Below are 56,664 nucleotides of genomic sequence, written 5' to 3' on the forward strand. Positions count from 1 at the left end.
CGATCGACGCGGCGAACGTCGACAAGTATGCGGACAAGCTGTCGCCCGGCCAGGTTGCGCTGATCAAGCAGAAGAAGGGCTACCGGATGGACGTCTACCCGTCCCACCGCGAATGCCAGTTACCGGATGCCGCCGAGCAGAATTCGAAGGCGAACCTCACGGCCGCGAAGCTGGATTCGACCGGTGAAAACCTCGCATCGGCCGCGTTGCCGGGAGTGCCGTTCCCGCAACCGAAGAGCGGCATCGAAGCGATCCTGAACTACGAGATGCGCTATCGCGGCGAAGGCGTCGAATGGGCGCAGGTCGCCACGAGCATTTCGCCGCGCCCCGGCAGCAGCGAATGGATCGACGCGGTCGGTCCGCAGACGTTCTACTTCCCGTCGGCCAAGCTCGGCAAGGCGTCGCCGCAGGACGTCGACCAGTTGAGCGCCGCCGTCTACTTCCAGATGAACTCGCCGGCCGCGCTGGCCGGGCAGGCCTTCGTCCAGCGGCAGTACTTCAACAAGGACTCGGAAACCTACTACTACTTCCCGGGCCAGCGCCGCGTGCGACGCATGCCGGCCTATACGCACGACGCGCCGTTGATCGGCTTCGAGAACCAGTACCTGATCGACGAGGCCAACATGATCAACGGCTCGCTCGACCGGTTCAACTGGAAGCTGGTCGGCAAGAAGGAAATGCTCGTCCCGTACAACGCGTTCGGCATGTACCGGTTCAAGAACAAGCTGCACGACGTCGCGACGCCTGACGGCCTCGCTGCCGCGAACCGTCGCTACGAGACGCATCGCGTGTGGGTCGTCGAAGCGACGCTGAAGCCGAGCGCGCGGCACGTCGCGTCGAAGAAGGTGTTCTATCTCGACGAAGACAGTTGGCTCGCGCTCGTCGGCGAGGACTACGACGCGCAGGGCAAGTTGTGGAAGGTGCGGGAAAGCTACCCGATTCCGGTATGGGAGCTCGGCGGCACCTGCGACAACGAACCGCTCGCGCAGTACGACATGATCAACGGCCGCTATGTGTTCGATGCGTCGTCGATCGGCCAGGGCAAGGACATTCGCTGGTTCGGTCAGGCCGACGATCCGCGCTTCAAGTCGGATTTCTATACGGCGGAATCGCTGCGCTCGGTCAGCGAACGGTGACGGTCACCGGCTGACGGATACAAGGACCGGCGCGCGCAACGATCGTGCGCCGGCATCGAACAGGGGCGGAGGTGGATCATGGAATCGGCAAGATTAGTAAGGAATGCTACGGTATCGATTGCAATGGCGGGGGCTGCGACGTCGAGCGCCTATGCGTACGATTTCACGATGGGAGGCGGGGCACTGCAGGGCTCGTGGGTGTCGAACCTGACGGCCGGCGCCGGTATTCGCACCAAAAACCCGAGTTGCTCGCTCACCGGCGACCCGAACGCCTTCGGCTGCGGCGCGGGCGCGAACACCAACCAGTGGGGCTACGCGGACAACGGTGACCTGAACTACCGCAAGGGCCAGCCGTTCAGCACCTACATCAGCGCGACCAGCGAGCTGCTGCTGAAGATGCCGAGCGAAGGGCTGAAGTTCATGGTGCGCGGCACGGGCATGTACGACTTCATGGCCAAGAACACGAACCGCACGCCGTTGTCGAGCACCGCGGCCGCGCAGGTGGTGTACAACGCGCAACTGCTCGACCTGTGGGCGCAGAAGGATTTCACGATCGGCGGGCGCAACGCGCACGTGCGGCTCGGCAACCAGGTGATCAACTGGGGCGAGAGCATGTTCGCGCAGAGCGGCATCAACGCAACCAACTCGATCGACGTGCAGAAGCTGCTGATTCCGGGCTCGCAGCTCAAGCAGGCGCTGCTGCCGGCGCCGATGGCGAGCTTCGCTGCCGACCTGTCGCACGGGTTCAGCACCGAGGCGTATTACCAGTTCCAGTGGAACGGCAATCGCTACCCGCCGGTCGGTTCGTACTGGTCGGTGACGAACGGCTTCGGCCGCGGTGCCGAGCCGTTCACGATCAACACGAACAACCTGAACGTGACCGGCCCGAGCGCGGGCACGATCGCCAACGCGATCGGCGGGCCGGGCGCCGCCGGCAACCAGGACACGCTCAACGCGATCAAGAACGGGCTCGTGAACGGCACGTACGCAGGGCCGCCGTTCAACGACATCGGCCTGCCGAGCACGACGAACCTGCCGGCGAAATACCGGCCGCAGTTCGGCGTGAAGTTCAACTACTCGCCGCGCTCGTTCGACGCGAATTTCGCGTTCTACTACCTGAACTACACGGACAAGTCGCCGGTGCTCGCGTCGCTCGCGAACGGGACCGTGCAATGGTCATATCTCGGCCGGCGGCAACTGTTCGGCGTCAGCGCGAACTTCGGGCTCGGCCCGTGGGCGATCGGCACCGAGCTGTCGTACCGGCCGCGCGACGCGGTCGCGCTGTCGAGCTGCTATGGCGCAGGCGGCCCGCTCGACCTGAACACGAACGGCGTGGCGGGCATCAACTGCCAGCAATGGGCCGACAAGAAGAAATTCCAGTACGACATCAACGGGCTGCTTGCGCTGACGCGCAGCGAATACCCGTTCCTGAAGCTGCTCGGCGCCGATTCGGCCGCGCTGACCTGGGAACTGACGTGGATCTACTACCCGGGCCTGAAATCCAGCGGCGTCACGCGCACGATCGACGGCCAGACCGTCACGCAGGTACCTCAGGCCGGCTACCTGCCGTGGCTGAACAACGGGTCGGCGGCCGGCTATCCGATCGGGATGGGCCAGGGCACCTCGAGCTCGGTGGGCGCGACGATCGACTTCAACTGGACCTACGACGGCTCGCTGATCCCCGGCTGGCAGGTCACGCCTGGCGTGACGTTCAGCACCGGCCTGTACGGCTACACGCCGACCTTCACCGCGAATTACATGCAGGGCGCGAAGTCGGTGAACGTCTACGTGCTGTTCAACCAGAACCCGCCGAACTGGCAGGCCGGCATCAACTTCACTTCGTTCTGGGGCGGCCACAACACGGTGGGCCAGCCTTACGCGGACCGCAATTTCGTCGGCTTGTTCGTCACGCGGAATTTCTGACGGCGGCGGGTGGCAAGCGGCAGGTGGCAGGTGGCGTACGCCACCGGAATACATGAAGGGGTAACGTCGTGCTCAATCGTCTGGTCAGTCGCCTGGAAAGGCTTTTCTTCGGTCACCGCGCGATCGTGCTCGCGGCGATCGCGTTGTTCACCGTCGCGATGGCCGTGTTCGCCGTGCAACTGCGCATGGATGCCGGTTTCGAAAAGCAGATGCCGATCGGGCACGAGTACATCCGCACGTTCCAGCAATACCGGAACGACCTGCTCGGCGCGAACCGGATCACGGTGGTCGTGCGCGCGAAGCACGGCTCGATCTGGTCGAAGCAGGGGCTGACGCGGCTGTACGACGTCACGCAGGCCGTCACGTACCTGCCGAACGTCGACCGGATCGGCGTTCGTTCGTTGTGGACGCCGAACGCGTTCGTCAACGAAGTGACCGACGAAGGGTTTCGCGCGGAGCCGATCATTCCGGGCACGGTCACGCCCGACCAGTTGACGTCCGACATCGTGGCGCGCGTGCGCCGCGCGACGACGCTCGGCGGCTACGTCGGCACGCTCGTGTCGCACGGCGAGGAGAGCGCGATGATCACGGCCGAGCTGAACGAGCGGGACAGCGCCGGCAAGGTGCTCGACTACGTGGCGTTCAATCACCTGCTCGAAGACAAGATCCGCAAGCCGTTCGAGGATGCCGGCTACGAGATCCAGATCATCGGTTTCGCGAAGCAGATCGGCGATATCGCCGACGGTGCGACGGCCGTGCTCGGCTTCTGCGCGGTCGCGCTGCTGCTGACCACGCTCGCGGTGTACTGGTACTGCCATTCGGTGCGCTTCACGGTGCTGCTGGTCGCGTGCTCGCTCACGTCGCTCGTGTGGCAGTTCGGCACGTTGAAGCTGCTCGGCTTCGGCCTCGATCCGCTCGCGGTGCTCGTGCCGTTCCTCGTGTTCGCGATCGGCGTGTCGCATGGCGTGCAGCAGGTGAACTTCATCGTCCGCGAGATCGCGCACGGGCAGAGTTCGTTCGATGCGGCGCGCCACAGCTTCAGCGGCCTCTTGATCCCCGGCGTGCTCGCGCTGATCACCGCGTTCGTGTCGTTCATCACGCTGCTGCTGATCCCGATCCCGATGGTGCGCGAGCTGGCGATTACCGCGTCGCTCGGCGTCGCGTACAAGATCGTGACGAACCTGATCCTGCTGCCCGTCGCGGCATCGTGCTTCAACTTCACGAAAACCTATGCGGACAATTCGCTGAAGCGCGCGCAGCAGCGTGCGAAGCCGCTGCGCGTGCTCGCCCGCGTGGCGGAGCCGAAGTACGCGGGCATCACCGTCGCGCTGACGGTGGCGATCTTCGCGCTCGCCGCGTGGCAAAGCCGCGATCGCGTGATCGGCACGCTGCAGCCGGGCGCGCCGGAACTGCGTGCGGACGCGCGATTCAACCGCGACGCGACGTCGATTGCCGGCAACTACGACATGGGCCTCGACTGGCTGACGGTGGCGATCGAATCGACCGGCCACGCGTGCGACAACCCGGCGGTCGGCCTGTACGAGGACGACTTTTCGGCCGCGATGAAGACCGAGCCGGGCGTCGTGTCGGTGCAATCGTACTCGGCGATGCTGCGCGCGTACAACCAGGGCTACAACGAGGATTTCCCGAAGATGAACGTTGTGCCGATCGCTGCCGAGAACTACGGCGCGGTGTCGGTCGACGTGTCGCGCTTGAAGGGCTTCATGAGCCGCGACTGCGGGATGACGGCCGTGCATCTGTTCCTGACCGATCACAAGGCGACGACGATCAACCGCATCCTCGACGACGTGAAGCAATACCGCGCGTCGCATCCGTTCCCGGGCATCACGGTGCGGCTGGCCGCGGGCAACGCGGGCGTGCTCGCCGCGACGAACGACGAAGTCGAGAAGAGCGAGCTGCCGATGATGCTCTACGTGTATGCGGCGATCCTGGTGCTCGTGTTCCTCGCCTACCGCGACTGGCGCGCGATGCTCGCGTGCTGCGTGCCGCTGTCGGTCGCGACCTTCATCGGCTACTGGTTCATGAAGGAGTTGCAGATCGGGCTGACGGTTGCGACGTTGCCGGTGATGGTGCTGGCGGTCGGCATCGGTGTCGATTACGCGTTCTACATCTACAACCGGCTGCAGGTGCATCTCGCGGGCGGGCAGGACATCGTGAAGGCCGTGCAGCACGCGATGCTCGAAGTGGGCGTCGCCACGATCTTCACCGCGATCACGCTGGCGATCGGCGTCGCGACGTGGAGCTTCTCGGCGCTCAAGTTCCAGGCCGACATGGGCAAGCTGCTCGCATTCATGTTCATCGTGAATCTGGTGATGGCGATGACCGCGCTGCCCGCGCTCGCGTCGCTGCTCGAACGCTGGTTCCCGCGCCGCAAGCCGGCCCGCGCACCAGGCCTGTTCAGCCACTGAAGTAGACGCACGTCCCGACGGAGATCCAGTCATGGTCAAGACCTTTGCTGTTTGCGGCGCACTTTGCCTCGTGGCGACAGGCTTCGCACGCTTCCATGAAACGGTTGCGCAACAACCCGCGCCGGCCCGCACGTTCGCGACCGACGCGCAACGCGTCGGTGTGCGCCACGTCGCGGTCGACGAACCGGCTATGGCCCCGTCGGCAAACGACGGCGACGCCGGACCTCAGTCGGCGGCCGCGCAGGGTGCCGACAAGCCCGCCGTCGTCGCGCTCGGCGTCGCGCATGCCGGCTGGTCGGTGCTGTTCAGCCACTGATGCCAGCGCATACCACTACGGAGGTTCTTCCATGATCAAGACGCTCGTTGCCTGTACCGCGCTCTGCGCCGCCGCGGCGGCCTTCGCGCAACCGCAGGACGGAACGGTTGCGGCCTGGGCCGCGAAGCCCGCGCATGCCTGGGCCGCGCCGACGCACCGGATGCTGATGGATGCGGCGCGCGCCGGATCGCGGATCGTCGCGGTCGGCGAGCACGGCATCGTGCTGCTGTCCGACGACGACGGCAAGACCTGGCGGCAGGCGCAACGCGTGCCGGTAGCGGCGACGCTGTCGGCCGTGTCGTTCGCGGATGCGAAGCACGGCTGGGCCGTCGGCCAGTGGGGCGGGATTCTCGCGACCGACGACGGCGGCGACACGTGGGTCACGCAGCGGCTCGATACGTCGGTCGACCAACCGCTGTTCTCGGTGCTGTTCACGAACGCGCGGGACGGCATTGCCGTCGGCCTGTGGTCGCTGATGCTGCAGACGCACGACGGCGGCAAGACGTGGGCGCGCACGACGCTGCCGAAGCCACCGGGCGGCGGCAAGGCCGACCGCAATCTCTATCACGTGTTCGCCGACGCCACGCAGGCGCTTTACATCGTGTCCGAACAGGGGATGGTGCTCAAGTCGGCCGACGGCGGTGCGAACTGGACCTATCTGCCGACCGGCGGCAAGGGCACGTTGTGGTCGGGCGTCGCGATGCCCGATGGCCGAATCGTGGTCGGCGGGTTGCTCGGCAGCCTTTTCGAAAGTCACGACGGCGGCGCGACGTGGGCCGCGCTGAAATCCGGCACGCGCAGCTCGATCACCGATCTCGTCGCGACCGGCGGCGGGCTGGTCGGCGTCGGGCTCGACGGGCTGACGCTCGCGCAGCGCGTCGCAGGCGGCCCGTTCGACGTCGCGCAGCGCGCAGATCGCGCGACGCTCACCGCGACGCTGATCGATGCGCGCGGCAAGCCGATCCTGTTTTCGCAGGACGGCGTGCTGGCTGCGCCGTGAGTTGAATCCACTAAAAAGGCCTGGAAGGATGGAGCACTCAAGATGAATCGCAAGCACAAGCCGGACCCGCAGACCCGGCGACAGGTACTGCGCGTCGCGGCCGTGGGCGCCGCGTCGCTCGCGGCCGGAGAGATGTCGTTCGCGGAAAGCACGGCGTCGGCTTCGGCGGAGCGCGGCGTGTTCGATGTCGTCATCATCGGCGCCGGGCTCGCCGGGTTGACCGCCGCGCGCGACCTGAAGCGTGCCGGTTGCGAATCGTTCGTCGTTGTCGAGGCGCGGGATCGCGTCGGCGGCCGGACTTTCAACCACGACCTCGGGCACGGCGTCGTGTCCGAAGCCGGCGGCCAGTGGATCGGCCCCGGGCAAACGGCGATCGCCGATCTCGCGCGCGAACTCGGCGTCGATACGTTCCCGACCTGGTACGCGGGCAAGACGGTCGTGCTGGCCGGCGACGCGCGCGTCGCGCAGGATCTTCACGGCGGCTCGGGCGGCGACGACGCGATCGGCACGAAGCTCGGCGCGCTCGCGCGCGGCGTGCCGTCCCGCGAGCCCTGGACCGCACGGCATGCGGCGGAACTCGACAAGCTGACCTACGGCGACTGGCTGCTCAAGCAGGGCGTGACCTACGAGGACGGATACTTCCTCGGCGTCGCGGCCAAGCTGTCGCTCGGCGGTGCACCGGCGCAGCTCGGGTTGCTGCATTACCTGTCGATGATCAACAGTGCCGACTGCGATTACGCGAAACTCGAATCGATCAAGGGCGGCGCGCAGGAAACGCGCTTCGTCGGCGGCTCACAGGTATTGAGCGTCAGGATGGCGAACGAACTAGGCGCGAAGGTGCAGCTGTCCTGCCCGGTGCGCAAGATCTCGGGATGGGATCGCGAGGTGGTCGACTTGCAGACCGATCGCGGCACGATCCGCGCGCGGCGCGTGATCGTCGCGCTCAATCCGGCGCTGTGCAACCAGATCGTGTTCGATCCGCCGCTGCCGGACGGCCGCGCGCAGTTGCACCGGAACTGGCCGGCCAACGCGCCGATGCGCAAGACCGTGCATGTGTACGAGCGTCCGTTCTGGCGAGACGACGGCTACAACGGGCAGATCTTCGAGGTCGGCGGCCCGGTCTTCATGGCGTACGACAACTCGCCGCCGGACGGTTCGGTCGGCGTGCTCGCCGCATTCGTCGCGCCGGGCGCGCTGCCGACGGACCCGAAGGGCGCCGAGCGGACGCTGTCGGCGATCTTTGCTCGCGCGCTCGGCGACAAGGCGCTGCATCCGACGCAGTTTCACGACTACGACTGGGGCCGCGTCGATCCATGGACGCTGCAGTGCATTCATCCGCTGCCGCCCGGCTTCTGGACGAGGTGGGGCAAGTTCCTGCGTCCTGAGGTCGGCCGGCTGATCTGGTCGGGCACCGAGACGGCCGACCTCTGGCCAGGCGCGATGGACGGTGCGGTGCGCTCCGGGCATCGCGCGGCGCTGCAGGCGCTCGGCAAACTGGCCGGCCGCGGCAGGGAGGCCTGAATGAAACGAACACTGACGATCGGCGCCGCGCTTGCGGTAGCCGGTGTGGTGGCGGCAGGCGTGCTGTTCGGGCCCGACCTCGTCGACGGCATGCGTTACCAGAAGGCGATGGCCGCGATCGGCGACGCGGACAAAACCAATGGCGGCGCGTGGCCGCAGCCGCAGGAGACGTGCTTCTTCTGCCACGGCGTGCACGGCCAGTCGCAGAACGCGTGGTATCCGTCGCTGTCCGGGCAGCCGGCCACGTATCTCGCCGCACAACTGCGCGCGTTCGCGAGCGACCGGCGCGGCAACGCGTATATGGGGCCGCTCGCGCGCGAACTCGACGACGCGAAGATCGACGCGCTGGCGACCTATTTCGCACGGCAGGCGTCGGCGCGTAACGAGACGGTGCCGGCCGACGCCGCGCTCGACAAGCGCGGGATGGCGCTGGTGGAGGCCAGAAGCTGCCGGGCATGCCACGGCGCGGCGCTGACGGGCAGGGACCAGGCACCGCGTCTCGCGGGCCAGGGGCAGCTTTACCTGGAGGCGCAGCTCGCGGCGTTCCGATCGGGCCAGCGCCACGATCCGGGCGGCGCGATGAATGGCGTCGCCGCGACACTGTCGGGCGACGACACGCGCGCAGTTGCGCACTATCTGGCCGGCCTGTCGCCGGGCAGTGCCGACGGTGCGGCCCGATGATGCCGGCCGCGCGACAGGACCGGGAATACCCTGCCTTTTTCTTTGCCGCTTACTTTGTCATAGTGACCTAAGATTGGTAATGTGTTCTATGAAAGAAACACCCCCCGGATGTGAAGCGGCAGTACCCGGCGTTCGGCCGAATCGATTTTGAACAACGTACGTTTCAGGAGACAACCATGGCTAAGCACCCCGTCGTCGTTTATGGCGCAAGCGGTTACACCGGCATGTTGATCATGGACTGGCTGATCGACCAGAACATCCCGTTCACCGCGGTCGCGCGCAACGCGGGCCGCACGAAGGAAATGATGGCGCAGCGCGTCGTGCGCCTCGAATCGGCGAACTTCGAGATCATCGAAGCGGATCACAGCGTCGATTCGCTCGTCAACGCATTCCGTGGCGCAAAGGTCGTATGCAACACGGTCGGACCGTTCTTCAATTTCGGTTTGGTGTCTGTCGAAGCAGCGCTCAAGGCGGGTTGTCATTACCTCGACACCACGGGCGAACAGCACTATATCCGCCAGGTCCGCGAACAGTTCGGCGAACTGTATCGGCAGGCAGGGCTGCTGCTGTCCCCTTCGGTTGCGTACATGTACTCGTTCGCGGAAATTGCCGCGGAGCTGGCACTCGAGACGCCGGGCATCGATGCGCTGGAAACCGCAACGCTTACGCGCGGCCCGCGGGGCGCAGGCGCCGGCGTAAGTGTCGGTTCGACGGCAACCATCTTCGAAGGGTATCGACAGGAAGCCTGCTATCTGTGGGAAAAGCAGCTGGTGCCGCACGAACAGCACGCTTCGTTCAGCATCGTCTCCCCGGATTTCATTCAGCCGGTGTTCTCGCTGCCGTGGGGCGGCACGTCCCTGCCGGTGTACTTCGAGCATGACGCGCGTGTGCGCAGCTGTATCTCGTCCGTCGGTTTCTACGATAACAACGCGATGCAGATGGTGCATGCGCTCGGCCAGAAATGGGATGCGGAGTACAAGCACTTGCCGCGCGAACAGCAGGACGCAGTGCTGAAGCAGATCGTGGATTCGACGACGCCGTCGATGCCACCGCGCGAGCGTACGTCGCTTCATCGCACGGTCGACTTCGCGATCGGTCGTGGCCACCTTAACGCAGTCCGCGCGACGTTGCATGGCATCACGCCGTACATCGCAACCGGTGCATTGCATGCAGCGGGCGCCATCAAGCTCCTGGACGGCGATACCGCGAAGGTCGGCTTCGCATCGGGTTCGAAGGCGTTCGGCCATCGCTACCTGCTCGGCTTCCTCGAGCAGCGCGGGCTCGCGCGCGCCACGGTCACGCAACTGTGACGGCCGCCGCATTACCGGTACAGACTCAACGGAACCTGTGAAATGGCCATTATCGATTTCTACGACCGCGGGTGGCGCATCAATCCCGACGGCATTGCCTATATCCAGGGCGACCGCAGCTATACGTTCCAGGAGATCGGCGAGCTGTCGTGCCGCATCGCCAACGGACTTCTTGCCGCCGGCTTCGCGAAGGAGACGAAGGCGGCTGTGTGGGCGGACAACGACGTGATCGGCTGGAGCTGCGCGCTCGGGATGTGGCGGGCCGGGCTCGCGTACATTCCGGTGAACGGGCGCAATGCGCCTGCGGAGAACCAGTACGTGCTCGATGCGTTCGACTGCGAAGTGCTGTTCTTCCACCAGGCGTTCGCGTCCGCGATCGACGCGCTGCGGCCGAGCCTGCCGAAGATCCGGCTGTGGGTGTGCCTCGACGCCGACCTGTCGTGGGCGCCGTCGCTGGCCACTTGGAGCGGGCGCCAGCCGGCGACGCTGCCGGCCGTCGAATACGCGATGGACGACGTCGTCGCGTTGTCGGCCACCGGTGGCACAACCGGTGCGCCGAAGGGCGTGATGAACACGCACCGCTCGCTGCAGACGTATTTCGCGCAATTCATGATTGCGATGACGTACGGCGCCGAGCGGCCGGTGAATCTCGCCGCGGCGCCGATGACGCACACGGCGGGCATGTTGTCGCTGCCATGCACCGCGCGTGGCGGCACGGTGGTCGTGCTGCCGAAGCCCGACCCCGCGCTGCTGCTCGGCGCGATCGTGAAGCACCGCGTGACCGAGTTCTTCCTGCCGCCGACCGTCATCTACCGGCTGCTCGACATCCCGGGCATCGACAACGTCGATTTTTCGTCGTTGCGCTACTTCCTGTATGGCGCGGCGCCGATGTCGGTCGAGAAGCTCAAGCGCGCGATCGATGTATTCGGGCCGGTGATGACGGGCGGCTACGGGCAGACCGAAGCCCCCGCGTCGATCTCGTACCTGACGCCGGCCGAGCACTTCGTCGACGGCCGGCTCGCACCGGACGAGCGGCTGTCGTCGGTTGGCCGCCCGAATCCGCTGGTGCGCGTCGAGATCGTCGACGATCGCGGCGACGTGCTGAAGCAGGGCGAGACCGGCGAGATCTGCGTGCGCGGCGATCTCGTGATGAAGGGGTACTACAACGCGCGGGACAAGACGGCCGAGACGATCGTCGACGGCTGGCTGCACACCGGCGACATCGGTCATCTCGATACGGAAGGCTATCTGCACATCACCGACCGCAAGAAGGACATGATCATCAGCGGCGGCTTCAACGTCTATCCGAGCGAGGTCGAGCAGGTGATCTGGGCACATCCGGCGGTGCAGGACTGCGCGGTGATCGGCGTGCCCGACGACAAGTGGGGCGAGGCCGTGAAGGCCGTCGTCGAACTCAATGCCGGCCAGCACGTGAGCGCGGACGAGCTCGTCGCGCTGTGCAAGGAGAAACTCGGCTCGGTGAAGGCGCCGAAGAGCGTGGACTTCGTCGTCGCGCTGCCGCGCAGCACGGCCGGCAAGGTGCTGAAGAAGGACCTGCGCGAACAGTACTGGCAGGGCCAGCAGCGCAGGATATAAGCCCATTTCATATGGATTCCAGACGATGAGCAACATCTACATCGCCGGCATTTCGATGACCGTGTTCGGCCGGCACCTCGACCGTAGCCTCGACGACCTGGCGCGCGAGGCGCTGCAGCGTGCGTTGCGCGACGCGGGCTGCCATGCCGATGCGATTCGCGCGGCGTTCTACGCCGGCATCACCAACGGCCCGCTGCAGGGGCAGTTGTCGATTCCGGGTCAGGTCGTGTTCAGCAAGATCGGCCTCGAAGGCATTCCGGTGTTCAACGTCGAGAATGCATGCGCGTCCGGCAGTACGGCCGTGCACCTGGCCGTGCGGCAGCTTCAGTCGGGCGCGTGCGACGTCGCGCTCGCGCTCGGCGCGGAAAAGATGAACGTCGCGGACAAGGCGAAATCCTTCGCGCTGTTCGAGGCGGGCTGGGACGTGTCGCGCATCGACGAAAACTTCGCGATGCTCGCGCAGCTCGGCGAAGGGATCGAGTCGCCGCCCGGCTCCGAATCCGACCGCCCGTATAGCCGCTTCATGAAGATCTACGCGGCGCTGTGCCGGCATCACATGCGCACGTACGGCACGACGCAGCGGCAGATCGCCGCCGTGTCATCGAAGAACCACGGGCATTCGGTGCACAACCCGTATTCGCAGTTCCGCCAGCCGTTCACGATCGACGAGGTGCTCGCGGCGGCGCCGATCACGTACCCGATCACGCTGCCGATGTGCGCACCGCTGTCGGACGGCGCGGCGGCCGCGATCCTCTGCACCGACGAAGGGCTGGAGCGCATCGGCGCCGATCGCAGCCGCTGCATCCGGATCGCCGCGAGCGTGCTGCGCAGCTTCACGCGTCGGCGCATCGACGAGCCGCACAAGCACATCGGCCGGCTTGCCGCGCTGCAGGCCTACGAGCAGGCCTGCGTGGGGCCGGAGGACATGGACGTCGCCGAAGTGCACGACGCGTCTGCGATGGGCGAAATCATCCAGGCCGAGAACCTCGGCTTCGTGCCGTTCGGCGAAGGCGGCCCGGCTGCCGAGCGGGGCGAATTCACGCTCGGCGGGCGGATCCCGATCAACACGTCGGGCGGCCTCGAATCGAAGGGCCATCCGCTCGGCGCGACCGGCATCGGGCAGCTGTACGAGCTGGTCACGCAGTTGCGCGGCGAGGCGGGCGGGCGCCAGGTGCAGGGCGCGCGCCATGCGATCCAGGAAAACGGCGGCGGATTGCAGGGCGTCGAGGAAGCAGCGCTGGCGATTCACATTCTCAGCAGGGACTGACGGAGGCGGACATGAGCGACGCACATGGCGCGATGGCGCTCGGGCGGGCAGGGCAGGCGGCGCGGCGCGCGCCGGACGGCGTCGGCGCGGCGGCGTCGATGCAGGCAGTGGGCGCGGCCGCGGCCGGGCCGCTGGCGCGCTGGGGCGAGGAAATCCGGGCCGACGCCGCGTTGCAGAAGTATCGTCCCGTCGGCGGATGGATCGAGGCGCCGGATGATGCGCAGCCGCAGCTCGAAGGCGACGTCCGCGCGGACGTGATCGTCGTCGGCGCCGGTTTTGCCGGCCTGTCCACCGCACTGGAACTGGCCGCGCGCGGCGCGAGCGTCGTCGTGCTCGAACGCGAGTTCGCGGGCTTCGGCGCGAGCGGGCGCAACGCCGGTTATCTCGCCGGTGGCCAGGGGCTCGAATACGAGCTGTTTCTCAAGCGCGTCGGGCGCGAACAGGCAAAGCAGATCGTCGGCTTTTACGACGAAGGCGTGGCCTACGTCGAGCGCAAGCTCGCCGAATATGCGATCGACTGCGACTACCGTGCGTCGGGCATCATCCGCGCGGGCGTGCATCCGTCGCAGGAGAAGCGTTTGCGCGAGAGCATGGAAACCGGCATCGAACTCGGCTCGCCCGCGCAGTTTCTCGACGGCGCGGCGATGCGCGCGCGCGGGATTCCGCCGGCCTTCCTGTTCGGCGCGTATGTGCCGGGCGGCGGCACGCTCGATCCCGGCAAGTACGTGACGGGGTTGCGGCGCGCCGCGCTCGCGGCCGGCGTGAAGCTCTACGAGAACACCGCGCTGCTCGATTTCGACGAAGGCGAGACGGTGCGCGTGCGCACGGCACGCGGCAGCGCGAGTGCGCCGGTGCTGGTGCTCGCCACCAACGCCTACACGCCGCAGCTCGGCCTGCTCGGCGACAAGGTGATGCCGTTGCGCGTGTCGGCGCTCGAAACCGAGCCGCTGTCCGATGCGCAACTCGCGGCGCTCGGCTGGCCGCGTCGCGAGGGCATCGTCACGTCGCACCTGACGATGGAGAGCCATCGCCTCACCGCCCGCAACACGCTGCTGCTGACGACCAAGCGGCTGCATTACGTCTACGGTTCGCAGACGCCGAACGTGCCGGACGACGACGCGTATCGCGCGCTCGTGAAGGCGCTGCACGCGCGCTTTCCGCAACTGGGCAACGTGCCGGTGCGCGCGTGCTGGAGCGGCTATATCTCGTTCGCCGGCGACGCGTTGCCGGTGGTCGGCGCGGCCGGCAAGCACGGGAACGTGTTTTATACGGCCGGATGCTCGGGGCATGGCGTGGGCACGCAGTCGCTGATCGGGCGCGTGCTGGCCGAGCGGATCCAGGGCGAGCAATCGCCGCTGCTCGAGGCGCTGACGCACAAGACGCCATCGGTGCCGCCGGAGCCGCTGCGATGGTGCGCGATGAATGCGATGCTCGGCGTCGCGAACCTGCTCGACGAGCGCGTGAACCGCAAGGCGCGGAAGATGTAGCGGCGCAAGCGATCGTCACGACGCTGAAACGTGCATCCGGCCGGACTGCCCCGCCGACGGGCGGCTCGATGGAAAATGAGGCTCGCATCGGGTATAGTCGTTGGCGCTCCGTAAGGTACGGAGCGTCAATTCGACGAAGCCGAAACGCCACCTTCACGACGAACACGATGACAGTGCCCAACGAGCAGCGCAGCGGCAAAAAGCGGCGCACTTCGACTGCCACCACCGCAGCGGCAAGCAACCCGGACGGTTTGCGGGCGCAAGGCCTGCGCACCCGCAACACGATTATTCGTGTCGCGCGGAAGCTGCTGCTGGAAGGCGGCCCGCTGGAATTCTCGCAGCGCGCGGTTGCCGCGGCGGCAGGCATCAGCGTCAGTAATCTGCAGTACTACTTCCCGACCCGGATCGCCGTATTGCGGGCCGTCATCGAGCCGGTCATCGATACGTACCTGGACGACATGAAGCGCGCGCTCAGCAGCGACGCGTCGCCGCGCGACGTGTTCGAGGAGATCGTGGAGCGCTCGATCCGAGATGCGAAGGATGCCAAGTACAACGCACTGTTCCGGCACTTCCTGTCGTTCGCGGCGACCGATCCCGAGTGCTTCAAGCTTTACGACGAATGGTATGCGACGCTGACGCGTGATCTCGCGCAACTGCTGCGCACCGTCAATCCCGCATTCAGCGCGGCCGACAGCCGGCATGCGGCGACGATGCTCATCGCGCTGGCGGACGGCCTCGCGATGCAGTACGGCACCGGGCGGCACACGCAGGCGCTCGACGCGTATTTCGCGGCGACGTCTCGCGCGCTCGCCTATGGCACGTTAGCGGTGCCCGCCGGCAAATAGCGGCCGGACCTCACAGCCGCCACGCAGGAGCAGACAGGGGAATACCCTGTCTTTTTTTTGCTCCCTGTATTTGTCATGATGACCTATGTTTGGTATGTATTACTAGATGTGGGATGGCCGGGCGCGTCCGCTGCCTGGTCGACATGATTCGAGTCCAGGAGGAGAACGGAGATGATTCGTCTGAACAAGTCCGCGGCGCTGCCGCTGGTCGGCTTGACCGGCTTCGAGACGCCGCTGAGCGAAGAGGAAAGCGCAATCCAGCACACGGTTCACCGCTTTGCGCGCGACGTGCTGCGGCCGATCGGCCGCGAGCTCGACCGGATGACGCCGGAGGAGGTGATCGCACCCGGCTCGCCGTACTGGGCCGCGATCGTCGAGAGTGCGAAGCTCGGGCTCGATCCGCAACTGATCGCGCAGTTTCCGCCAGAGACGGCCGTGCGCATCGAGTCGCTGATCGGCGAGGAACTCGGCTGGGGCGATTCGGGCCTCGCCGTATCGATCGGCGCCGCGACGATGCCGCTGATGATGGCGCAGACGGTCGGCAATCAGGAACTGATCGAGATGTGCGCTGGCAAGGTCGGCTGCTGGATGAACACGCAGCCCGATCGCGGGTCGGACGCGGCCATACTGTATCGGCAGGAACTCAGCGCGAACGGCAGGCAGCCGGTGGGCAACGTGTCCGCGAAGGTCGGCGCCGATGAAATCGTGATCAACGGGCAAAGCTCGGCGTGGATCTCGAACGGGTCGGTCGCGCAGGTCGCGCTCGCATACATGGCGGCCGACTACGGCGACGGGTTCTACGGCGAAGGCGAGCGCAGCGCATTCACGAACGGCATCGCGATGATCCTGCCGCTCGATCTGCCGGGCGTGTCGCGCGGCAAGCCGCTCGACAAGATCGGCCAGCGCGCGCTGCCGCAGGGCGAGATCTATTTCGACAACGTGAAGGTGCCGAAGCGCTTCGCGGTCGCGCTGAAGGACGACTATCTCGGCAACCTCGCTTCGACGTGGTCGTACGCCGGCACGCACATGTGCCAGGTGTTCGTCGGCGCGGCGCGCGCCGCGTTCGAACTGGCGCTCGCGTATTGCCACGAGCGCAAGCAGGGCGGCGCGCTGCTGATGGATCACCAGATGACGCACCTGCGCATCGGCGAGATGCTGCGCCGGCTGGAGATGGCGCGTGCGATCGCGCGCCGCAGCCTCGCGTTCTCGCGCCTGTCGCCGCAGAGCCATCCGTATGCAACCGCGCAGGCCAAGGTGAGCGTGACCGAGGAAGCGATGAAGATCACGCACGAGGCGTTCCAGCTGTTCGGCGGCAACGGCACCACGCGCGAGTTCCCGATCGAGAAGCTGTTCCGCGACGTGCGTTCGGCGCTGATCGAGGACGGCGAGAACTACGTGCTTGCGTCGCGCCTCGGTGTGCTGGCCGGGCAGCTCTATCAGAACGGCTGGACGCGCGAGTAAGCGGCGCCATGCGGCCGCGCTCCCGGCAGGACGCCGCCGGGGCGCGGCGAAGTGCTGATCCGGATTCACGCGGCCGGCGTAACCGGCCCCGAACAGGCTTCCCGGCAGCACGACCGGCGCCGCCGGACGTCAAATTTGACCCAGCAGCACCAGCACGACGACGATGACGACGATCAGCCCGACCGTGCTCGATGGCCAGTAGCCCCAGCTTCGGCTGTGCGGCCATGTAGGAAATGCTCCGATGAGCAACAAAATCAGTATGACGATAAGGATGGTACCGAGCATCGCATCCCTCCTGGAACGTTGTCGACTTGACGGCGGTTGGCGCCGCAATTTGCGTGCCGCCGGGCGGCGTCTCACGAACGAGTCAGGCCGGGGCGGTTGAATTCATGAAATGAATACTGGTCGATTCAGAAAATAAATTTCAAAAATGCACCCCCGCTCGCTATGCTGAATCCTTCTGATCCGGCAGGCATGCGATGGCTGAACTCTTTCTGGTACGGCACGGGCAGGCGTCGTTCGGCACCGACGACTACGACCGGCTTTCCGCGGCCGGCGAGCAGCAGGGCGTCTGGCTCGGCGAATACTTCGCGCGGCAGGGCCTGGTGTTCGACCGTGTGATCTGCGGCACGCTGAACCGCCACGCGCAGACGGTCGACGCGATCCTGCGCGGGATGGGCCGCGAAGGCGTGCCGTACGACCGTCATCCGGGCCTGAACGAATACGATTTCCACGGGCTGTTCGCGGCGGCCGCCGGCGACTATCCGGAGATCGCGCGGCGCGCAGACGGATCGATGAAGGAATATTTCCGTGCGCTCCGGCAGGTGCTGCAGCTGTGGTCCGAGGACAAGCTCGGCGATGCGGCCCCCGAGACCTGGGCGCAGTTCCAGCAGCGCGTCGCCGATGCGCGCGCCGCGATCCGCCACGGCGGCGGCCAGCGCGTGCTCGCGGTGAGCTCCGGCGGCCCGATCGCGGTCACCGTGCAGCAGGTGCTCGCGGCGCCGCCGTCGAGCGCGATCGCGCTGAACCTGCAGATCCGCAACAGCAGTCTTTCGCAGTTTTTCTTCAACGCCGATGCGTTCCACCTCGCGTCGTTCAACGGCATCCCGCATCTGGAGGATCCCGAACGACTCGCGCTGCGAACCTACGGCTGACCCACGAACGATCGCGACGATGACGAACCCTTCCCAGCAACTCGACACAGCCCGCCTCACGCGCTATCTGGAAGCGCACGTGCCGGGCTTCGAAGGCCCGGTCGACACGGAGAAGTTTGCCGGCGGCCAGTCGAATCCGACTTTCCTGCTGCACGCGAAGAGCGGCCGCTACGTGCTGCGCCGCCAGCCGCCGGGCGAACTGCTGAAATCCGCGCATGCGGTCGACCGCGAATTCCGCGTGCTGACCGCGCTGTCGGGCACCGCGGTGCCGGTCGCGCGTCCGTATCACCTGTGCGTCGACCGCGACGTGATCGGCAGCATGTTCTACGTGATGAGCTTCGAGGACGGCAGGATCTTCTGGGATCCCGCGCTGCCGGAACTGCCGAAGGCCGATCGCGCGGCGTGCTACGACGCGCTGCTGCGGACGATGGCCGCGTTGCACGACATCGATGTCGACGCGGTGGGCCTCGCCGACTACGGCCGCCCCGGCAACTACTTCGAGCGCCAGATCGGCGTGTGGACGAAGCAGTATCGCGCGGCCGAAACCGGGCGCCTCGACGCGATGGAGACGCTGATCGACTGGCTGCCGAAGGCGTGCCCCGAGGACACGGGCCGGCCGGCGCTGGTGCACGGCGATTTCCGGATCGACAACCTGATGTTCGCGCGCGACAGCTATCGCGTGCAGGCCGTGCTCGACTGGGAACTGTCGACGCTCGGCAACCCGCTCGCCGATCTCGCGTATTTCTGCATGTGCCTGCGGCTGCCGTCCGGCGGGCAGGTGCGCGGGATCGCGGGCCTGGATCGCGCCGAACTCGGCGTACCGGACGAAGCGGCGATCGTCGCGCGTTATTGCGAATTGCGCGGGATCGAGCCGATCCGCGACTGGCACTTCTATCTCGCGTTCAGTTTCTTCCGCCTCGCGGCGATCGCGCAGGGCGTGAAGGCGCGCGCGCTGCAGGGCAACGCGTCGAGCGAGCAAGCGCTGCGCGTCGGCGAAATGGCCGGGCGGCTGGCCGAACTGGCCGTCGGCGTGATCGACGCGCATCGCTGAAATCACTGAAATCGCTGACATCGCCGGGATCGCAGAACGGCGACATGACAAACCATCAATGGAGGAGCACAACGACATGGCAACGAATCTGTTCGACCTGACCGGCAAGATCGCGCTGGTGACGGGCGCGAGCCGCGGCATCGGCGAGGAAATCGCGAAGCTGCTTGCAGAGCAGGGCGCACACGTGATCGTGTCGAGCCGCAAGCTCGACGACTGCCGGGCCGTGGCCGACGCGATCGTCGCGGCGGGCGGCCGCGCCGAGGCGCTGGCGTGCCACGTCGGGCGGCTGGAAGATATCGCCGCGACGTTCGAGCATATCCGCGGCAAGCACGGGCGGCTCGACATCCTCGTGAACAACGCGGCCGCGAACCCGTATTTCGGGCACATCCTCGATACCGATCTCGCTGCGTACGAGAAGACCGTCGACGTGAACATCCGCGGCTACTTCTTCATGTCGGTCGAGGCCGGCAAGCTGATGAAGACGCACGGCGGCGGCGCGATCGTCAACACCGCGTCGGTGAACGCGCTGCAGCCGGGCGATCGTCAGGGCATCTACTCGATCACGAAGGCTGCGGTCGTCAACATGACGAAGGCGTTCGCGAAGGAATGCGGGCCGCTCGGCATTCGCGTGAACGCGCTGCTGCCGGGCCTGACGAAAACGAAGTTCGCGGGCGCGCTGTTCGCCGACAAGGACATCTACGAGAACTGGATGGCGAAGATCCCGCTGCGCCGCCACGCGGAGCCGCGCGAGATGGCCGGCACCGTGCTGTATCTCGTGTCGGACGCGGCGAGCTACACGAACGGCGAATGCATCGTCGTCGACGGCGGCCTGACGATCTGAGCGCACGATGAAAATCGACAGCTACGCCGGGCAGGCCGTGATGATCACCGGCGCCGCAAGCGGCTTCGGCGCGTTGCTCGCGAGCGAACTGGCCGCGATGGGCGCGCGGCTGGTACTCGGCGACCTGAACGGCGAAGCGCTCGAACGCGTGGCCGCGCCACTGCGCGCGGCCGGCGCCGACGTGATCGCGCAGCGCTGCGACGTGCGTGTCGAAGCGGACGTCGCGGCGCTGGTGCACGAAGCCGCCGCGCGTTTCGGGCGGCTCGACGTCGGCATCAACAACGCGGGCATCGCACCGCCGATGAAGGCGCTGATCGATACCGACGAAGCCGATCTCGACCTGAGCTTCGCGGTGAACGCGAAGGGCGTGTTCTTCGGGATGAAGCACCAGATCCGCCAGATGCTCGCGCAGCGCGAAGGCGTGATCCTGAACGTCGCGTCGATGGCCGGGCTCGGCGGCGCGCCGAAGCTGGCCGCGTACGCGGCGTCGAAGCATGCGGTGGTCGGGCTCACGAAGACGGCTGCGCTCGAATACGCGCGTCACGGCATTCGCGTGAACGCGGTGTGCCCGTTCTACAGCACGACGCCGATGGTCACCGACAGCGATATCGGCGATCGCCAGGATTTTCTCGCGCAGGGCTCGCCGATGAAGCGGCTCGGCCGGCCCGACGAAATCGTCGCGACGATGCTGACGCTGTGCGCGAAGGAAAACACTTACCTGACCGGGCAGGCCGTCGCCGTCGACGGCGGTGTCTCGGCCTTCTGACCGAACGGAAAAACGGAATCTCGAGGAGTCGATCATGGACTTTGGCTACACCCCGAAAGTGGAAGAACTGCGCGAGCGCGTGCGCGCATTCATGGACGCACACATCGTGCCGCGCATCCGCCAGTGGAACGACGAAGTGCATGCGGGCCGGTATCCCGTGTCGTTCATGGAGGAACTGAAGGAACGCGCGAAGGCGGAGGGGCTGTGGAACCTGTTCTTGCCGCACCTGAAGGGCGACGAGCCCGGCACGGGCCTGACGAACCTCGAATACGCGCCGCTCGCCGAGATCATGGGGCGCGTGAGCTGGGCGTCGGAGGTGTTCAACTGCAACGCGCCGGACACGGGCAACATGGAGCTGCTGCACATGTTCGCGACGCCCGAGCAGCGCGAGCAGTGGCTGCTGCCGCTGCTGCGCGGCGAGATCCGTTCGGCGTTCGCGATGACGGAGCCCGACGTGGCGTCGTCGGATGCGACGAACATCACGACGCGCATCGAGCGCGCGGGCGACGAGTACGTGATCAACGGCCGCAAGTGGTTCATCACCAACGCCGCGCATCCGAACTGCAAGATCTTCATCGTGATGGGCAAGACCGATCCCGACGCCGAGTCGCACCAGCAGCAGAGCATGATCCTCGTGCCGCGCGACACGCCGGGCGTGACGATCGTGCGCAACATCACGGTGGTCAATCATCACGCGCCGGAAGGGCACTGCGAGATCACGTTCGACAACGTGCGCGTGCCGGCGCGCAACCTGCTCGGCGACGAAGGCAGCGGCTTCGCGCTCGCGCAGGCCCGCCTCGGGCCGGGCCGCATCCATCACTGCATGCGTTCGATCGGCGCGGCCGAGCTCGCGCTGGAGCTGATGGTCGATCGCGCGCAGTCGCGCGTCGCGTTCGGCAAGCCGCTGAACCGGCACGGCACCGTCGGCGAATGGATCGCGCGCTCGCGCATCGAGATCGACCAGGCGCGCCTGCTGGTGCTGAAGGCCGCGTGGATGATCGACAAGGTCGGCGCGAAGGCCGCGCGCAAGGAAATCTCGATGATCAAGGCGCTCGTGCCGACCGTGTATACGGACGTCTGCGACCGCGCGATGCAGGTGTTCGGCGCGGCGGGGTTGAGCCCCGATACGCCGCTCGCCGATCTGTGGACCTGGGGCCGCGCGCTGCGCTTCGCCGACGGCCCGGACGAGGTGCACCTGCAGGCGATCGCGCGGATGGAGATCAAGGACGGCGAGCCGGGCTCGACCGCGCGTTACCTGACGCCGCCGCCGCGCGGTTGAGCGGCGCACCGGGATGCGCAACGCGTCTGGTGCCGCTCGCGGGGCCGGCATGGACGAACGAACGGCGCACGCCTTAAGATGCCGGCAAGGAGATCCGGCGATGCGCCTTTCGAAGATTGATCTGAACCTGTTCGTCGTATTCGAGGCGATCTACAACAAGCGCAACCTGACGCGGGCGGCCGAGGTGCTGAACCTCACGCAGCCGGCCGTCAGCAACGCGCTGGCACGGCTGCGCAAGACGCTGAACGATCCGCTGTTCGTCAGCACGCCGGCCGGGATGATGCCGACGCCGATGGCCGAGAACATCGTCGGCCGCGTGCGCGAGGCGCTGCAGCTGCTCGATTCGAGTGCGCACGAAGGCGACGTGTTCGATCCCGCTTCGTCGGCGCGCGTGTTCCGGCTCAGCATGAGCGACCTCACCGAAGCGCTGCTGCTGCCGGCGCTCGGCGAACTGCTGCAAACGCATGCGCCCGGCATGCATGTGCGCAGCTACACGATGGACCGCCGCGAAGTGGCCACCGCGCTCGCGAACGGCTCGGTCGACATCGCGATCGACGCGCCGTTGATCGGCGATCCGCATCTGCACCAGGCGCTGCTCGTGCGCGACCGCTACGCGTGCATGATCCGCGACGACCACCCGTTCAAGGGCGACACGCTGACCATGGACGACTACCTGTCGATGGGGCACATCCACGTGTCGAGCCGCCGCAAGGGCAGCGGGCACGTCGACGCGGAACTGACGCGACTCGGGCTGCGCCGCAATATCCAGATGCGCGTGCAGCACTACATGGTCGCGCCGCTGATCGCGATGCGCGGCGATCTCGCGCTGACGGCGCCGCTGCGGCTGCTGCAGCGCTATCCGGCGCGGATCCTCGAACTGCCGTTCGAGATGCCGGGGCTCGAATACTTCTGCTACTGGCATCGCAGCGCCGATCAGGACCAGGGCAGCCGGTGGCTGCGCGAACAGTTGATGACGCTGATGGGCGGGATGGGCGAGCCGCAGTGACGCTCGACGTTCTGCGGGTACAGCGCGTGCGCGCTTAAAACGGATCGTCGTCGAAGCGGGAGGAAGCCGGCCGGCGCTTCATGTCCTTCAGCCAGTCCCGGACGTTTTCCGGATCGTCGAATTCGCGCAGCGCCACGGTCAGGTCGTGGTTGCTGCGCTGCATGCCGGCAATGTCGCGCGTGAGCATGCGCATCACGGTATCGGGTGCCACCTTGACCGACGACGCGATGCCGTAAGTCCGCCGGAAACCGGTCTCGACGTGCTGGATCTCCTGATCCAGCTCGCGGATCTGTTCCTCCAGGATGCCGTTGTAGCGCGTCAGCCGATCTTCACCGAGGCCGGCGATCGCGCGCCGGTCGATCTGCTCGATCTCCAGTTGCAGCTCCAGCAGTTGCAGGAGATTGCCCTTCGCATAAGCGTGGTTGACCCGCTGCATCAGCACCGTCTTGCGTTGCTGTTCACGGGGATCGGTTTCGCGATCGGGATGCAGCACGCTCGCGAGCTTGCGATAGACCTCGCGGATCGACTTGCTCGATTCGGCCTGCTCGGCTTCGCGTTTGGCTGCCGCGGCCGATTGCCGGGGTGCTTTCTTGCGCTTCGCGCGCTGTGCCTCGCGGGCCTCGTGGGCGGCCATGTCGCGCTTGAACTGTTCGTCCTGTTCGGCTTGCATGCGCTCGATCAGTTCGTCGGGCGATAGCGTGTCGAGGTCGTCTGCCGGTTCAATGCGCGGCATCGGCTCCGGTTCCGGCTTCATCTGCTCGATATCGGCCGCTGCGTTGCCTTCGTTGTCGGATGCGCTGTGCCGGTTGTAGATGACTTTCAGCTGCGCGTCGTCGCTGACGTCGAGCAGGTTGCGCGCCATATCGGCGATCAGTGCGGACAGCGTGCGCTGCTCGGCCTTGCTCAAACCCTTCTGCAGGAACGCGTCGTCGAGCAGATTGAGCAAGCTGATCCGCAATGCCGTCGATGCCTGTTCGAGCGGCAACAGCCCGTCGACGAATTTTTTCTGGAAGACCGGCATGACGGCTTCCCACGCACCGAGATGTTCGCGCCTTTTTTCGATTTGCTCGACGAGCGTGTTGAACGCCTTCTGGGCTTTCGACAGGCTGGCTGTCTCGTGGCTGGGCGCGATGACGACCGCGGCTCCGCGACGTGCGGTCATGATTGATGTCCTCCGGCCGCGGCAGGAGGCGCGGCAGGCCGGTATTTTAGCCGGACGGGCGCTCCTCCGGCTTCCGGTTCCGTGCTTGCGTCGTATCGGGTGCCTGGCCGCCCGGGCGACAGCGAGCAACGCTACGCGCCATGGAGGTCCCGGTCGCCGGCGGCCCGGAAGGGCCTGCTCCTCAGAAACGACCGGCAGCGCGTTATTGCCTTACCGGCGCAACCGCCGGCGCGCCCGAATCCGAGCCCGCTGCGCCGTTCGCCCCGTAGGCGGCTTCCGCGCTCTTGCGTTCGGCGAGGCGCTTGGCGGCCAGGCGTTCCTGCGCGGCGACGATATCGCCCGGATAGTTGTCGCCGTCGCCGGCAATCGGCTCGTAGCCGACCGATTCGAGGTCGAGCAGTTCCTGGCGCACTTGTGCGCGCGTGAGCGTCGAGTGCGACGATTGCGCGTACGACGCGGCCGGTGCGGCGAGAAGAGCAGTGGCGGTAGCGGCGACAGTGGCGATGGTGACGATGATGGATTTCACGGTTTCCTCAGACGATTGCGTTGCGGTTCGGCGCGAATTTGCTTCGCTGAACCGACGAGACAAGTTTAGGAACCCGGACCGGCCGGATAAATGGCGATTCCTGACCAACTGTGTTCCTGAATGAGTCAGAGTGAGTGATGCGCGCGCAACACGACGAAGATCGACGTCAGGCGGAGGAGAGGTTGCGGTGGCGTGCGCAGCGCCGTTGCATCAGTCGCCGAACAGCTGCCCCTGCCCGGAGATCACGCGTTCGAAATCGTCGCGCAGGAACGGCAGGATCGCATCGGCGACGGGCTGCAACTGGCGGCTCAGGTAGAACGCGTAGTCGATCGGCGAACGCATCGTTTCGAGCGGCTCGGGGCCGGCCGTCGTCATCACGTAGCTGATCCAGCCGCCGCGCTGGTACTGCATCGGCCGGCCTTGCGCCTGGTTGAACTCGTCGGCGATCCGCGCCGCGCGCACATGCGGCGGCACGTTGCGCTCGTACTCGCGCAGCGGCCGGCGCACGCGCTTGCGGTAGACGAGCTGGTCGTCGAATTCGCCGGCGAGCGTGCGCTGCACGGTGTCGCGAATGAAATCCTGGTACGGCTCGCGTCTGAACACGCGCCGGTACAGCTCGCGCTGGAACTGCTGCGCGAGCGGCGTCCAGTCGGTACGCACCGTTTCGAGCCCCTTGAAGACGAGGTCCTCGCCGCCGTCGGCCGTCGCCGCGAGGCCCGCGTAGCGCTTCTTGCTGCCTTCTTCCGCACCGCGCACGGTCGGCATCAGGAACCGCCGGTAATGCCGCTCGTACTGCAGTTCCAGCGCGCTTTCGAGCCCGAAGTGGTCGCGCAGGTGCGCGTGCCACCAGCGGTTCACGTGCTCGACGAGCGCGCGGCCCTTGGCGCCGGCTTCGTCGTCGTCGTGCGCGCGACCGAGCCACACGAACGTCGAATCGGTATCGCCGTAGATTACTTCGTAACCCTGAGCTTCGATCAGCTCGCGCGTGCGGTGCATGATCTCGTGGCCCCGCATCGTGATCGACGACGCGAGGCGCGGGTCGAAGAAGCGGCAGCCCGTCGAGCCGAGCACGCCGTAGAACGAATTCATGATGATCTTCAGCGCCTGCGACAGCGGCGCGTTGCGCTGCCGTTTCGCATCGTCGCGGCCTTCCCACACGCGGCGCACGATATCGGGCAGGCAGTGCGCGGTGCGCGAGAAGCGCGCGCCGAGAAAACCCGGCACCGACGCGTCGTCGCCGGGGTTCGCGAGCCCTTCGATCAGCCCGACGGGATCGATCAGGAACGTGCGGATGATCGACGGATAGAGGCTCTTGTAGTCGAACACGAGCACCGAGTCGTACAGCCCGGGGCGCGAATCCATCACGAAGCCGCCGGGGCTGTTCTGCCCCGTCACGTCGCCGAGGTTCGGTGCGACATAGCCGAGCCTGTGCATGCGCGGCAGGTACAGGTGCGTGAACGCCGCGACCGACCCGCCGGTGCGATCGGCCGCGAGCCCCGTGACGCTCGCGCGTTCGAGCGCGAAGGACAGCAGGTCGGCCTTGTCGAAGATACGCGTGACGAGCTCGCAGTCCTTCAGGTTGTAGTGCGCGAGCGCGGGCTTGTCGTGGTCGAAGCGGCGCTGGATCTCGTCCATCCGCTGGTACGGATTGTCGATCGACTTGCCTTCGCCGAGCAGCGCTTGCGACACGTATTCGAGGCTGAACGACGGGAACGTCCACGTCGCGGATTTCAGCATGTCGATGCCGTCGAGGATCAGGCGGCCGGCCGCGCCCGCGAAGAAGTGGTCGGGCTGCTGGCCGTGCGCGCGCCAGTCGAGCACGCTGCCGCCGCGCCCGAGCTTCAGCGGCACGCCGTATTGCTCCGCGTGCGCATGCAGGATGCGCAGGTCGAACTGCACGAGGTTCCAGCCGATCACCGCATCGGGATCGTGTTCGTCGAACCAGTCGTTCAGCCGCGCGAGCATCGCGGGCCGGCTGTCGCAGTAGTCGAGACGGAAGTCGATGGCGCTCGCGTCGGCATCGCCGTTCGGCGGCCCGAGCATGTAGACCTGCCGTTGGCCGCAGCCTTCGAGCGCGATCGAATACAGCTCGCCGTGGACGCTGGTTTCGATGTCGAGCGACACGCAGCGCAGCGCCGGGCGGTAGCCGGTCGCGGGTTTCAGCTCGCCGCCGGTCAGCGTGCCGTCGTTACCGGGCTGGCCGCGAAACTGCACGCATGCCGTGATGAAGCGCTCCATCGCGTAGCGGTCGGGCGGCTGCACATCGGCTTCGTAGACGTCGACGCCGGCCGCCGCGAGGCGCTTCTGGAGCCCGGACAGGTGGCGATAGCGCCGGCAATAGAGACCGACGACCGGGCGCCGGCTGAAATCGCGCAATGCGAGCGGGCGCAATTCCGCATCGCGTTCGCCAGCCAGTGTGCGTTCGGCGAGCGCCTGCTGTTCGGCCGGGATGAACGCGACGGCTTCCTGCGGGCGCAACCGCACGCGGCGCGGACCGTGTTCGGTTGCCAGCCAGAACTCGATCTCGATGCCGGTCGCGGTGTCCCGCCAGTGGCGGGTGAGGATGAAACCCTGCTCGAACGCAGTCAAAACGCTTGCTCGTCGTGGATGCCCAGGCGGCGGATTTTAGCGCTTGGGCGGGGTCCGTGCCTGACGCGGGCATGGATGAAATGGGGATGGAGCGATATCGGTTTATTGACTGATCTGTCCATAACGCCTATTCTGCGGCAATGGTGAGACCACGTGAATTCGATCGGGACGAGGCACTGGAGCGTGCGTTGCGCGTGTTCTGGGAGAAGGGCTATGCCGCGACGTCCACCGATGACCTGCTGAGTGCGATGCAGATCGGCAGGCAGAGCCTCTATAACGCGTTCGGCGACAAGCGCAGGCTGTACGTCGAAGCGCTCGAACGCTACCAGTCGGACAGCGTGTCGGGCCACGTCGCACGCCTGACGGCATCGGCGTCCGCGATCGCGGGTATCGAGGCGCTGCTGCTCGGCGTGATCGCCGGCAACGCGTCCGAGCGCGTGCTCGGCTGCATGGGCGTCAATGCGATCTGCGAATTCGGCACGGCCGATCCCGAGCTGGCCGAGCTGCGCGAGAAAGCCGGTGCGATGCTGCACAAGCAGATCGTCGCGCGCGTCCGCGAAGGGCAGGACGCGGGCGAGATCGACCGTGCAATCGATGCGCGCGAGGCCGCGAGTTTCATCCTGACGACGATGCAGGGTATCCAGCTCGGCGCGCGTGCCGGGTCGAAGCTGCAGGCGTTGCGCACGACTGCGGAATTCGCGACTGATCGCCTCAGGGCGCGCTGATACCGATACACGCAAGACAACGCGCCGGCATGGCTGCCGGCGTTTTTTTGGATACTTATTGACTGATCAGTCCATAAAGGAGCGAATCATGACAGGCATTTCCGGCGGCGCACGCAAGGCCGCGATCGTATTCGGCGGGTCGCGCGGGATCGGCGCGGCCATCGCCCGGCGGCTCGCGGCCGACGGCGCGGATGTCGCGTTCACCTACGTCTCGGCGCCCGAGCGCGCGCAGGAAACCGCTGCCGCGATCGAAGCGAGCGGGCGGGCTGCGCTGGCGATCCGGGCCGACAGCGCGAACGCGGACGAGATCCGCCAGGCCGTCGCGCAGGCGGTCGGGCGCTTCGGGCGGCTCGATGTCGTCGTGGTCAATGCGGGCATCCTGAAGCTGGGCGACGTGGCCGAGGTCAGCGTCGACGATCTCGACCGGATGCTGGCGGTCAACGTGCGGGGCGTGTTCCTGGCCGTCCAGGCCGGCGCCGCGCACCTGACGCACGGCGGCCGGATCGTCACGATCGGCAGCAACACGGCCGTGCGCAGCGGGCATCCGGGGTCGAGCGTCTATTCGATGACGAAGGCCGCGGTGGCCGTGATGGTCAAGGGCATCGCCGTCGATCTCGCACCGCGCGGGATCACGATCAACAACGTGCAGCCGGGGCCGGTCGAGACCGACATGACGGCCGATCACCTCGACCGGATTCGCCCGCTGATTCCGCTGCGGCGGGCCGGCAGCCCGGACGAGATTGCATCGCTGGTGGCATGGCTCGCGAGTGCCGAATCGGGATACATGACGGGATCGAGCCTGACGATCGACGGCGGGATGGCGTTGTAGCGCGATGCGCTCCGGAGCCGCGCGACGCTCCGGAGCGGACGGGATCGGGACGGTGCGACTGCGCTGCACGATGCCGCGGGATAGCGCCGTCACTCCTTCGGCAGCAAATACGCTTGCCGCGCGAACAGCCGCCATCCGTCCGGATGCCGCTTCCACACCTGCAGCACGCCGATATGCGCGGTGCTCGTCTTGCCGTCCGGCAGGTTGTTGACGGAATCGAACGTATGGCGCACCCATGCGCTGTCGCCGCTCACCGTCACCGTCTGGCCCGACAGTGCGATCGACTGGAACGCGTGCGTGCCGTCGAGCGTCTTCAGGAATGCGGCGCGGTCCTGCAACTGGCCGGACGAGTGGCCATAGGTGAGATCGTCCTCGACGAGCGTGCGCAGCGCGGCGCCGTTGCTGTCGAGCATCGCGACGCGCAGGCGCTCGACCGCATGCGCGACGCGCTCGGCATCGGCATCGGCGGCGTGAGCGGCGGCGCTTCCGGCAAGCAGCGCGGCAACGGCGACGAAACGGGCAGCGGCGCCGAAGCGCTTGAGCAATGACATGGCGAACGGATTTCCTGTGACGGGAGTGGGGAACGACGTCAAAAGCGCATCACACATGGCCTTCATGCTCGATCGGGCTTCCATGCGCGGGCCGTGCGGCCATCGACGGCAGCGACGCACCGCTTGCCCGCGCCGCCCGCCGCGCCCACATCGCCGTCAGAATCGGCACGAGGATCGCCGTGACGAGGCAAGCAGTCGCGACGATCGCGGTCGCGGCCGGCACCATCGGTTTGAACTTCGGAATCATCTCGCCGATGATCGCCGGGTTCGCGACCGCTGCGCCGGCCGTCGATGACGCAGCAAGACCCGCCGTGCCGTTGCCGCCGCCGACGAATTTGTCGGCAAGAATCAGCGGCACGCCCGTCACGACGATCACCGCGAGCCCGAGCGCGATGCCCGGCAGGCCGCTTTTCGCGATCACGTTGAGATCGATGCCGTTGCCGAGCGCGAAGCCGAAGAACGGGATCAGCGGATGCACGCAGCGTCCGAACAGCTCGCGCAGGTCCTCATCGAGATTGCCGAGCGTGAAGCCGATCAGGAACGGCAGCACCGCGCCGACGAACAGCCGCGTCTCGAACACCGCGACGCCGGCCGCGCCGAGGATCAGCATGCTGACGAGCGGCCCCGATTCGATCGACATCAGCACGAACGCGCCGGCTTCCTCCTTGCTGCCGTACTGCTGCATCACGGCCGCATAGAGGCCGCCGTTGGTCATGTCCATCGACGTCGTGATCGCGAGCAGCGACAGGCCCGCGAACAGGCCCGTCCGGATGCCGTCGTCGGGGATGAACCGCGCGGCGATCAGCGTCGCGAGCCACGCGACCAGGATCTTCGTCGCGAGCAGCGTGCCCGATTTGCGCAGCACGACGCCCGTCGCGCGCAGGTTGATCGTCGCGCCCATGCAGAAGAACCACACGGCGAGGATCGGCACCGTGCCCGCGATCAGGCCGTTGGTGAACGAGCCGAAATACTTCCCGGCGTTCGGTGCGAACGTATGCACGCACGCGCCGAGCAGCATCGGGACCAGCATGAGCCCGCCGGGAATGCGGTCGATGGCCTGTTTCAGCTTCACGTCTCCTCCGTGGACGTCGATGCGTCCCGTTGTCAAATGATGTCTGCTGACTGACTATAGGACATGATTCGGAACGTCGGTCCGTTTTTATGAATTTGTCGGGTAGTCGTATACCCGTAACTTCATAAATTGCTGATAAAAAAGGGATTAATTGCGCGTTGGCGCGATGCAAAAAATCCGGTTCATCGTTCCGAATCTGAAAAATTTGTGCTTCAATTCATCGTATGACCGTCGGCCGCACAGGCATCGGCGGCGTGTCCATCCCCCATGGAGAACCGGCATGGAAGTGCGGCAGGGCATCCACAGCGAACACGCGAAAGCGCTCGACACGGCCGGCCTGCGCCGGCTTTCCTGGTGGAAAACGTGTTCGAGCCGGACGGGCTGTCGCTCACCTACAGCCATATCAATCGCATCATCGTCGGCGGTGCGTGGCCGGCCACGCGGCCGGTCGAGGTGCCCGCATCACTCGGCGCCGCGATCGGCGTGAGCCATCTGCTGGAGCGGCGCGAACTGGGCGCGATCAACATCGGCGGGCCCGGCTGGGTCGAGGTCGACGGGCAGCGTCACGCGGTGGGTACCGAGGAGGCGATCTACATCGGGCAAGGCGGGCAGGGCGTCGTGTTCGGCAGCGACGATCGCGCGCATCCCGCGAAGTTCTACGTGAACTGCGCGCCCGCGCACACCGCGTATCCGACGCGCACCATCACGCTTGCGCAGGCGTCGCCCGAAACGCTCGGCGATGCGGCGACGAGCAATCGCCGCACGATCTACAAGTTCATCGTGCCCGACGTGCTGCCCACGTGCCAGCTGTCGATGGGGATGACGAAGCTCGAGCCGGGCAGCCTGTGGAACACGATGCCGTGCCATACGCACGAGCGCCGGATGGAGGTGTATTTCTACTTCAACCTCGCCGACGACGCGGCCGTGTTCCACATGCTCGGCGAACCGCGGGAAACACGCCACGTGGTCGTGCACAACGAGCAGGCGGTGATCTCGCCGAGCTGGTCGATCCACTCGGGCGTCGGCACGAAGGCGTACACGTTCATCTGGGGGATGGTCGGCGAGAACCAGGTGTTCAAGGACATGGACCACATCGCCGTCGCCGATCTGCGCTGACACCATGAAACGCGACAACCCCGATCTTCCTTCCGCCGATGCGCGTTCCGCGCTCGCCGGCCTGTTCGACCTGACCGGCAAGGTCGCGATCGTCACCGGTTGCAACACGGGGCTCGGCGCGGCGATGGCCATCGCGCTCGCGTCGGCCGGCTGCGACATCGTCGGCGCGAATCGCTCGGCGCCGGATGCGACGTCGGCGCGTGTCGCGGCGGCGGGGCGGCGTTTCGTCGACGTGCGCGCGGACCTGTCGACGCTGGAGCCGGTCGAGCGAATCGTCGGCGGCGCGGTCGATGCGTTCGGCCAGGTCGACATCCTCGTCAACAACGCGGGCGTGATCCGCCGCTGCGATGCGCTCGATTTCACCGAGGCGGACTGGGACGCCGTCGTCGACGTGAACCTGAAGAGCGTGTTCTTCCTGTCGCAGGCGGTGGCGCGGCAGATGGTGCGGCAGGGGCGCGGCGGCAAGATCGTGAACATCGCGTCGATGCTGTCGTTCCAGGGCGGCATCCGCGTGCCTTCATACACGGCGTCGAAGAGCGGTGTGCTGGGCCTCACGCGGCTGCTCGCGAACGAATGGGCCGCGCGCGGGATCAACGTGAACGCGATCGCGCCCGGCTACATGGAGACCGACAACACCGCGCAGCTGCGCGAGGACAGCCGGCGCAGCGACGAAATCCTCGGCCGCATCCCGGCCGGCCGCTGGGGCGTGCCCGACGATCTCGCGGGCGCGGCCGTGTTCCTCGCGTCGCGTGCATCGGACTACGTGCACGGCCACACGCTCGCCGTCGACGGCGGGTGGCTCGCACGCTGACGGTATTGCGCGGCGGACGCGTTATGCTCTCCCGATTCGCATCTACGGATTCACGGACATGACAGCAACGCCCAGGCAGCGCAAGCGCGATCAGGCGAACGTGGCACCGCAGGCCGACCCGTCGGCGGCTGGCGCCGCGGAGAAGGCCGATTCGGTCGCGGCCGTCGGGAAGGTCTTCACGATCCTCGCGGCGCTCGGCGATCGCCGCGAGATCGGCATCAGCGAGCTGTCGCAGCAGCTCGGCATGTCGAAGACGACGGTCCATCGCTTCCTGCAAACGCTCAAGACGCTCGGTTATGTCGCGCAGGAAGGCGAGACCGACCGCTACCGGCTGACGATCCGGCTGTTCGAACTCGGCAGCAAGGCGCTGGAGAGCGTGGACCTCGTGCGCGAGGCCGATCTCGAGATGCGCCGCATCGGGCAACTGACGCGCGAAGCCGTGCACCTCGGCGCATTCGACGAGGACGCGATCATCTACATCCACAAGATCGATGCCGATTACGGGCTGCGCATGCAGTCGCGGATCGGCCGGCGCAATCCGCTCTACAGCACGGCGATCGGCAAGGTGCTGCTCGCGTGGATGTCGCCCGACGAGGCGCGCGCGGTGCTGGCCGGCATCGAGTTCAGGAAGTCGACCGCGAAGACGCTGTCGTCGGCGGACGCGGTGATGAGCATCCTGCCGCATGTGCGGCAGCAGGGCTACGGCGAGGACAACGAAGAACAGGAAGACGGCCTGATGTGTCTGGCGGTGCCCGTGTTCGATCGTTTCGGCCGCGTGATCGCGGGGCTGTCGATTTCGTTCCCGACGATGCGCTGCGGCGCGGATACGAAGGCGCATTACATCGCATTGCTGAAGGAATCGGGGCGGGCGATTTCCGCGCGGCTCGGGCATCGCCCGGAAGCGGCCGGCATCGAGCCGGCGGCTATCGCGCAGGATTGAGCGTTCGAGGTGCGCGCAATAGGGCCGCGCACCTCGGCGGCAACGCCGCTACACCCATGCGCAATCGTGCCTCAGGTTCTCCGCCCGCTGCGGCCACTGATACAGGTAGCCTTGCGCGTACTGGATCCCGATCGCCTCCAGCGCGCAATGCTGTGCTTCGGTCTCCACGCCTTCGGCGATGATCTTCAAGCCGTAGTAATGCGCGACGGCGGCGATCCCCTCGATCAGCCCTGCGCCGCCGTCGCTCAGTCGTGCGGTGAACTGGCGATCGATCTTCACGTAGTCGAACGGAAAGCGCGACAGCATGTCGAGATTGCTGTGATTCGTGCCGAAATCGTCGATCGCGAACTTCGCGCCTTTCGACCTGAGCGCATGGAATATCGCGGTGGTCCGCGCGTTCTTTTCGAGCAGGATGCGCTCGGTGACTTCGAGCACCAGCGTAAAGCCGGGCGGCAGCGAGCGGATTGTTTCGTCGACGACGGACACGAACCGCGCGCTTTCGAGATCCTTCGGCGAGACGTTCACGGCGATGCGCAGCGGCACGGACGGCGTCAGTGCGGTCAGTTCGGACACGGCCGTCCGCAGCACGAATTCCGTCACCTTCGGCAGGATCGTGCTCGATTCGACCTGCGGGATGAACAGCGCCGGGCTGATTGGCCCCCATTTCGGATGGTGCCAGCGCAGCAGCGCCTCGACGCCGACTGTCCTGCACGTCCGGACGTCGACGATCGGCTGGTACACGACATGGAACTCGTTGCGCCTGAGCGCCTGGCGAACGGCCTTCAGCAACAGCCGCCGCGGCGCCATCGCCAGCAGGTAGGCGGCGATCACGAGGCCATCGGCGAGCAGCGCGATCGTCATGCAGATCAACCGATAGTGGCGCTGGGCCTGCGACGCGTAGTGCGTCGACGCGGCGACCGACACCGTGAACGGCCATCGGTGCGACGCGATCGTGCTTCCGTCTGCGAGGCCGGCGTTCGATTCCGGCGCGTACTTTCCGTTCTGGTCGAGATGGCCCGAACCTGCGATCGACAGGGTCGCGGTTTCCGTGCCGTGATGGGCGCCGCGCGCGAGCGCGTCGGCCACGTAGTCGCCCTCGATCAGGTAGAGCACACCCGCACCGCGCGCGGTGGCGCGAAACACGGACAGCACCGGAATGTCGTGCTGAAACGGCGTCTGGCGCAACAGCGTGACGATTGTCGATCCCGGTTTCGGCTCGCGCGTGTACGCGTCGAGCGGCACGTCGATCGCGCCGAGCGCCGACGAGCATGTGACGCGACCGTGGTTCACCAGCCCGACGGCACGCAGGTAGCGCAGGCGAGTGCCCACTTCGGCCAGCGTCCGGAAGATCGTCGCGCATGGCCGCCCGACCAGCGCGGTCAACTCGTCCGCATGTCGCAGACGGACGCCGTCGAGGATGCGGTCCACCGATGCGACGATGTCGTTCGCGGTGACGCGCTCGTGTGTGGTGACGGCATCGCGCGCGTAGCGATCGGCAAGCACGATCGCCAAGGTCGGCACGATCACGCAAACGATTACGGCAACGAAAAAGACAACTCGCGGCCACGCGCCGCTGCGCTGGAAAACTGGCTTAGAGCCTGGCGTGAGCGCCGACATTCCCGCAGTTGCCTTTCGTGTTGTTCGCATGGAGACGCAAGCCGAACCGGTCGATGCGCAAACGGCGAGCATGCGTCGTGCCGGGTCCCGCGCGCCGATATCCCGATGCTAATCGATTCAACGGTCGCGAGGGCCATGGGCGGCGGCACCTCGCGATCGGCCATTCATCCGGAGGCTCGCGACCATAACATGTGCCTGTGGCACATGTATATCGACGTAGCACACCGAAAAAAACCCCGGCCGCAAGGTCGTGCGGCCGGGACGAAAGACACCTTCTCTTGGCACGAGGATGGTGCGCGGCAAGTATAAGGTGCGACGCGGGATTGCAAAATATTGTTATTCAACAAATGGTGTAGTTTTGTGATTGCATCTCGACAGGAAATATTTTTTACGCGGCGCCGTTTTCGTCGAACCGATGCCGGTGCATGAGCGGTCGCTGCACGAAGTCGGCCGCACGGTACGCCGCGCTATGACGCCATCAACGGAGAGCATGGAGTGCTGTCGAAAGGTGAACGACAGGAATGGCTGGCGCTGCTCGATCGCATTGCCGATCCCGCGATGCGGGCCGGTATCGCCGGCACGTTCATGCAGGTGCTGAAGCGGCCTGACGTCGAATGATCGATGCGGTGCCGGCGCGTTGCACCGGCCGCGATTCAGAAATCGTTGCGCATCTTGCGAAGCAGCTCGCCGGGCGACTGGTGCGTGTCGATTGCGGTGAGCACGTCGGTCAGGAACCACGGCAGGTTCAGCTGCGTGTCGGAATCGCCGACGCACACGCGGATCGGCGGCGCCTTCGACGGGGAGCGGGTGTCGTACGCGGCGTCGCGGGACGGGACGCAATTCTTTGCATGCGCTTGAACAGGAACCGGCGCATTGGCGCCGGACGATGATGCGCCGGCGGCTGCCGGCAAGCTGACGGCGGCAAGCAGGGTCAGGACAGCGACAATGGCAACGCGTTTCATGGGAATCTCCGGCGATGCAGGTTCGACCGCGCGGGCGGACGCGAGTTCGTCGATGCCGCGGCGCCCCGCTCATCCTCTCATCCGCGCGCGACGCGTGCACCGCGCGTCACGTCACTGATACCCGTAACACTGCTTCAGCCCCGCATAGTCATAGAAGTGGCTGCCCGGCGCGATTTTCGCGCCGTCGCACGCGGCCTGGAAATCCGTCTCGCGCTCGTTGTACAGCATCTTCACGATCAGCCGCGACCCGTTGCGATAGACATCCCATTGCATGTTCGCGGCCATCGGCGACACCTGGTCGCCGCGCCACGGGTTGTTCGCATACGTGTAGGTCTGCGCCTGCGGCGTCGGCGCGAACACGTTCTTCAGGTTCATGATCGACGCGAACGGAATCACGATCTCCGCATGCGTGAAGCGCAGCTTCGCGGCGCGGGTCAGGTCGCCGCGCGCGATCGCGTCGACTTCGCCGAAGAAGTCGTCCTGCAGCACTTTCGCCATCCGGTACGTGACGGGGTTCGCCTCCTGGATGCCGGGCCCCTTCTGGTAGTAGTCCTCGGCATCCTGCAGATAGGCCAGATACTGCGCCTGTTCCGCGCCGATGTATTTCTCCATCGTGACGCCGCCGGTTTCCGCCGTCATCGCGGGCGCGATCTGCAGCAGGTTGTACAGCACGTTCACCGCATCGACGGCCGTCGCGATCTTCGTCTTGCCGTCGCCCTTCAGCGTGTTGGTGAACTTGCCGTCCGCCGACGTGAACGCATAGGTTCCCGTGTTCGCGAACGTGTAGCCGTCGGTGCCGAGCTTCGCGATGAACGCCGGCGACACCAGCGCGGACAGCACCGTTTGCGCGACGTCGGCCGCTTGCGGTGCGGCCTTGATCGCCTTCAGCTTCGCGGCCACCGTCGCGTCGTTCGCGTAGGCCTGGTAGGCCTGGCTTGCCTGATAGACCGCGTAGTACGGATCGTTCGCGTCGGTCACGAGATCGGTGGCCGGTTTCAGCGAATGGAAATACAGCAGGAAGCGGTTGGTGCCGGCCGGCTGCGCGGCCGGTGCGTTTGCCGGATAGCCGGACGGCGCGGCGGGCAGCGTGATCGCCGCGGCCAGCGCCGGCTGCGCGGCGACGAGCGCCGCGGAGAAAAACGTCGAGCTGTCGACCGCGCGATCCTGGCCCGAGTTGACGACGACAACCTGCCGGTTGCCCGCCGAGAACAGCGCGGGCAGCCGCTGTGCGAGCCGTGCGGCGAGCTGCTGGTGTTCGCGGATGCCGGTTTGCGTGAGATTGCCGTATCCGGGCGTCGAGATGCCCGGCACGCCGTAACCGAGCAGCGCATTGGCCTTCATCATCGCGTACGTATCGGCCTTGAGCTGCGCGCCGAGCGCGGTCAGCGCGCCGTCGGCCTCGGCCTTGACCAGCATCGCGTAGATCGCGCCGTCGTACTTGAAGCCCGACAGCCCGCGCGAGCCATGGCGTGCGACGAGTTCGGCGTAGACGGGTACGTAGCCGGCGGGCGGCGCTTCGTACGTCGCGGCGTCCTGCTGCGGGCGGTACGGCGTCTTCGTCTGGTAGTAGGTCGCGGGAACCGGCGTCGGCGTTGGTTGCGGCTGCGGTGCGGGCGTCGGGCCGCTGTTGTCGGTCGACGTGGCGGGCGGTGTCGAGGTTTCCCCGCCGCAGGCGGCAAGCAGCAGACAGGCGATTGCGAGGGCGAGGGCGGGGTGGGGCGGGCGTGTCATCGTGGCGTGTAACGGGCGGGACGATGCGGTATCGCGTCGTCCCGTTTCCGGGAGAGATCGGTCGAACCCGGAAGTGTTGCAAGCGACTTTGACAGCAGAATGTCAGGATCGGGTCGGGCAATCGTCGGATTGCGGCCCGATCGACGATGGCCGGCCGCCGCCGGCCCGTGTGCCGGCGTTCAGTGCAGGCCGGCCGATGCGATCGAGCGCACCGTATCGGTGATGTTCACGCAGCGCGACAGGCCGAAATGCTCGGCTTCGCGGCGTTCCGGTTCGCTGCTCGCAATCGCCACCGCACGTTCGGGCGGCACGCCGAGCGCTTGCAGCGCAACGTCGAAAGGATGCTGGTTTGATCCGGAGTCCTGCTGATTGGCGTCCGTGACGACGACCGAGAAGCGGTCGAGGTTCGCGCGGCCGAACTGGCCTTCGAACATGTCGCTGAGCCGTGCGGCCGGCAGCGTCGTGACGAGACCGAGTCGATATCCTTCTTCCGACGCACGGTCGAGCCACTGGATGATTGCGTCGCGCTGATGGCGCGCTTCGTGCGAATCCGGTGTTGCTTCGATCTGTGCGAATGCAGCGTCGAGACGGGTGACGATGGCTTCGATAACCACGGTGATTCCTCTTCAGAAACGTGATGATCCGTTCGCCGACGGGAATGCCACACACCTTAGCGTTGATCCGGAATATGCAACCAATTAATATTTTTATCCGACTCATACGATACGACTAATGAATCGGGTTGCGAGCCAGTGTGGGCGCGGCATGCGTGTCGCGCAATGTTTTTTTTTACGCAATGCATCGTATCGACGGCTTTCAATGTGATGCACCAAACTCGCGCACGTTGCGCATGCACCGGTCAGATGCATGTGAAAAAAACGGCGTATCGGGCGATGCGCGCCCGATACGCCGTCATGCGCTGCCGCTTTCAGCAGGCGATCAGTGCAGCTTGATCGACGGCTGGTTGCGGCTTTGCAGCCAGTGGCTCAGCGACTGGAACAGCGCGCGCTTCGCGCCGTACACGCTGAACAGGTGCTTGCGGTACAGGAACTTGTACAGGCCGATCGCGGCAAGCCCGTCGACGATCAGCGAACGCGAACGCACGCCGAGGTCTGCCTGGTACACGGCGCCGGCGTGCCCGAGCGACACGACGGTGCCCGCATCGCGGAACGTGAAGCCGGCCACCGGCTTGCCGGCGACGCGCCGCGCGAATGCGTGGACCAGATACACGGCCTGCTGGTGCGCAACCTGCGCGCGCGGCGGCAGGAAGCCGCTCGCGCCGGCCGACGGGCACGCGGCGCAATCGCCGAACGCATACACGTGCGGATCGTCGGGTGTCTGCAGCGTGTCGGTCACGATCACCTGGTTCGAGCGATTGAGCGCGATGTCGCCGATCTCCCGCAGGATCGCGGGGCCCGCGACGCCGGCCGCCCAGATCGTGATGTCGCTCGCGAGCCGTTCGCCCGTCGCGGTCGTCACGGCATCGGCGCTCACTTCCGCCACGCGCGTATCGGTCAGCACGTCGACGTTCAGCGCACGAAGCTGCGCGTGCATCTTCGCGGACAGCCGCGCGTCGAGCGCCGGCAGGATGCGCGGGCCGCCTTCGATCAGCCGGATGTGCACGTCGCGCGCGGACACCAGCGCCTTGAAGCGGTACGTCGTCAGTTGCTGGATCGCGTGCCGCAGCGCGGCGGCCAGCTCGACGCCCGTCGCGCCCGCGCCGATCACGTTGATGCAGATCGGCGCCGCGTGCTTCGCCGGATGCTGCTCGGCCTGATGATTCGCCTTCGTGCAGGCCGCGAGAAACTTCCGGCGGAAATCCTCGGCCTGGTCGAGGTTTTCGAGCGGCAGTGCATGGCGTGCGGCGCCCGGCACGTTGAAGAAGTTCGTCACGCTGCCGACCGCCAGCACGAGATCGTCATAACCGAGCTCGCGCTGCGGCAGGATTTCCGTGCCGTCCGCGTCGTGCACGGCCGCGATCGTCGCCGTGCGAGCGGCGCGGTCGACCTGCTGCAGCGCGCCCTGCACGAAGCGGAAGCCGTGGCGCTTCGCCTGCGCCGCGTATTCGATCGTGTGGGAAGCCGGGTCGCGATGGCCCGACGCGGCTTCGTGCAGCAAGGGCTTCCAGAAGTGCGTCGGGTAGCGGTCGACGAGCACGACTTCGGCCTGCCCGCGGCGTCCGACCGTATCGCCGAGACGCGTGGCGAGCTGCAGGCCGCCGGCGCCGCCGCCGACGATCACGATGCGCGGCATGCGGTCCGTTGCAAGGTTGGGCGTGATGTTGTCCATGTTGGGCTCCCGCTGATGACGATTCGGATGACATTGCTCAAGAACCGACGATATAGTTTCGAACCCAGTCGAACAATTTAATGTTTATAAGCGACTCATATGTATTCACTTATAGGAAAGACCGCGACGTTCCGGCAGTTGAAGGCGCTGGACATGATTGCGCGGCTCGGCAGCGTGTCGCGCGCGGCCGAGGAGCTGAACCTGACGCAGCCGGCCGTGTCGCTGCAGGTTCGCCTGCTCGAGGAGGCCGTCGGCGCCGCGTTGCTGCAGCGGGTGGGGCGCGGCGTGCAGCTGACCGCGGCCGGTGAGATCGTGTCGCGTTATGCGCGCGAGATCCTGCATCTGTGGAGCGAGGCCGGCGACGAAGTGGCCGCGCTGACGGGCGATCTCGGCGGTACGCTGCGGATCGGCGCGATCACGACGGCCGAGTATCTGATCCCGCCGCTGCTCGTCAAATTCACCGCGACGCGTCCGCATGTGAAGACGTATTTCAAGGTCGGCAACCGCGACGACATCATCCGCATGCTCGCGACGCATGAAATCGATCTCGCGGTGATGGGCAGCGCGCCGAAGGAGCTGCGCACGCACGCGGTCGAGTTCGCGAAGCATCCGATGGTGTTCGTTGCGGCACCCGGCCATCCGCTGATGCAGCGCAAGCGCGTCGCGCTGAAGGATCTCGAATCCGCGCACCTGCTCGTGCGCGAACGCGGCGCGGGCACGCGCTCGACCGTCGAGAGCCTGTTCAAGACGGCCGGCCATCGCTTCCATGTGGGGTCCGAATTGTCGAGCAACGAGGCGATCAAGCAGATGGCCGAAGCGGGGCTCGGCATCGCGTTCCTGTCGTTGCACGCGTGTGCACTCGAACTGCGCACGGGGCTGCTCGGGCAGCTGCCGTTCCCCGGCAACCCGATCGAGCGCGAATGGTATGTGGTCACGCTCGCCGACCGGCGGATCTCGCAGGTGACGGGGCTGTTTCGCGACTTCCTGATCAAGCAGGGCGCGCCGGTGATCGACGGCGCGACGGCGGCGCCGCACGAGCGGCGGCGCAAGTAGGTGGATGACGTCGGCCGGGCGGCCGCTCGGTCAGCCGAGCCCGAAGTCGTCGTTGCTGTCGGGAATCGACGCGAGCAGCCGTTCGAGCCGATACCAGCCGACGATGCGCAGGCACCACGCGGCGATGGCAGTCCGGTCGTTGCGGGCGTCGGGGCGGGACGGCGAGCGGGCGATGAACGCCGCGCATTGCGGGCAGTAATGGGGCATGACGGTCTCCGTAGGTGTCGGATGGGGCGATCGTAAGCGTCACCGCACGTGTCGGCGCTCACGTAAGGATCGGCTTGAGCAGAAACGGATGATCTTTTTCTGTCCGGCCGGATACGGCCCCCGCAGGCCCGGCACGCCGCCCGAAAACGCGTCACAATGCGCGTTCGACACACGATCTGGTGGAGCCAAGCCATGAGCGATCCGATTCTCGCCGTGCCGTCGGACAACGGCGTGCCGGTCAGCCTGCGTTCGAGCCGCGGGCTCGGCTGGCGGGGCTTCGGCGCGGCGCTGCTCGACATTCGCGCCGGCACGTACCGGATTCCGGCGGCCGACCATCACCGCATCGGTGTGCATATCGGCGGCCCCGTTCGAGCGGACTGCGTATGCGACGGCGAGCGTGTGTCGCGCATCCAGGCGCATGGCGACGTCGACGTGATTCCGGCCGGCCTGCCGGGCCAGTGGACCGACAGTGCCGACTGCCGGATCCTGCACATCATGCTCAGCGACACGTTCGTGCGGCGGACCTTCGAGCATCTGGAGCTGAAGCCGTCGCAGGCGCAGATCCGCCGCCGGTTGCAGGTGCGCGACCCGCGCCTGCAGCACATCGCGTGGGCGATGGCCGCCGAGCTCGAAGCGGAAGACGCGTCGGATCCGCTTTATGCGGAAAGCCTGTGCACGGCGCTCGTCGCGCGGCTGGTCGACAGCCAGCCGGCGTTCCGCGAGCGCCGGCGCACGCTCGCACCGAAGGCGGCAGCGCGCGTGATCGACTATGTCGAGGCGAACCTCGACCGGCGCCTGACGCTTGCCGAACTCGCGGCGCTCGTCGCGATCAGCGTGCCGCATTTCAAGGTGCTGTTCCGCGAAACGCTCGGGATGCCCGTGCACCAGTACGTCGTGCGGCGCCGGGTCGAGCGCGCGAAGGCGCTGCTGCTCGAAGGCCGGCTCAGCATCAGCCAGATCGCGCTCGAAGCGGGGTTCGCGCATCAGAGCCACATGGCGAACTGGATGAATCGCGTGCTTGGTGCGACGCCGATGGAGATTGTGCGATCGGGGGCGCGGGGTGGGTTGCGGCTGGCTTATGACGGCAAGGACGGGGGGAGCGGGGCATAACGACGCGGTGGCGCCCTGATGGATGCGGGCTGTCACGTTCGATTCACTGCAGACAGGTTATGGCCCCAGGGCAATTGTCCAACAGGCTGTTGGACAATTGCCGCGTCCGGCCAGGCGTCCGCGAAAGGGCGCATGTGTATCAGGTTGGCGCGGGAGAGGCCCTTCAGATCGGGAAGGGCCGCCTCGATGTCGTGCGCCAGTCGCGCGATAACCTTACCCCTAACCTTGCTCTGCCTGCCGCCACCGGCTGTCACGACCGGTCTGCCAGTAGAGCAGTACCAGTTCGCGATTGATGGCCCGCGCGGCACATTGCCGGGCACTAGTTGAATCGCTCATCCGTTCCTGCTCGATTCATCCCTCCCTGCGCGCCGTCCCGGCCGCGCATGCCGACAATCACCACACCTTCATCCCCCAGGAGCGGATCGTGTTCGTGATCTTCGGTGCATCAGGCAACGTCGGTTTGTCGACCGTAACGACCTTGCGCAACGCAGGCCATCCCGTGCGCGCGGTGCTGCGCGACGCACGCCAGCGTGAACGCTACGCGCAGCTCGGCTGCGACGTGGCGATCGCGGCGCTGACGGACGTGAACGCGGTCGCGTCGGCGATCGACGGCGCGCAGGCCGTGCAGATCCTGTGCCCGGTGCCCGTCGCCGACCCCGATCCGGCCGCGATGATGGAGCGGACGATCGACGTCGCGACCGCCGCGCTCGCCGCGAACCCGCCGCCGGCATTGCTCGCGCTGTCGGACTACGGCGCGGAGCTCGACGGCAATACGGGTATCACGCGTCTCTTTCATCACTTCGAGGAACGGCTCAAGACGATCCCGACGCAGCTGACGCTGCTGCGCTCGGCCGAGCATCTGCAGAACTGGGCGCGGGTCCTGCCGGTCGCGCTCGGCACCGGTGTGCTGCCGAGCTTTCATCATCCGGTGGCCAAGGTGTTTCCGACGGTCTGGGCGCCCGATGTGGGCGTCGTCGCGGCGCGGCTGCTGCTCGATGCGCCCGAAGGCGGCAACGGGCCGCGCATCGTCAGCGTCGAAGGACCGCAGCGGGTGAGCGTGACGGCGATCGCGGATACGCTCGGCGCGGCGGCCGGCCGCGCGATCGTCGCGCACGAGCTGCCGCGCGACACCTGGAATGCGACGCTGCTGCGCGCGGGACTCGGCGAACGTCATGCACAACTGATCGTCGATCTGTACGACGTGCACAACGCCGGGCAGATCGACGTCGAGGCGGGCGTGTCGGAGCGGCTTTACGGCACGACGACGCTGGTCGATGCGCTCGCGCAACTGGTGCGCCGGCACGCGCGGTGATCGAAGCGGCGGCGAGCGGTGCGCACGACGGGCGCAACGTGCATCACGCTTGCCGCCGCGCCTTGTTCAGCACCGCATACGAAAGCGACCCGATCACGATCCCCCAGAATGCCGAGCCGAGCCCGAGCCACGTCATCCCCGATGCGGTCGCGAGGAACGTGATTACCGACGCTTCGCGGTGATTCTCGTCCTCGAAGATCCCGTGCACGTTCGCGCCGATCGCACCGATCAGCGCGAGCCCCGCGAGGATCGCGACGAACGCCTTCGGCAGCGCGAAGAACACCGTGACGATCGTGCCCGCGAAGAGCCCGCCGATCAGGTAGAACGCGCCGTTCGCGAGCCCGGCGATGTACCGCCGGTCCGGATCCTCGTGCGCGTCCTTGCCCGTGCAGAGCGCCGCGGTGATCGCCGCGACGACGATCGTGATCCCGCCGAAGCATGCGACGGCGAGCGACATCACGCTGGTCGCCGTAATGATCGGGCGCGCGCTCGTGTGATAGCCGGACACGCGCAGGATCGTCATCCCCGGCAGGAACTGGCCGGTGAGGCTGACGACGACGAGCGGCAGCGCGAGGCTGAGCGTCGTGCCGAGCGTCCATTCGGGCGCGATGAAGATCGGCTGCGCGATGCTCGGCGATACGTTGCCGAGATGCGTCATCCCGAGCAGCGTCGCGAGCGCGGCGCCCGTGAGCAGCACGAGCACGATGCTGTAGCGCGGCAGCAGGCGCTTGAAGATCACGTAGGCCGCGATCATCCCGAATGCGAGCGCCGGCTGCTCGGATGCCGCGGCGAACGCATGCGTGCCGAACGGCAGCAGGATGCCGGCCATCATCCCGCACGCGATGCCGCGCGGAATGTGGCGCACGAGCCGGTCGAAATAGCCGGTGACGCCGATCAGCAGGATGATCAGCGCGGCCGTGATGTACGCGCCGACGGCCTGGTTGAGCGTCAGTTGCGGAAACAGGCCGACGAGCAGCGCGGTGCCGGGCGCCGACCACGCGGTGACGATCGGCACCTTCAGCTTCCAGCTCGCGAACAAGCCCGATATGCCCGCGCCGATCGAGATCGCCCAGACCCACGACGACACCATTGCATTGGACGCGTGAGCCGCCTGCGCGGCCTGGAAGAAGATCGCGAGCGGGCCCGCGTACGAAATCAGCACCGCGAGAAAGCCCGCGGTGATCGCGGAAACGGACCAGTCGTTGCCGATCGCGCGGATCGCGCCGGGCGGGGTGTTCGGTTGCATCGTCGTCGGAGAATGAGCGCCCGGCCAGCAGCGGAGCCGGGGCGATGGGCTTGTTTTGGGAGCCCCGGATGACCCGCCATTCTGGACATTGCCGACGCGATTGGCAATTCGACGACGAACCGCCGGGTTGTCGGCATTTCGTAAGAAATTCGCGCCGACGCGCGCGGATCGGCATGGCGTGCGGCGTCGCGCCTGCATCGTCGAATCGGGCGACTTCACGACGAAGCGCGGCTCCGTCGAACGTTACGTGCTGATCTGCAGCACCTCGTCGACCACCGCCACCTGCACCCCGCCACCCGTCGACAGCGACGCGGTGCCCTGATCGAACGGATGCACCGGCGCATCGGTCGGCGTCCACGCGTGGCGCGCCAGCAGCTCGCGATACCCGCCGCGGATCACGAAGCCGCCGCATTTTTCCGCATACGCGTCGCGCCGCATCCGGTACGCGCGCGGCAGGTCGTACCACGGCAGCTTCGGCAGGTCGTGATGGACGAGGTGATAGTTGTTGTTCAGGTACAGCAGCCGCATCGCGAAGCCGGCTTCGTTGATCGCGATGCGCGCCTTCGGATGCCGCGCGGCGCGGTGCTCGTACAGCGAGCGGATCATCGCGAGTGACAGCGCGGGCCACGTGACCGCCAGCAGGTAGTACCACCACGGCACGCCGATCGCCCATTGCAGCCATGCGAGCAGCACGACCACGCATGCAGCGTGCGTCGCCCACATCGGCAGGTAGCGGAAGTCGCCGCGCCGGAACGCGGCGAACGCGTCGGCGAATGTCGCGGCGATGGCGAGCGGCGGCCCGGCGACGATCCGCCCGATGAAGGTCGTGCGTGCGACCGTCAGCGCGCGACGCCAGTGCGGCAGCCGCGCCCAGCGTTGGCGCGATACGTAGTTCGTTTCGGGATCGACGCCCGGCACGGTCAGGTCTTCGTCGCGGTGATGGTCGAGGTGCGTGTCGCGATACAGCGTGTACGGATACCAGACCGTCAGCGGCGGATAACCGAGCAGCTTGTTCACGAACGCGGAACGCGTCGGATGGCCGTGCAGCAGCTCATGCTGCAGCGACAGGTGCCACGCGCCGAGCAGGATCAGCGGCGGCGTCGCGGCCGCGAGTGACAGGTGCTGCGCGCGCACGAGCAGCAGCACGGCGAGCCAGCCGCCGTAGATCGCGACGATCAGCAGCCAGGTCGGCCATTCGGTGCGGGCGGTGAAGCGGGCGTCGAGCGCGGCGATCGCGCGCGCGTGGTCGACGTCGAAGTATTCGGCCATGGTGCTGAAGCGGGATGGAACGGGCGGCGCGGAGCCGGCCCGGATGCTCGGGTGTCTCGCGGATCACGGTCGGCTTGCCCGGCATGCGCGCGGCGGCGATGCGGGAGCAGGCATCCGGACGTTACCGGGATCGCGCGGCACGGCCAACCAATCGATTCGCATTTGCTTATCGTCGTGCGGCCGATAAGCTTTCAGGCCACCGCGGCGCGTTCGGTGCCCGTTTTCGTGCGATCGAACCGGGTTCCGCTGAGCCGACGCCGATGCGTAGAATGTGCGCATGAGCCAATGGATCGCAGAACTGCCGATGTACAACGTGACGCCGCGCCACGCCGTGCTGTGGCGCGCGCTGCTGCGCGACGCGCTCGATACGTTCGCGAACGCGGGCGGGCCGGCGGACGTCGTGCTGCCCGACGAACCGTTCGACGACCTGCACGCGCTGTGGCGGCGCGACGATCTGCTGCTGTCGCAGACCTGCGGCTATCCGTACCGGATGCTTGGCTTGCGCGACACCGTGAGATTGATCGCGACACCGGTTTTCGACGCGTACGGCTGCCAGGGGGCGCGCTACCGCAGCGTGCTGGTCGTGTCGGCGCGCGTGCATGCGGGCGGTGCGACGACGCTCGCCGCCTGTCGCGGGTTGAGGGCCGCATTCAACGGCGGTGATTCGCACAGCGGAATGAACGCGTTCCGTCACGCGGTCGCGCCGCATGCGCATGACGGAAAATTCTTCGGATCGGTCACACCGTTCGGTTCGCATCTGAACGTGCTGCGTGCGCTGGCGTCAGGCGAAGCCGATTGCGCGGCGATCGACTGCGTGACGTTCGCGTATGTGCGCGACGCGCTGCCTGAATTGCTGAAGGAGATCCGGATCATCGGCACGACGGCGTCCGCGCCGGGGTTGCCGTTCATCGCCTCGCGGGCGCTGGAAGGCGGGCAGGTCGCCGCATTGCAGGATGCGCTCGATCGCGCGGTCGCGGCCGATGCGGAACGCTCGCGCGTGCTGAGACTGAAGGGATTCGAACGGCTGTCGCCGGTCGACTACGACACGATTGCGCGGTTTGCACGGGAGGCCGCCGCGCACGGGTATCCGGAACTGGCGTGAGGTGCGGGTAGTACAGGGCGGCGCGCAACGGTGGGACCGTCCGCGCCGCTTCCCGTCACTCCTCGTCCATCAACCGGACCTTGACCCGCTTGCCCTTGATCTTCCCCGCATTGAGCTTGCGCAGCGCGTCGTGCGCGACGCCGCGCTCGATCGCGACATAGGTCGAGAACTCGGTCACGTTGATCTTGCCGATCTGCTTGCCGTCGAACCCGGCGTCGCCGGTCAGCGCGCCGAGCACGTCGCCCGGGCGGATCTTGTCCTTGCGTCCGCCGAGGATCTGCAGCGTTTCCATCGGCGGCAGCAGCGTGTCGTCGCCGGCCGGCTTCAGCTCGGCGAGCGGATGCCATTCGACGTCGCGCTTCTGCGCCTGCTCGATCGCGCCGACGCGGCCCATCTCGTCCATGCTCGCGAGGCTCAGCGCCCAGCCGTCCTGATCCGCGCGGCCGGTGCGGCCGATGCGGTGCACGTGCACTTCCGGGTCGGGCGTCACGTCGACGTTGATCACCGCTTCGAGCTGCGCGATGTCGAGCCCGCGCGCGGCGACGTCGGTCGCCACCAGCACCGAGCAGCTGCGGTTCGCGAACTGAATCAGCACCTGGTCGCGCTCGCGCTGGTCGAGCTCGCCGTGCAGTGCGAGTGCGTGGAAGCCCTGCGCATGCAGCACGTCAAGCAGGTCGCGGCACTGCTGCTTCGTGTTGCAGAACGCGATCGTGCTGACGGGCCGATAGTGGTTCAGCAACTGGCCGACCGCGTGCAGCCGCTCGTTCTCGGTCACTTCATAGAAGCGCTGGCGGATCTTGCTGTTGTCGTGACGCTCCTCGAGCTTCACTTCCTTCGGGTTGCGAAGGAACTGCTGGCTCAGCTTCACGATGCCGTCCGGATAGGTCGCGGAGAACAGCAGCGTCTGGCGCGTCGGCGGGCACATCCGCGCGACCTTCGCGATGTCGTCGAAGAAGCCCATGTCGAGCATCCGGTCGGCTTCGTCGAGCACGAGCGTGTTCAGCGCGTCGAGCTTCAGGTTGCCGCGATCGAGGTGATCCATGATGCGGCCCGGCGTGCCGACGACGATGTGCGCGCCGTGCTCGAGGCTCTGCGCCTGCGGACGCATCGGCGTGCCGCCGCACAGCGTCAGCACCTTCACGTTTTCCTCGGCGCGTGCGAGGCGGCGCACTTCCTGCGCGACCTGGTCGGCGAGCTCGCGCGTCGGGCACAGGATCATCGCCTGCACGTCGAAGCGGCGCGCGTCGAGGCGCGACAGCAGCGCGAGCGAGAACGCGGCGGTCTTGCCGCTGCCCGTCTTCGCCTGCGCGATCAGGTCCTGGCCGGCCAGCGCGATCGGCAGGCTCGCAGCCTGGATCGGCGTCATGTCGACATAGCCGAGCTGCGCGAGGTTGGCGAGCGTGGCGGGCGTCAGCGGCAGCGCGCTGAAGGGCGCTGCGGTCGGTTGGGTCATTCCAGGTCTCCGAGGTAAGGCTTGCCTTCCATCTGCTCGTAGACGATCGTGCCGTCGTCGGCTTCGAAGCGCTCGAGATAGTTGCGCGCGCCGCACAGCGGGCAGCGGAACAGCAGCCCCTGGCCTTCGTCCTTGATGACGACGTCGGACGTTTCCCACTGCGTGCCGCAGCTCTGGTTTCTGCAGGTAAACACGGTCTTTCTCCAGCTGAATTCGGTTGGTGGCGCGCCCGGGCGGGCGCGGCAACGGTGTGCGGCGCTCGCGCGGCTCGGGCGCGGGCCGCACCGGCGGTCGCTTGGACTGCGTCGATGCGGATGATGGATCGGGCGGCGACGGGGTCGCGCGTGCCGCAATTCTAGCGGATGCGGGCGACCGGCAGTGGGCGATGGCGGCGGGCGATGGCTGCGGGCGACCGGCGTGGGCGGCCGGCGCGGGCGTCGCCTACGGCGCGCGCCATGAAAAATGGCCGCCCCGGAGGGCGGCCATGTCGTGCGGCGAAACGGCGCCGCGCGGCGGTCGTACGCGTTACAGCGCCATGTCGGCCGACGCCTTCGCCGGGCGGGCCGGCGCGGTGCCGGTCGCCTGCGACGGTACGTTGACGTCGATCTTCGGCGGCGGCGAGAGCTGCAGCACGTCGCTCGTGTAGGTCCATTCCTCGACGACCTTCGCCGGGCTGTCGTTCAGCTTCGTGCCGTAGCTCGGCACGATCTGGCGAAGCTTCTGCTGCCACTCGGGCGTCGCGACCTTGTCCTTGAACACCTTCTTCATCAGGTTCAGCATGATCGGCGCGGCCGTCGACGCGCCCGGCGACGCGCCGAGCAGGCCCGCGATGCTGCCGTCCTGCGAGCTGACGATCTCGGTGCCGAGCTTCAGCACGCCGCCCTTCACCGGGTCGCGCTTGATGATCTGCACGCGCTGGCCGGCCTGCCACAGGCGCCAGTCTTCCTTCTTCGCGTTCGGGAAGTATTCCTTCAGCGCGTTGTAGCGGTCGTCGTCGGACAGCATCAGCTGGCCGGCGAGGTACTGGACGAGCGGGAATTCGTCGACGCCCACGCGCATCATCGGCGCGACGTTGTGCGTGTTGGTGCTCGTGAGCAGGTCGAAATACGAGCCGTTCTTCAGGAACTTGGTCGAGAACGTCGCGAACGGCCCGAACAGGATGATCTTCTTGCCGTCGATGATCCGCGTGTCGAGGTGCGGCACCGACATCGGCGGCGAGCCGACCGACGCCTTGCCGTACGCCTTCGCGAGGTGCTGCTTCACGACGTCGGGGTTGTCGGTCACGAGGAACGAGCCGCCGACCGGGAACGCGCCGTAATCCTTCGCCTCGGGGATGCCCGACGCCTGCAGCAGGTGCAGCGCGCCGCCGCCCGCCCCGATGAACACGAACTTCGCGTCGACGGCCTGCGGCGCTTCATTCGAATGCAGCTTGACCCACGACACGTGCCACGTGCCGTCGGCGTTGCGCGTGATCTCGCGCACTTCGCTCGACAGCGACAGCGTGAAGTTCGGCTGCGTCTTCAGGTAGCCGACGAACTGGCGCGTGATCTCGCCGAAGTTCACGTCCGTGCCGATCGGCGTCCACGTCGCGGCGACCTTCTGCTTGCGGTCGCGGCCTTCCATCATCAGCGGCACCCACTGCTTGATCTGGTCGTAGTCTTCCGAATACTGCATGCCGCGGAACAGCGGGCTCGCCTGCAGCGCTTCGTAGCGCTTCTTCAGGAAGCGGACGTTGTCGTCGCCCCACACGAAGCTCATGTGCGGCGTCGAGTTGATGAACGAATGCGGGTTCTTCAGCACGCCCTGCCTGACCTGCCACGCCCAGAACTGGCGCGAGATCTGGAACGACTCGTTGATCTCGACGGCCTTCGAGATGTCGATCTTGCCGTCCGCCTTTTCCGGCGTGTAGTTGAGTTCCGCGAGCGCCGAGTGGCCGGTGCCGGCGTTGTTCCAGCCGTTCGAACTTTCCAGCGCGACGCCGTCGAGGCGCTCGACCATCGTCATCGACCAGTCAGGCTGAAGCTCGTGCAGCCAGACGCCGAGCGTCGAACTCATGATGCCGCCGCCCACCAGCAGGACGTCGACCTTCTTCGTATCGGCCGCGTGCGCGGACGACGCGGCGACGCACAGCGCGAGCGCCGACAGTATTACCCGTAACGTTTTGATCACAGCAGATCCCTTTTTCAACTTGGATGCATCGGTTTTGCCATGCCGCCCGACGCGCGTTTCGATCGCGGCCGATACGCGCTTCCGGAGATCCGGATCGCGAATCCGGAATTCCGGATCGACGCTGTTCGCCGTTGCATTTGCGCACGCGAAACCGTTGAGGAGGACACCTTCGGATCGGCTCGCGACAGGCACGCAATTGCCGGCGTCACGGGGCGCGCATTGCGCCGAGGCCCCTGCGGCAAGCCTGAGTAGTTGGGGTTTCAGGCTGCATCGAAAAGGGCCGCACGCGACGTTGTTGCCGGGGGCGGGGTGGCAAGGGGCGCGTAATATAACCGAACTCGGTTAACGTGTCGCACGCGAAAAATGTCCTTGTTTTTGTGGGGTTTTTCGCGTGTCCGGGTTTCCGGAATCGGAGTGTGCCGCGCCGGAAAACCGGCGGGAATTTGACGGCGCGGCGCGCTCGATTGGCGCGCCGCGTGCCGATGCGACATGTCGGAATGTCGATGTGCCGAAGCGTTGCGCGATCGCTCGCGCAACGCTTCGCGTCGGCCCGTCATTGCGTCGCGGCATTGCGCCGCGATCCGCTCACTTCGCCGAATTATTCCTGCAGAACTGCTCGTACGACAGCGCCGAATTCGCGAAGCCCTTTTGCTTCGCGAGTTCCCACGGGCGCTCGCATTGCTGCGTCTGTTCGCACCATGCGTAGCCGGCCGAGCCGATGCAGCCGTGCGCATCGCGATCGCCGCCGACCATCGGCGGCGCGGCCGGCGCGGAAGCATCGAGCGGCGCCGACGCATTGGCAGGCGCGGTGGATTGCGCCGCACAGGCGCTCAGTGCGAACGCGATCGCGGCGGCAAGCGAGACGGAGGGGATGAAACGTTTCATGGGGGCGTGCTCCATGGGATGGGTTTGGGGGAACGGAATGACGGCCTGCATGTTCATTGCACCGTTCACGCGTCCGGCACCGGCACGCGCGACGAGAACTTCACTTCGCGCAACGCGAGGCTCGACTGGATCGACGACACGCCGGCCTGCTTCCTCAGCACGCGCTCGACGAATTCCGCATACGCATCGAGATCGGCCGCGACGACCTGCAGGATGTAATCGGCCGCGCCGGTGATCTTGTGGCACGACAGCACCTCGTCGTGCCGCCGCATCACATCCTCGAAGTGATCCGAATCCTGGCCCGAGTGCATGTTGAACGTCACCTGCACGAACGCGAACACGTTCATCCCGAGCGCGCGCCGGTCGAGGTTCGCCTGGTAGCCGGTGATCACGCGCTCGTCCTCGAGCCGCTTGCGGCGGCGCCAGCACGGCGTGACGCTCAGCGACAGCTTTTCGCCGAGCGTCGCGTTCGACAGCGCGCCGTCTTCCTGCAGCAGGCGGAGCATCGCGCGGTCGACGCCGTCCAGTTCAACCGAAGCGCGATTTTTGCTCATATCCGTAGTTCCGTAGACAGTTTTCTCAAAATTGTACGAAACGGGAATGTGAAAAGCAAAGTTATTGCCGGTCGGCGTCAATAGACTGTTGCCACCCCCTCACTGCCATCACTGCAACGGTCAACCATGCTCACGGTCTACAGCAGCGATCACCACCTGCATCGCGGCGTCGAACTGAAGGACGGCGCGATCACCGAGTCGTTCGAAAACCCCCTTCGCGCCGAAACGGTGCTCGCGCAGGTCCGCGCGGCCGGCCTCGGCGACGTGATCGCGCCGCGCGCATTCGACCGAGCCAGCTATGCCGGTGCGCACAGCGCGCGCTACGTCGATTTCCTCGTCGGCGCCTGGGACGAATGGACCGCGACCGGCCGCACCTGCCAGGCGCTGCCGCTGGTGTGGCCGGTGCGCGCGATGCCGGCTGCCGCGACGCTGCCCGATTTCATCGACGGCAAGCTCGGCTTCTTCGCGATGGACGCCGGCGCGCCGATCAATGCGGGCACGTGGGACGCGGTGAGCGCGAGCGCGAATTCGGCGCTCACCGGCGCCGACCTGCTGTCGAACGGCGCCGCGCGCGCGGCGTTCGCGCTGTGCCGGCCGCCCGGCCATCACGCGGGCCGCGAGTACATGGGCGGCTACTGCTACCTGAACAATGCGGCGATCGCGGCGCAGCACGGCATCGCGAGCGGCGCCGCGCGCGTCGCGGTGCTCGACGTCGATTTCCATCACGGCAACGGCACACAGGACATCTTCTACGAACGCGCGGACGTGCTGTTCGCGTCGATCCACGGCGAGCCGCACGTGTCGTACCCGTACTTCTCCGGGTACACAGACGAGCGCGGCACGGGCGCGGGCGAAGGCTTCAACCTGAACCTGCCGCTGCCGAAGGGCACGCAGTGGGACACCTACGAAGCGGCGCTCGGCCATGCCGCGGCCGCGATCGTTGCGCATGCACCCGACCTGCTCGTGGTGTCGCTCGGCGTCGACACGTTCGAGCACGATCCGATCAGCCACTTCCGGCTGCGCTCGCCCGACTACCTGCGCATCGGCGAGGCGCTCGCGCGCCTGAACCTGCCGACGCTGTTCGTGATGGAAGGCGGCTACATGGTCGACGAGATCGGCATCAACGCGGTGAACGTACTGCTGGGTTTCGAAGGGCGCGCGTAAGCGCGTGGCATTGCCTTCAACGAACGACGTATCCGAATACGAACGAAGTGCGACAACGAAGGAGACAAGCATGAATCGACATCACAAGACGGCACTCGCCACCGCGGCCGCGCTGACGTGCGCGCTGTCCGCGTTCTCCGCGCACGCGGACGAAGTCGTGCGCATCGGCCACGTCGCGCCGTTGACCGGCGCGATCGCGCATCTCGGCAAGGACAGCGAGAACGGCGCGCGGCTCGCGGTCGAGGAAATCAACGCGAAGGGGCTCGCGATCGGCGGCAGGAAGGTCACGCTGCAGCTCGACGCGCAGGACGACGCAGGCGATCCGCGCACCGCGACGCAGGTCGCGCAGCGGCTCGTCGACGACAAGGTCGTCGGCGTGGTCGGCCATCACAACTCGGGCACGTCGATTCCGGCGTCGCGCGTGTATCGCGACGGCGGCGTCGTGCAGATCTCGCAGGCCGCGACCAACCCGACTTACACGCAGCAGGGCTTCAAGACGACCTATCGCGTCGTCGCGACGGATGCGCAGCAGGGGCCGGCGCTCGCGTCGTATGCAGCGAAGAACATGGGCATCAGGACGGTGGCCGTGGTCGACGATTCGACCGCTTACGGGCAGGGCCTCGCGACCGAGTTCGAGAAGGCGGCGAAGGCGGCCGGCATGAAGATCGTGTCGCGTGACGCGACCAACGACAAGGCGATCGATTTCCGCGCGATCCTCACGAAGATCAAGGGCGCGAACCCGGACGCGATCATGTACGGCGGGATGGACGCGACGGGCGGGCCGCTCGCGAAGCAGGCGCGGCAGCTCGGGCTGCGCGCGAAGATCCTCGCCGGTGACGGCGTGTGCTCGACCGACCTGCCGAAGCTCGCGGGCCCGGCGTCCGACAACGTCGTGTGTTCCGAGGCCGGCATCGCGCTCGAGAAGATGCCGGGCGGCGCGGCGTTTGCGAAGCGCTACGAAGCGCGTTACCACCAGCCGATGCAGGTGTATGCGCCGTTCTCGTACGACGCGGTCTACATCATCGTCGATGCGATGAAGCGCGCGAACTCGACCGACCCGGCGAAGGTGCTGGCCGCGATGCCGGCCACCGACTATCGCGGCGTGATCGGCGAAACCAGCTTCACGCCGCAGGGCGACCTGAAGCACGGCGCGATCTCGGTGTTCACGTACAAGAGCGGCAGGAAGGCGCTGCTCGATATCGTGAAGATGTAACGACGAAGCCGGGGCGCGCCGCGCGTCACGCGCGGTTGCGCGCCCCGATGTCGTTACGCGTTACGACGCCCGCACGCGCACGCTGTCCGCGCGACGTTCCGCGTCGTGCACGATGTGCAGCTCGCGCGTACGGATCGGCAGCGCGCAGTCCGCATCGGCGAGCGCCTTGCGCACCTGGCGGGCGAGGCGCCAGCGCATCGCCCAGAAGTTGTCGGTATGCGTCCACACGCGCATGTTCGCGACGGCCGTGCTGTCGTCGAAGCGCATCACCATCACGTCCGGCGCCGGATCCTGCAGCACGTCGGGATCGGCTTCGGCCAGCGTGCGCAGCGCGTCGAGCGCGCGATCGATATCGTCGTGCACGGACACCTCGACTTCGAGATCGAGGCGGCGCGTCGGATTGCGTGTGTAGTTGCGGATCGAGCTGCCCCACAGCGCGCTGTTCGGCACGAATTCGCAGATGCCGTCCGGCTTGGTCAGCCGCGTCATGAACAGCCCGACCTCGTCGACGGTGCCCGCGACGCCCGTGCCGCCGTCGATATAGTCGCCGACCTTGAACGGCCGCAGCAGCAGAAGCATGATGCCGGCCGCGATGTTCTGCATCGTGCCCTGCAGCGCGAGCCCGATCGCGAGGCCGGCCGCGCCGAGCACCGCGACGATGCTCGCGGTTTCGATGCCGAGCTGCGACAGCGCGCCGACGATCGCGACGATGCGGACGCCCCACACGGCGACGTCGCAGAGAATCGGCCGCAGCGTGTCGTCGACGCGCTCCTTGTTCGAGAGCAACCGGTTCAGCCAGTTGCCGACGCGTTTCGACAGCCACCAGCCTGCGACGAGCAGCGCAAGGCCGGCGCTCAGCTTGATGGAAAGGGTGGACAGTGCGTTCCACAGGAACGTCCAGCGTTCCGGATGAAGATGATCGAGAAACATGACGGGATTCCGGGTTGAAGATACAGTACGCGGCGCATAGTGCGTCCGCCCGCCGTTGTCGGGCGGGACGACGCTCATGCGCAGGCAGCGTTCGACTGTACACGGCACACGTTGGTTCGCGCGAATGCAGGGAGCGGAGCGCCATGTCGGCGGACGGCGAAATCGCGATTTCGTTCTAGTACTAATCGACTGTTCCATAAAATAGGATTCGTCCTATTCAGCGGTTTCAAGCACGCCGATACACTCTGTTTCAAGTTGCCGGATCGCGACGATCGTTCCTCCGCGATACCCGGTCCTTTCCCGATTTTTCATTGATAGCGAGTGACGACGTCATGCGGTTGAACCTGCGTTTCCGTCTCGCACGCGAACAAGGTCAACCCGCCCGACGCGGCGTTCGCTGTTTCCCGATTCGCCGTGTGCTGCTGCGCGGTGCCGTCGCGGCGGCCTGCGTCGCCGGCGCACACGGTGCGGCAGCACAGGCGTTTCACGACGCCGCGCCGTTCACGCCCGTGACGGCGGAAACGGCAGACCTTGTCGACGTGCCTTTTTTCAGTTCCGCCCGAACGACGTGGGGCGGCTTGCGTGCATCGTCGGCAGCGCCGCTCGACGTCGCGTACGCATCGCATGCGTCGAACCAGCCGACGGGCGACGATCCCGTTGCCCGCTTCGGCGCATGCGTGGCTTACCGCGTGCTTTGCGACGCGGCGCGCGGTGCGATCGAACGTGGCTACGCGACGCGGTTCGCGTACGGCATTGCATCGCCGTTGCCGTCGATGGGTGCGCAGCCGGCATTCGAGCGGGGCTCCGTCGATCTGGCGTCGGCCGAGCCGTTCATGCTCGCGGCGCCGGATCGCGGCACGCGCGCCGGTGCGATTACCGGCAGCCTGCGGGCGTCGCTGGCGCGCGCCGAACTGCCGGCCGGCGTCGCGGCGCAGGTCGTTCGTTTGCTGGCCGGGCGCATCGACCCGAAGCAGCGCGGCGCGATCGGCGACACCTTCCGCGTGGCAT

52 protein-coding genes and 1 pseudogene (2 of these 53 running past the window's edge) are annotated in these 56,664 nt (G+C 66.7%); 32 read left to right on the plus strand and 21 right to left on the minus strand.

What is annotated here, in order from left to right; translation table 11 throughout:
• The 13 genes from KVT39_RS08315 to KVT39_RS08375 form a co-directional block, all read left to right on the plus strand.
• On the plus strand, positions 1–1,136 hold the 3' portion of the coding sequence (locus KVT39_RS08315; protein WP_217588446.1) for a DUF1329 domain-containing protein. The gene continues 229 nt to the left of window position 1, outside the view; the window shows 1,136 of its 1,365 coding nt (coding positions 230–1,365); the start codon falls outside the window, past its left edge; its stop codon occupies positions 1,134–1,136.
• 78 nt (positions 1,137–1,214) lie between these two features.
• On the plus strand, positions 1,215–3,059 hold the full coding sequence (locus KVT39_RS08320) for a DUF1302 domain-containing protein (protein WP_217588448.1): 1,845 nt from the start codon (positions 1,215–1,217) through the stop codon (positions 3,057–3,059).
• 68 nt (positions 3,060–3,127) lie between these two features.
• Positions 3,128–5,488, plus strand: a complete 2,361-nt coding sequence (locus tag KVT39_RS08325; RefSeq protein ID WP_217588461.1) for an RND family transporter — start codon at positions 3,128–3,130, stop codon at positions 5,486–5,488.
• 31 nt (positions 5,489–5,519) lie between these two features.
• A complete protein-coding gene (locus tag KVT39_RS08330; RefSeq protein ID WP_131948195.1) occupies positions 5,520–5,804 on the plus strand; it encodes a hypothetical protein in 285 nt (94 codons plus the stop codon).
• Positions 5,805–5,835: 31 nt separating this feature from the next.
• Positions 5,836–6,804, plus strand: a complete 969-nt coding sequence (locus tag KVT39_RS08335; RefSeq protein ID WP_217588463.1) for a YCF48-related protein — start codon at positions 5,836–5,838, stop codon at positions 6,802–6,804.
• A 42-nt stretch (positions 6,805–6,846) separates the two neighbouring features.
• Positions 6,847–8,325 carry an FAD-dependent oxidoreductase gene (locus KVT39_RS08340; protein WP_217588465.1) on the plus strand — a complete coding sequence of 493 codons (1,479 nt, stop codon included), beginning with the start codon at positions 6,847–6,849 and terminating at the stop codon, positions 8,323–8,325.
• Positions 8,326–9,006, plus strand: a complete 681-nt coding sequence (locus tag KVT39_RS08345) for a c-type cytochrome (RefSeq protein ID WP_217588468.1) — start codon at positions 8,326–8,328, stop codon at positions 9,004–9,006.
• A gap of 176 nt (positions 9,007–9,182) precedes the next feature.
• Positions 9,183–10,316 (plus strand): trans-acting enoyl reductase family protein, encoded by a 1,134-nt coding sequence (locus tag KVT39_RS08350; RefSeq protein WP_131948191.1) that lies wholly within the window; start codon positions 9,183–9,185, stop codon positions 10,314–10,316.
• Between the two features lie 42 nt (positions 10,317–10,358).
• Positions 10,359–11,912, plus strand: coding sequence for an AMP-binding protein (locus KVT39_RS08355; RefSeq protein WP_217588470.1), 1,554 nt, complete (start codon positions 10,359–10,361; stop codon positions 11,910–11,912).
• A gap of 25 nt (positions 11,913–11,937) precedes the next feature.
• Positions 11,938–13,179, plus strand: a complete 1,242-nt coding sequence (locus tag KVT39_RS08360) for a thiolase family protein (protein WP_131948189.1) — start codon at positions 11,938–11,940, stop codon at positions 13,177–13,179.
• 11 nt (positions 13,180–13,190) lie between these two features.
• Positions 13,191–14,666, plus strand: a complete 1,476-nt coding sequence (locus KVT39_RS08365) for an FAD-binding oxidoreductase (RefSeq protein ID WP_217588471.1) — start codon at positions 13,191–13,193, stop codon at positions 14,664–14,666.
• A 167-nt stretch (positions 14,667–14,833) separates the two neighbouring features.
• Positions 14,834–15,511 (plus strand): TetR/AcrR family transcriptional regulator, encoded by a 678-nt coding sequence (locus tag KVT39_RS08370; RefSeq protein ID WP_217588968.1) that lies wholly within the window; start codon positions 14,834–14,836, stop codon positions 15,509–15,511.
• A gap of 171 nt (positions 15,512–15,682) precedes the next feature.
• Positions 15,683–16,972: an acyl-CoA dehydrogenase family protein gene (locus KVT39_RS08375; protein ID WP_217588472.1), complete on the plus strand. Its 1,290-nt coding sequence runs from the start codon at positions 15,683–15,685 to the stop codon at positions 16,970–16,972.
• 129 nt (positions 16,973–17,101) lie between these two features.
• Here KVT39_RS08375 and KVT39_RS08380 read toward each other — a convergent pair whose 3' ends face one another.
• The gene (locus KVT39_RS08380) at positions 17,102–17,257 is read right to left on the minus strand and encodes a DUF3309 family protein (protein ID WP_072438058.1); all 156 of its coding nucleotides are present in this window, start codon (positions 17,255–17,257) and stop codon (positions 17,102–17,104) included.
• A gap of 194 nt (positions 17,258–17,451) precedes the next feature.
• Here KVT39_RS08380 and KVT39_RS08385 point away from each other — a divergent pair, with 194 nt between their 5' ends.
• The 6 genes from KVT39_RS08385 to KVT39_RS08410 all read left to right on the plus strand — a co-directional run bounded on the left by KVT39_RS08385 (position 17,452) and on the right by KVT39_RS08410 (position 23,069).
• Positions 17,452–18,126 carry a histidine phosphatase family protein gene (locus KVT39_RS08385; protein WP_131948186.1) on the plus strand — a complete coding sequence of 225 codons (675 nt, stop codon included), beginning with the start codon at positions 17,452–17,454 and terminating at the stop codon, positions 18,124–18,126.
• Between the two features lie 19 nt (positions 18,127–18,145).
• Positions 18,146–19,177, plus strand: a complete 1,032-nt coding sequence (locus tag KVT39_RS08390; protein ID WP_217588475.1) for a phosphotransferase — start codon at positions 18,146–18,148, stop codon at positions 19,175–19,177.
• 76 nt (positions 19,178–19,253) lie between these two features.
• Complete coding sequence (locus tag KVT39_RS08395) at positions 19,254–20,018, plus strand: SDR family oxidoreductase (protein WP_111020410.1); 765 nt, start codon at positions 19,254–19,256, stop codon at positions 20,016–20,018.
• A gap of 7 nt (positions 20,019–20,025) precedes the next feature.
• Positions 20,026–20,784 (plus strand): SDR family NAD(P)-dependent oxidoreductase, encoded by a 759-nt coding sequence (locus KVT39_RS08400; RefSeq protein WP_217588476.1) that lies wholly within the window; start codon positions 20,026–20,028, stop codon positions 20,782–20,784.
• A 34-nt stretch (positions 20,785–20,818) separates the two neighbouring features.
• Positions 20,819–22,063, plus strand: coding sequence for an acyl-CoA dehydrogenase family protein (locus KVT39_RS08405; protein ID WP_217588477.1), 1,245 nt, complete (start codon positions 20,819–20,821; stop codon positions 22,061–22,063).
• Between the two features lie 100 nt (positions 22,064–22,163).
• Positions 22,164–23,069 (plus strand): LysR family transcriptional regulator, encoded by a 906-nt coding sequence (locus KVT39_RS08410; RefSeq protein WP_217588479.1) that lies wholly within the window; start codon positions 22,164–22,166, stop codon positions 23,067–23,069.
• A gap of 34 nt (positions 23,070–23,103) precedes the next feature.
• Here the strand turns inward: KVT39_RS08410 and KVT39_RS08415 are convergent, their stop codons facing one another.
• The 3 genes from KVT39_RS08415 to KVT39_RS08425 all read right to left on the minus strand — a co-directional run bounded on the left by KVT39_RS08415 (position 23,104) and on the right by KVT39_RS08425 (position 27,346).
• A complete protein-coding gene (locus tag KVT39_RS08415; RefSeq protein ID WP_217588970.1) occupies positions 23,104–24,231 on the minus strand; it encodes a J domain-containing protein in 1,128 nt (375 codons plus the stop codon).
• Between the two features lie 202 nt (positions 24,232–24,433).
• A complete protein-coding gene (locus tag KVT39_RS08420) occupies positions 24,434–24,757 on the minus strand; it encodes a DUF4148 domain-containing protein (protein ID WP_034181049.1) in 324 nt (107 codons plus the stop codon).
• 210 nt (positions 24,758–24,967) lie between these two features.
• Positions 24,968–27,346, minus strand: a complete 2,379-nt coding sequence (locus KVT39_RS08425; RefSeq protein ID WP_217588480.1) for a DNA polymerase II — start codon at positions 27,344–27,346, stop codon at positions 24,968–24,970.
• A 140-nt stretch (positions 27,347–27,486) separates the two neighbouring features.
• Here KVT39_RS08425 and KVT39_RS08430 point away from each other — a divergent pair, with 140 nt between their 5' ends.
• Both KVT39_RS08430 and KVT39_RS08435 read left to right on the plus strand, forming a co-directional pair.
• Complete coding sequence (locus KVT39_RS08430) at positions 27,487–28,071, plus strand: TetR/AcrR family transcriptional regulator (RefSeq protein WP_217588481.1); 585 nt, start codon at positions 27,487–27,489, stop codon at positions 28,069–28,071.
• An 88-nt stretch (positions 28,072–28,159) separates the two neighbouring features.
• On the plus strand, positions 28,160–28,900 hold the full coding sequence (locus tag KVT39_RS08435) for an SDR family oxidoreductase (protein WP_131948177.1): 741 nt from the start codon (positions 28,160–28,162) through the stop codon (positions 28,898–28,900).
• Between the two features lie 89 nt (positions 28,901–28,989).
• On the opposite strand, the gene KVT39_RS08440 is transcribed toward KVT39_RS08435, so the two are convergent.
• Positions 28,990–29,451, minus strand: coding sequence for a nuclear transport factor 2 family protein (locus tag KVT39_RS08440; RefSeq protein ID WP_034181052.1), 462 nt, complete (start codon positions 29,449–29,451; stop codon positions 28,990–28,992).
• Between the two features lie 49 nt (positions 29,452–29,500).
• Entirely contained in the window at positions 29,501–30,523 is a 1,023-nt protein-coding gene (kdgT, locus tag KVT39_RS08445; protein ID WP_034181053.1) for a 2-keto-3-deoxygluconate transporter, read from the minus strand.
• A 280-nt stretch (positions 30,524–30,803) separates the two neighbouring features.
• Between kdgT and kduI the strand changes: the two are divergent.
• The 3 genes and pseudogenes from kduI (at position 30,804) to kdgR (ending at position 33,390) form a co-directional block, all read left to right on the plus strand.
• Positions 30,804–31,639, plus strand: a pseudogene (gene kduI, locus KVT39_RS08450) (5-dehydro-4-deoxy-D-glucuronate isomerase).
• A 4-nt stretch (positions 31,640–31,643) separates the two neighbouring features.
• The gene (gene kduD, locus KVT39_RS08455; RefSeq protein WP_034181055.1) at positions 31,644–32,450 is read left to right on the plus strand and encodes a 2-dehydro-3-deoxy-D-gluconate 5-dehydrogenase KduD; all 807 of its coding nucleotides are present in this window, start codon (positions 31,644–31,646) and stop codon (positions 32,448–32,450) included.
• A 58-nt stretch (positions 32,451–32,508) separates the two neighbouring features.
• The gene (gene kdgR, locus KVT39_RS08460; RefSeq protein ID WP_034181056.1) at positions 32,509–33,390 is read left to right on the plus strand and encodes a DNA-binding transcriptional regulator KdgR; all 882 of its coding nucleotides are present in this window, start codon (positions 32,509–32,511) and stop codon (positions 33,388–33,390) included.
• A 48-nt stretch (positions 33,391–33,438) separates the two neighbouring features.
• On the opposite strand, the gene KVT39_RS08465 is transcribed toward kdgR, so the two are convergent.
• Complete coding sequence (locus tag KVT39_RS08465; protein WP_217588482.1) at positions 33,439–35,037, minus strand: EAL domain-containing protein; 1,599 nt, start codon at positions 35,035–35,037, stop codon at positions 33,439–33,441.
• A 465-nt stretch (positions 35,038–35,502) separates the two neighbouring features.
• Here KVT39_RS08465 and KVT39_RS38410 point away from each other — a divergent pair, with 465 nt between their 5' ends.
• Positions 35,503–35,625, plus strand: coding sequence for a hypothetical protein (locus KVT39_RS38410; protein WP_306795569.1), 123 nt, complete (start codon positions 35,503–35,505; stop codon positions 35,623–35,625).
• A gap of 35 nt (positions 35,626–35,660) precedes the next feature.
• Here KVT39_RS38410 and KVT39_RS08470 read toward each other — a convergent pair whose 3' ends face one another.
• From KVT39_RS08470 to KVT39_RS08485, 4 genes are all read right to left on the minus strand, one after another.
• A complete protein-coding gene (locus tag KVT39_RS08470; RefSeq protein WP_217588485.1) occupies positions 35,661–35,969 on the minus strand; it encodes a hypothetical protein in 309 nt (102 codons plus the stop codon).
• 111 nt (positions 35,970–36,080) lie between these two features.
• Entirely contained in the window at positions 36,081–37,700 is a 1,620-nt protein-coding gene (locus tag KVT39_RS08475; protein WP_217588487.1) for a histidine-type phosphatase, read from the minus strand.
• Between the two features lie 179 nt (positions 37,701–37,879).
• A complete protein-coding gene (locus KVT39_RS08480) occupies positions 37,880–38,314 on the minus strand; it encodes a phosphatase (RefSeq protein ID WP_034181060.1) in 435 nt (144 codons plus the stop codon).
• Positions 38,315–38,639: 325 nt separating this feature from the next.
• Entirely contained in the window at positions 38,640–39,989 is a 1,350-nt protein-coding gene (locus KVT39_RS08485; protein WP_217588489.1) for an NAD(P)/FAD-dependent oxidoreductase, read from the minus strand.
• 99 nt (positions 39,990–40,088) lie between these two features.
• Between KVT39_RS08485 and KVT39_RS08490 the strand changes: the two genes are divergently transcribed.
• Positions 40,089–41,042, plus strand: a complete 954-nt coding sequence (locus KVT39_RS08490; RefSeq protein WP_034181062.1) for a LysR family transcriptional regulator — start codon at positions 40,089–40,091, stop codon at positions 41,040–41,042.
• Positions 41,043–41,072: 30 nt separating this feature from the next.
• Here the strand turns inward: KVT39_RS08490 and KVT39_RS08495 are convergent, their stop codons facing one another.
• Positions 41,073–41,249: a hypothetical protein gene (locus tag KVT39_RS08495; RefSeq protein ID WP_217588491.1), complete on the minus strand. Its 177-nt coding sequence runs from the start codon at positions 41,247–41,249 to the stop codon at positions 41,073–41,075.
• A 192-nt stretch (positions 41,250–41,441) separates the two neighbouring features.
• Here KVT39_RS08495 and KVT39_RS08500 point away from each other — a divergent pair, with 192 nt between their 5' ends.
• Complete coding sequence (locus KVT39_RS08500) at positions 41,442–42,359, plus strand: AraC family transcriptional regulator (protein WP_217588493.1); 918 nt, start codon at positions 41,442–41,444, stop codon at positions 42,357–42,359.
• Between the two features lie 32 nt (positions 42,360–42,391).
• Here KVT39_RS08500 and KVT39_RS38640 read toward each other — a convergent pair whose 3' ends face one another.
• Positions 42,392–42,679: a DUF1016 N-terminal domain-containing protein gene (locus KVT39_RS38640; RefSeq protein ID WP_368858909.1), complete on the minus strand. Its 288-nt coding sequence runs from the start codon at positions 42,677–42,679 to the stop codon at positions 42,392–42,394.
• A gap of 104 nt (positions 42,680–42,783) precedes the next feature.
• Here KVT39_RS38640 and KVT39_RS08510 point away from each other — a divergent pair, with 104 nt between their 5' ends.
• Positions 42,784–43,671 carry an NAD(P)H-binding protein gene (locus KVT39_RS08510; RefSeq protein WP_217588496.1) on the plus strand — a complete coding sequence of 296 codons (888 nt, stop codon included), beginning with the start codon at positions 42,784–42,786 and terminating at the stop codon, positions 43,669–43,671.
• A 43-nt stretch (positions 43,672–43,714) separates the two neighbouring features.
• Here the strand turns inward: KVT39_RS08510 and KVT39_RS08515 are convergent, their stop codons facing one another.
• Positions 43,715–44,917: a benzoate/H(+) symporter BenE family transporter gene (locus KVT39_RS08515; RefSeq protein ID WP_217588499.1), complete on the minus strand. Its 1,203-nt coding sequence runs from the start codon at positions 44,915–44,917 to the stop codon at positions 43,715–43,717.
• Positions 44,918–45,160: 243 nt separating this feature from the next.
• Positions 45,161–46,186 (minus strand): fatty acid desaturase, encoded by a 1,026-nt coding sequence (locus KVT39_RS08520; protein ID WP_217588501.1) that lies wholly within the window; start codon positions 46,184–46,186, stop codon positions 45,161–45,163.
• 277 nt (positions 46,187–46,463) lie between these two features.
• Here KVT39_RS08520 and KVT39_RS08525 point away from each other — a divergent pair, with 277 nt between their 5' ends.
• Complete coding sequence (locus KVT39_RS08525) at positions 46,464–47,288, plus strand: phosphate/phosphite/phosphonate ABC transporter substrate-binding protein (RefSeq protein ID WP_217588504.1); 825 nt, start codon at positions 46,464–46,466, stop codon at positions 47,286–47,288.
• Between the two features lie 55 nt (positions 47,289–47,343).
• Here KVT39_RS08525 and dbpA read toward each other — a convergent pair whose 3' ends face one another.
• The 5 genes from dbpA to KVT39_RS08550 form a co-directional block, all read right to left on the minus strand.
• Positions 47,344–48,741, minus strand: a complete 1,398-nt coding sequence (gene dbpA, locus KVT39_RS08530; RefSeq protein WP_034181069.1) for an ATP-dependent RNA helicase DbpA — start codon at positions 48,739–48,741, stop codon at positions 47,344–47,346.
• A complete protein-coding gene (locus tag KVT39_RS08535; RefSeq protein WP_034181070.1) occupies positions 48,738–48,935 on the minus strand; it encodes a hypothetical protein in 198 nt (65 codons plus the stop codon). Before KVT39_RS08535 ends, dbpA begins: the two co-directional genes overlap by 4 nt.
• Positions 48,936–49,266: 331 nt before the next feature.
• Entirely contained in the window at positions 49,267–50,928 is a 1,662-nt protein-coding gene (gene mqo, locus KVT39_RS08540; RefSeq protein WP_217588506.1) for a malate dehydrogenase (quinone), read from the minus strand.
• A gap of 567 nt (positions 50,929–51,495) precedes the next feature.
• Positions 51,496–51,795 carry a hypothetical protein gene (locus tag KVT39_RS08545; protein WP_217588508.1) on the minus strand — a complete coding sequence of 100 codons (300 nt, stop codon included), beginning with the start codon at positions 51,793–51,795 and terminating at the stop codon, positions 51,496–51,498.
• Between the two features lie 65 nt (positions 51,796–51,860).
• Complete coding sequence (locus KVT39_RS08550; RefSeq protein ID WP_034181074.1) at positions 51,861–52,349, minus strand: Lrp/AsnC family transcriptional regulator; 489 nt, start codon at positions 52,347–52,349, stop codon at positions 51,861–51,863.
• Positions 52,350–52,475: 126 nt separating this feature from the next.
• Between KVT39_RS08550 and KVT39_RS08555 the strand changes: the two genes are divergently transcribed.
• Together KVT39_RS08555 and KVT39_RS08560 are read left to right on the plus strand one after the other, a co-directional pair.
• Positions 52,476–53,513, plus strand: a complete 1,038-nt coding sequence (locus KVT39_RS08555; protein ID WP_217588509.1) for a histone deacetylase family protein — start codon at positions 52,476–52,478, stop codon at positions 53,511–53,513.
• 70 nt (positions 53,514–53,583) lie between these two features.
• Positions 53,584–54,726, plus strand: coding sequence for a branched-chain amino acid ABC transporter substrate-binding protein (locus tag KVT39_RS08560; protein ID WP_034181076.1), 1,143 nt, complete (start codon positions 53,584–53,586; stop codon positions 54,724–54,726).
• 60 nt (positions 54,727–54,786) lie between these two features.
• Here KVT39_RS08560 and KVT39_RS08565 read toward each other — a convergent pair whose 3' ends face one another.
• The gene (locus KVT39_RS08565; protein WP_105391776.1) at positions 54,787–55,656 is read right to left on the minus strand and encodes a mechanosensitive ion channel family protein; all 870 of its coding nucleotides are present in this window, start codon (positions 55,654–55,656) and stop codon (positions 54,787–54,789) included.
• Positions 55,657–55,988: 332 nt separating this feature from the next.
• Between KVT39_RS08565 and KVT39_RS08570 the strand changes: the two genes are divergently transcribed.
• Positions 55,989–56,664, plus strand: partial view of a M23 family metallopeptidase gene (locus tag KVT39_RS08570; RefSeq protein ID WP_217588511.1) — the 5' portion only. The gene runs 689 nt beyond the window's last position; the window shows 676 of its 1,365 coding nt (coding positions 1–676); the start codon lies at positions 55,989–55,991; its stop codon lies off the right edge, out of view.

This window comes from Burkholderia sp. GbtcB21 (assembly GCF_019091065.1).
GTDB classification, from domain to species: domain Bacteria; phylum Pseudomonadota; class Gammaproteobacteria; order Burkholderiales; family Burkholderiaceae; genus Burkholderia; species Burkholderia pyrrocinia_C.

Excerpts from the sequence above, each read along its gene's own strand:
- KVT39_RS08400 (WP_217588476.1), top strand. The coding sequence starts at position 20,026 with ATGAAAATCGACAGCTACGCCGGGCAGGCCGTGATGATCACCGGCGCC.
- KVT39_RS08410 (WP_217588479.1), top strand. The coding sequence starts at position 22,164 with ATGCGCCTTTCGAAGATTGATCTGAACCTGTTCGTCGTATTCGAGGCG.
- KVT39_RS08495 (WP_217588491.1), bottom strand. The coding sequence starts at position 41,249 with ATGCCCCATTACTGCCCGCAATGCGCGGCGTTCATCGCCCGCTCGCCG.
- KVT39_RS08435 (WP_131948177.1), top strand. The coding sequence starts at position 28,160 with ATGACAGGCATTTCCGGCGGCGCACGCAAGGCCGCGATCGTATTCGGC.
- KVT39_RS08515 (WP_217588499.1), bottom strand. The coding sequence starts at position 44,917 with ATGCAACCGAACACCCCGCCCGGCGCGATCCGCGCGATCGGCAACGAC.
- KVT39_RS08415 (WP_217588970.1), bottom strand. The coding sequence starts at position 24,231 with ATGACCGCACGTCGCGGAGCCGCGGTCGTCATCGCGCCCAGCCACGAG.
- KVT39_RS08330 (WP_131948195.1), top strand. The coding sequence starts at position 5,520 with ATGGTCAAGACCTTTGCTGTTTGCGGCGCACTTTGCCTCGTGGCGACA.
- KVT39_RS08490 (WP_034181062.1), top strand. The coding sequence starts at position 40,089 with ATGTATTCACTTATAGGAAAGACCGCGACGTTCCGGCAGTTGAAGGCG.
- KVT39_RS08555 (WP_217588509.1), top strand. The coding sequence starts at position 52,476 with ATGCTCACGGTCTACAGCAGCGATCACCACCTGCATCGCGGCGTCGAA.
- KVT39_RS08375 (WP_217588472.1), top strand. The coding sequence starts at position 15,683 with ATGATTCGTCTGAACAAGTCCGCGGCGCTGCCGCTGGTCGGCTTGACC.
- KVT39_RS08430 (WP_217588481.1), top strand. The coding sequence starts at position 27,487 with ATGGTGAGACCACGTGAATTCGATCGGGACGAGGCACTGGAGCGTGCG.
- KVT39_RS08345 (WP_217588468.1), top strand. The coding sequence starts at position 8,326 with ATGAAACGAACACTGACGATCGGCGCCGCGCTTGCGGTAGCCGGTGTG.
- KVT39_RS08500 (WP_217588493.1), top strand. The coding sequence starts at position 41,442 with ATGAGCGATCCGATTCTCGCCGTGCCGTCGGACAACGGCGTGCCGGTC.
- KVT39_RS08520 (WP_217588501.1), bottom strand. The coding sequence starts at position 46,186 with ATGGCCGAATACTTCGACGTCGACCACGCGCGCGCGATCGCCGCGCTC.
- KVT39_RS08565 (WP_105391776.1), bottom strand. The coding sequence starts at position 55,656 with ATGTTTCTCGATCATCTTCATCCGGAACGCTGGACGTTCCTGTGGAAC.
- KVT39_RS08550 (WP_034181074.1), bottom strand. The coding sequence starts at position 52,349 with ATGAGCAAAAATCGCGCTTCGGTTGAACTGGACGGCGTCGACCGCGCG.
- KVT39_RS08395 (WP_111020410.1), top strand. The coding sequence starts at position 19,254 with ATGGCAACGAATCTGTTCGACCTGACCGGCAAGATCGCGCTGGTGACG.
- KVT39_RS08320 (WP_217588448.1), top strand. The coding sequence starts at position 1,215 with ATGGAATCGGCAAGATTAGTAAGGAATGCTACGGTATCGATTGCAATG.
- KVT39_RS08355 (WP_217588470.1), top strand. The coding sequence starts at position 10,359 with ATGGCCATTATCGATTTCTACGACCGCGGGTGGCGCATCAATCCCGAC.
- KVT39_RS08475 (WP_217588487.1), bottom strand. The coding sequence starts at position 37,700 with ATGACACGCCCGCCCCACCCCGCCCTCGCCCTCGCAATCGCCTGTCTG.
- KVT39_RS08525 (WP_217588504.1), top strand. The coding sequence starts at position 46,464 with ATGAGCCAATGGATCGCAGAACTGCCGATGTACAACGTGACGCCGCGC.
- dbpA (WP_034181069.1), bottom strand. The coding sequence starts at position 48,741 with ATGACCCAACCGACCGCAGCGCCCTTCAGCGCGCTGCCGCTGACGCCC.
- KVT39_RS08545 (WP_217588508.1), bottom strand. The coding sequence starts at position 51,795 with ATGAAACGTTTCATCCCCTCCGTCTCGCTTGCCGCCGCGATCGCGTTC.
- KVT39_RS08350 (WP_131948191.1), top strand. The coding sequence starts at position 9,183 with ATGGCTAAGCACCCCGTCGTCGTTTATGGCGCAAGCGGTTACACCGGC.
- kduD (WP_034181055.1), top strand. The coding sequence starts at position 31,644 with ATGAAACGCGACAACCCCGATCTTCCTTCCGCCGATGCGCGTTCCGCG.
- KVT39_RS08340 (WP_217588465.1), top strand. The coding sequence starts at position 6,847 with ATGAATCGCAAGCACAAGCCGGACCCGCAGACCCGGCGACAGGTACTG.
- KVT39_RS08405 (WP_217588477.1), top strand. The coding sequence starts at position 20,819 with ATGGACTTTGGCTACACCCCGAAAGTGGAAGAACTGCGCGAGCGCGTG.
- KVT39_RS08370 (WP_217588968.1), top strand. The coding sequence starts at position 14,834 with ATGACAGTGCCCAACGAGCAGCGCAGCGGCAAAAAGCGGCGCACTTCG.
- KVT39_RS08390 (WP_217588475.1), top strand. The coding sequence starts at position 18,146 with ATGACGAACCCTTCCCAGCAACTCGACACAGCCCGCCTCACGCGCTAT.
- KVT39_RS08465 (WP_217588482.1), bottom strand. The coding sequence starts at position 35,037 with ATGCGAACAACACGAAAGGCAACTGCGGGAATGTCGGCGCTCACGCCA.
- kdgR (WP_034181056.1), top strand. The coding sequence starts at position 32,509 with ATGACAGCAACGCCCAGGCAGCGCAAGCGCGATCAGGCGAACGTGGCA.
- KVT39_RS08335 (WP_217588463.1), top strand. The coding sequence starts at position 5,836 with ATGATCAAGACGCTCGTTGCCTGTACCGCGCTCTGCGCCGCCGCGGCG.
- KVT39_RS08365 (WP_217588471.1), top strand. The coding sequence starts at position 13,191 with ATGAGCGACGCACATGGCGCGATGGCGCTCGGGCGGGCAGGGCAGGCG.
- KVT39_RS08380 (WP_072438058.1), bottom strand. The coding sequence starts at position 17,257 with ATGCTCGGTACCATCCTTATCGTCATACTGATTTTGTTGCTCATCGGA.
- KVT39_RS08470 (WP_217588485.1), bottom strand. The coding sequence starts at position 35,969 with ATGAAACGCGTTGCCATTGTCGCTGTCCTGACCCTGCTTGCCGCCGTC.
- KVT39_RS08485 (WP_217588489.1), bottom strand. The coding sequence starts at position 39,989 with ATGGACAACATCACGCCCAACCTTGCAACGGACCGCATGCCGCGCATC.
- KVT39_RS08385 (WP_131948186.1), top strand. The coding sequence starts at position 17,452 with ATGGCTGAACTCTTTCTGGTACGGCACGGGCAGGCGTCGTTCGGCACC.
- KVT39_RS08440 (WP_034181052.1), bottom strand. The coding sequence starts at position 29,451 with ATGTCATTGCTCAAGCGCTTCGGCGCCGCTGCCCGTTTCGTCGCCGTT.
- KVT39_RS08360 (WP_131948189.1), top strand. The coding sequence starts at position 11,938 with ATGAGCAACATCTACATCGCCGGCATTTCGATGACCGTGTTCGGCCGG.
- KVT39_RS08560 (WP_034181076.1), top strand. The coding sequence starts at position 53,584 with ATGAATCGACATCACAAGACGGCACTCGCCACCGCGGCCGCGCTGACG.